The sequence below is a fragment of the Pseudomonas sp. HP_14 genome, from assembly GCF_055283875.1.
Window position 1 is genome coordinate 1 of sequence record NZ_JBTOQI010000005.1, and the last position, 56,452, is coordinate 56,452.

Here is a 56,452-nt window from a genome sequence, read left to right on the forward strand (position 1 = left end):
TATGGTCTCGTGGGCTCGGAGATGTGTATAAGAGACAGCGTCAGGTCAGGCGATAACTTATCGACAGATAGAACGTATCGCGAGCAAGCTCACTCCTACAGGGTTCAATGTTTGCCGCAAAGCACGGGGCCTGACCTACAAGTCCAGTGTGCTTACTTCTTCACCGGCACGATTTCAGTGATCTGCCCGTTGGTGAGTTGTACCTGCACATATTTGTCGTGGATCTGCACCCACTGGGATTCTTTGGCCGGTTCTTTCAGGCCGCGTTTGCTCCAGTCTTTGAGACCTTCTTCAGTGCGGCGGAATTTCTCAGGTGCACGGGAGCCGAGCTCCAGCTCATGCATGTTGTCTTTGGACTTTTCAATGGTCGGCTCTGGGGCATCGGCGGCCTGGACTGACAGGCTGGTCACAGAAACGCAGCCAAGAATTGCCAGACAGGCGACGAGTGATTTGCTCTTCATATACAGCTCCTATGGCTCAGTGCGTAATGCTCTGTTCGTAGCTCTAGGACAACTGACGAAAAAAATCATTCGGTTTGATTGTGCGGTGATGGCCGTTGGGGTCGTTGATTCGTGAACCAGTGCTCGCCCTGACGGCGCAGGGCGAGCATCTGTGTTCTTAACTCTTCAGTGTTTCGGCGACGGTGCTGGCCAGCGGCGTAGTCGGGCGGCCGATCAAAGCGCTCAATTGGCGGCTGTCATCGAACAGCGCGCCCTTGGCGGCCGCCGCGTCCGAGTCCGACAGCAGATCAGCAACGAAACCTGGCAGGCCTGCTTGAACCAGTGCCGCTTGAAAATCAGCCTGTGGCAGGTCGGTATAGGGCACGGTTTTGCCGGCCTGTTTCGATATTTCTGCGGCAAAGTCGCTCAGCGTATAGAGGTCGTCACCCGCCAGTTCATAGACGCGACCGGCCTGATTCTCAGCCGAGGTCAATACTGCAACGGCTGCGTCCGCGTAATCGGCGCGCGCTGCCGAGCTGATACGGCCATCGGCCGCACTGCCAAACACTGCGCCATGTTCCAGCGCGGCAGGAATGCCCGCCGTGTAATTCTCCGTGTACCAGCCGTTGCGCAGCAGCACGAAAGGTATACCTGACGCCCGCAGCGCAGTTTCGGTCTGGCGGTGCTCTTCTGCCAGGCCCAGCAATGAGGTGTCGGCATGCAGAACGCTGGTATAGGCGAGCAGTTTTACGCCGGCACGCTTTGCCGCATCGATGACGGCTTGATGCTGGGCGGTACGCTGACCCACTTCGCTGGATGAAATCAGCAGAATTTTCTCGGCACCTTTGAAGGCGCTTTCCAGTGTTGCGGCTTGAGAGTAGTCGGCGTGACGCACCTGTACGCCCAATGCGGCAAGGTCAGCAGCTTTTTCCGGGCTGCGCACGGCGGCGATGATTTGCCCTGCGGGAACGCTAGCCAGCAGTTTTTCAATAACGAGACGGCCCAACTGACCGGTCGCTCCAGTAATGACGTACATGCTCGGTTCCTTGAATGTATTTAAGGGAAGCCAGAGCATAAACATGATGCTAACCTTTCGTAAGTACGTACAAAAAGGTAAGTGTCATGAATGGGTCAGAGCAGCAAAGCCGTTCATTGCTCGCAGCAGTGATGGACGCGCGGGCGGGCGAGTTGATGGCGGCTGATTGTCCTTCGCGAATCGTGCTCAATCACGTGTGCAGCCGCTGGGGCGTATTGGTGCTGGTAGTACTGCGCAGCGGAATGCACCGCTTCAGTGAGCTGCGGCGCAAGATTGGCGGCGTGAGCGAGAAGATGCTTTCGCAGACGTTGCAGCATCTGGAGGGTGATGGCTTCGTCGAGCGCAAAGCGTTGCCGGTGGTACCACCCCATGTCGAATACCGCCTGACCCCGCTGGGTGAAGAAGTGGCGCAGCAGGTCGAAAGTCTGGCGAACTGGATCGAGGATAACTTGCCAAGGATCATGCAGGCGCGGGAAGAAGTGGATTCAGCCAGATTGACCTGATTACTGTTTGATGTGGCAGTAGCTTGTGGGAGCCGAGCTTGCTCGCGATAAACGATAACGCTGTATGTCGTCTAGCTGCGTCTTATGCATCGCGAGCAAGCTCCGCTCCCACAGGATCCGCGGGATTTCTTGAGCTTCACTCGGGCAAAAGGCGACATGACGAGGCCGGGCAGCATCATGGCGGCGCGGGAAGAAGTGGATTCAGCCAGACTGACCTGATTACTGTTGGATGTGGCAGTAGCTTGTGGGAGCCGAGCTTGCTCGCGATAAACGATAACGCGGTATGTCGTCTAGCTGCGTCTTATGCATCGCGAGCAAGCTCTGCTCCCACAGGATCCGCGGGATTTCTTGAGCTTCACTCGGGCAAAAGGCGACATGACGAGGCCGGGCAGCATCATGGCGGCGCGGGAAGAAGTGGATTCAGCCAGATTGACCTGATTACTGTTTGATGTGGCAGTAGCTTGTGGGAGCCGAGCTTGCTCGCGATAAACGATAACGCGGTATGTCGTCTAGCTGCGTCTTATGTATCGCGAGCAAGCTCCGCTCCCACAGGATCTGCGGGATTCTTTGAGCTTCACCCAGACAAAAAAATGCCCGGCGACACGAAGAGGCCGGGCAAAGGGGAGGTGAATCGGTTATTTCGGTTGCAGTGCCTCTCGGACCGCTTTCACGTCAGCGCTGGACACAGCAGGGGCGGCGTTACCCCAACTGTTGCGCACGTAAGTCAGTACGTTAGCGACGTTGTCATCGGACAATGCCCAACCCAGTGCAGGCATCGCCGGTGCGGTCGGCGCAGCATCGGTGGCTCCGGCGCGACTGCCCGCCAGTATCACGCGGATCATCGACGACGGGTCCGCGCTGTTGACCAGTGGGGCCATCGCCAGTTTCGGGAACAGGTTTTCTGTCCCTTCACCATTGCCCACGTGGCACGCTGAACAGCGGTCGGCATAGATGGTTTTGCCTGCGAGCATGGCCGGATCTTTCGCGTCCAGCGCCTTGGGTGGTGCAGCCGGTTTCGCGCCATCCTTGAGGTACACCGCCACGGCCATCAGGTCGGCATCCTTCCAGTGCTGCGATGAATGCTCGACTTCCTCGGCCATAGGACCGGAGGCAATGTCGAAACGATTGGCACCGGTCTTCAGGTACTTGACGATGTCTTCCTCGGTCCACTTGCCAATGCCACTGTGGGCGTCGGCGGTGATGTTCGGCGCAACCCAGTTCTGCAGGTTGGCCCCGGTCAGGAATTGATCGTTCTTGTCACCCCCGGTCAAGCCTTTGGGCGTGTGGCAGGTACCGCAATGCCCCAGACCTTCTACCAGATAAGCACCGCGGTTCCACTGTTCGGACTTCTGCGGGTTGGCTTTGAATTCGCCTTCCTTGAAGTTCATCAGGTTCCACGCCAGCAAGCTGGTGCGCACGTTGAACGGGAAGGGCAACTGGTTGGTTTCAACCTTGTTGTCCACCGCATCCAGCGTTTGCAGATAGGCCCAGATCGCCTGATTATCCTGACGCGTCACCTTGGTGTACGCGGTGTACGGCATTGCCCCGTACAAACGCTTGCCGTCCAGCCCGTGGCCTTTGGACATGGCGTTCTGGAAATCCTCGAACGTCCACCGGCCAATACCGGTGACCGGATCGGGCGTGATGTTCGCCCCCAACAGTTTGCCGAACGGCGTATCCAGTACCACGCCACCGGAGAAGGCCGGTTTGCCGGGCAGGGTATGACAGGCGGTGCAGTCGCCCAAAGTGGTCAGATAACGGCCTTGTTCCACCAGGTTGTACGAGTCGGCACCGGTGCCAGCGTGTGCGACGTTAAGGGTCAGACCCAGTACGCCGACACAGACAGAGAGAAGAGTCTTCATACTGGGATCATCTCCCCTGGGCGCTTCAAATATCGGGTGCGAATCGCATCAGCGGCTTTGAAGGCCAGTGCCGCGACGGTGCCGGTGGGGTTGTAGCCAGGGTTCTGCGGGAAGGCCGAAGAGCCCACCACAAACAGGTTTGGTACATCCCAGACCTGCAGGTATTTGTTCACCGAACTGTTTTTCGGGTCCGCGCCCATGATGAAACCGCCAACGATGTGCGAAGACTGATACGGCGAACTGTTCCAGTGCCCGGTCTGGGCGCTGTCGACCATTTGCACCGGGTTCATGCTCTTGGCGATCTCGTGGACCTTGCCGGTCACATAAGCGGCCATCTTGCGGTCGTTTTCCGGGAAGTCGAAGGTGATCCGCAGCAAGGGGCGCCCCAGCGGGTCCTTGTAGGTCGGGTCCAGCGACAGGTAGTTGCCGCGAATCGAGTAGCTGCTCGCTTCACAGCCGATGGACATGCTGTTGGCGTAGTTCTTGACGGTTGCCTGCTTCCATTGCGAACCCCAGGTCGGGGTGCCCGGTGGCACTGGGCGCGATTCGATGGGCGCTGCGCCGATGGGCGTAACTCGGGTGCTGCCGCCGCCGACGAAACCCAGGCCGGAGTGGTCGAAGTTGTCGTTGTTGAATTCATCGATGCCCATGCCAATCGCACCACCGCCGATGAACGGATTGAAGTTCTTGTCATCGAAGAACAGGCGCACGTTGTTGGCGGTCTGGTAGGCATAGTTACGGCCGGTCGTACCGGTGTTGGTCACCGGGTCGTAAGGTTTGCCCACTCCGGACAGCAGCATCAGACGGACGTTTTCAAAGATGAACGCGCTGATGACCACCAGATCGGCAGGTTGCTCGAACTCATCGCCATTGGCATCGACAAAGATGATCCCGGTGGCGCGTTTGCCGGTGCTGTCCATGGTCACGCGCAGCACTTCACAATTGGTCTTGGCGGTGAAGTTCGGCTTGCGTATCAGCACCGGCAGTACCGTGGTGATCGCACTGGCCTTGGAGTAGTTGGCACAGCCGTAGTTGGTGCAGAAACCACAGAAGGTGCAGGCACCCATGGTCACGCCCAGCGAGTTGGTGTAAGCCCGGGACACCAGTGCCGAGGGTACGGGGAAGGGCTTGTAGCCCAGATTCTTCGCCGCTTCGGCGAACAAAACCGGCGCATAGGTCTGTTCAGTAGGCGGGTTCGGGTATTCTTCCGAACGCGCACCTTCGAAGGTGTTGCCGCCTTCCTGAATCACGCCCTTGATGTTGCCAGCCTTGCCGGAAACCCCGGCCAGACGGTCGAACTTGGTATAGAACGGTTCCATTTCCTCCCAGTCAGTGCCCCAGTCCTGCAGGGTCAACTCGGCGGGCAGCTCTTTGCCGTAACGCTCGGTGAGGTGGCTGTGCAGGCGGAACTCTTCAGGCTGAAAGCGAAAGGCAATTCCAGCCCAGTGGTTGCCGGCGCCGCCGGTCCCGTTACCGGGGTGAAAAGAGCCCCAGCTGCGCATGGGCAAGGCCTTTTCGGTGACGTTATTGCGGATGGTGCACGTGTTCTGTTTGGTGCGCAGCATCAGATCCTGACGGCGCGCGTAGCGCAATTCGTCAGTGGCGGAAGCGATGTTGAAGTCCGCTGCCGTGTCGCGCCACGGGCCGCGTTCGAAGCCAATAACACTCAAGCCTTCATCGGCCAGTTCGTTGGCAATGATAGATCCGGCCCAGCCGAGTCCGACAACCACCACATCGGTGGAAGGTAGTTTTCTAGCCATGACGATTAACCCTTCTTTTGCCAGGCGGAGCTGCCGATGATCGATATCGGTGTGAGGTCGAGTTTCTGGTTATGCCGACCGATGTAATCGCGGTAGTCATAACGGGCACCGGGGAAGCCGATCATTTTCCACGACACCATGTCGCGATTGCCGCCGTACACGGGGTCGGCAAAGAAGCCTTCCATGGTGTTGCCCAGCACCTGCTGGAAGAACAGCTTGGCATCGATGCCTTCCAGCTCGATGGCGCCTTTTTCCAGATCGGTCAGGACCTTGTCGCGCTCTTCATTGCTCAGGGCGCTGAAGACTTTCTGGTGTTGCTGCTGGCAGTAGCGTGTCAGGGCGGCGATGCCCAGGCGATAACGCTCACGGGGCACCAGTGGCGATTGATCGCCCTGCATCGGCGTGCCTTTTTCGAACGGGCCCTGCATGTACAGGCGATCAAAAGTGCCGTACTCGCCTGCCAACTGGCGGTCGATGAATACGGCGCATCCGGCATCTTTGCCGCTGACGCTCAGGTCGTCAGCCGGGATCAGACGCTCAACAATGGCTTCGACTTCCCGGGCTTCTTCGGCAGTAAAGAATTGCCAGCCGGGTGTTTCGTAGTGCATCGGACCGTTATGGTCAAAAGGCACCCATTGCGGTACGCCGGTCAGGGTGGCGGCCTTGGCACTGGCGGCGGCACCGGCTGCCAGGGTGGTGGCGGAAGACACGAGCAGTTGGCGGCGGGTCAGGCCTTTGGGAGGTAGGTCAGTCATTCAGGGCTCCTGCGAACGCTTACGACGGGAAGGTGTCCCATCCATAGCTGACGTTTCGCGGTCAATACACGGTGTTTGTCCGACTGGGGGACAAATGAAAGCTCACGCGAGGGTGTGACATTAGGTCTCTGGCAAGGCCGCAGCTGGGCAGTGCATGCTAGGCAGGCAATAGCCAGATTCCGAGATCATCTTTTCCGCACGTTCCGCCATCATAGATATGTTGCTAAACGTTTCGCCGCACTCATTTCACAAATTACTGTTGCGCGAGAAGTAACAATCTACGGCTCATTGACGACCGCTCATGCCGGTTGGACAAGACAATCCTCACTAAACGGGCACTTCTTGGTATCGTGCGCACCCTGTCGCATTTAGAAATCTTTACTCACAACTTTTGTGCTGTGCGGCCAGCATCCGTTTTAGTCATCCATCGAGAAGCTGTAGAAATGCCCGATCCCATTCCTTTGAAAGACCACGAGAAAGATGCGCGGCTGGTTAACCGGCGGCTGATCGCTTGCGCGTTGCTCGTGAGTGTCTTGAGTGCGTGCCTGATTGCACGGATGTATTTCTTGCAAGTCACCGAGTTCGCCTATCACTCGACCATCTCTGAAAATAACCGCGTCCATGTACTGCCAATAGCTCCCGAGCGCGGCCTGATTTATGACCGTAACGGTGTGGTGCTGGCGGATAACCGGCCCAGCTACAACATGACGCTGACCCGCGAGCGGGCAGGGGACTGGCACAAGGTCATCGATGAAGTGATGGTCTTGCTCAAACTCCCCGAGGAAGAACGCATCCTCTTCGACAAAGACCTCAAGCAAGTGCGTCACCCGTTCGAACCTGTGACCTTGCTGTACGAGCTGACTGAAGAGCAGATCGCCGTGCTGGCCGTCAATCAGTACCTGTTGCCGGGTATCGACGTTGAGCCGCAGTTCGTCCGGCACTACCCGCTGGGGGCGCACTTTGCCCATTCCATTGGCTACGTCGGCCGGATCAACGAGAAAGAAGCAAAGCAGCTGGATTCCGTTGAATACCGCGGCACTCAGTCCATCGGCAAGACCGGTATCGAGCGTTTTTACGAGTCCGAGTTGCACGGCAAGGTCGGCTACGAGGAAGTGGAAACCAACGCGCAGGGACGGGTATTGCGCGTGCTTAAACATACCGATCCGACACCCGGAAAGAACATCACTTTGAGCCTCGATATTCATCTGCAGGAAGCCGCAGAGGAGGCGCTGGGTGATCGCCGTGGTTCAGTCGTGGCGCTGGACCCGGCGACGGGCGAGGTGCTGGCGATGGTCAGCAAGCCAAGCTTCGATCCGAATCTGTTCGTGACCGGGATCAGTTTCAAGGAGTACGCCGCGCTGCGCGACTCAATCGATCGGCCACTGTTCAATCGCGTGCTGCGCGGACTGTATGCGCCGGGTTCAACGATCAAGCCGGAAGTGGCCATCGCCGGGCTTGATACCGGTGTCGTGAACGCCTCGACCAAAGTCTTCGACCCCGGCTATTTCCAGCTGCCGGACTTCGATCACAAGTACCGTAACTGGAACCACAGCGGTGATGGCTGGGTGGACATGGACGCCGCAATCATGCGTTCCAACGACACCTACTTCTACACCGTCGCGCACAAGCTCGGCATTGATCGCATGTACGACTACATGACCATGTTTGGCCTGGGTCAGAAGGTCTCGCTGGACATGTTTGAAGAGTCGGCAGGGTTGATGCCGTCGCGCCAGTGGAAGCGGGCGACGCGGCGCCAGACCTGGTTCCCGGGTGAGACGGTGATTCTCGGCATCGGCCAAGGCTACATGCAGGTCACGCCGTTGCAACTCGCTCAGGCCACTTCCCTGATCGCCAACAAAGGTGTGTGGGTACGCCCGCACCTGGCCATGGAAGTGGGCGACCGTGCGCCAGTGGACGAGCACCCGATGCCGAACATCGTGCTGCACGATCCCAACGAGTGGAACCAGGTCAACATCGGTATGCAGATGGTGATGCATGACCCGCGCGGCATTGCCCGTGCCGCGGCTCAAGGCGCGCAATACCGCATCGCGGGTAAAAGTGGTACGGCGCAGGTCGTGGCGATCAAGCAGGGCGAGCGTTATGACCGCGCCAAGACCCTCGAACGCCACCGCGACAATGCCTTGTTTGTCGGCTTTGCACCGGCTGATCACCCGAAGATTGTGGTCGCGGTCATGATCGAGAATGGCGAAGCAGGTGGTCGGGTCGCAGGTCCTGTCGTCAGGGAAATCCTTGATGCCTGGCTGCTGGACAAGGACGGCAAGTTGAAACCGCAATATGCGGCACCGGCCAAACCGGGTGAGCCCCATGTATAGGTTGTCAGCATGGGCACGGCCACCCATGCTGACTGCGGGTTCAGGTAGGAGGCAACGTGTTGGCGAGAAGGCTTGATGCGGTGATTCAGGTCTGATGCTCGCGAACAAGTTCGCGCCTACCGTGTGGAGCGCGCTGTCGGGTAGGAGGCAACTTGTTGGCGAGAGGGCTTGATGCGGTGATTCAGGTCTGACGCCTCGCGAACAAGTTCGCGCCTACCATTGAGCCGTGATAAGTGCACCGCGGTACGTTCAGTAAGCTTCGGTGCTTGTCTCTCTGGCGAGCACCGCCCACAGGTAACCCGCGTTGCACAGATCGACCTGTGTCACAGGCTGAACTGTACGCCGCACAGCCTGTCGATCACTGATGCGTGCCAAGACTCCGGCTACGTTTTCCATTTGTCTCGACAAGGAAACCAGCATGTCCAAAACCATTGCCGATCACCTCGCTCAAACCCTCGCCAGTGCTGGCGTCAACCGGATCTGGGGGGTGAGCGGTGACAGTCTGAACGGGCTGACCGATAGCCTGGAAAAGCTCGGTTCCATCCGCTGGATGCACACCCGTCACGAAGAAGTCGCAGCCTTTGCCGCCGGAGCTGAAGCGGCGAGCACCGGCAAACTTGCGGTCTGTGCGGGTAGCTGTGGACCGGGCAACCTGCACCTGATCAACGGCCTTTACGACTGCCATCGCAATCAGGTGCCGGTGCTCGCTATCGCTGCACATATCCCGTCTTCAGAAGTAGGTCTGGGCTACTTTCAGGAAACCCATCCTCAGGAACTTTTCAAGGAGTGCAGCCATTTCGTCGAGCTGGTCAGCACGCCGGAACAATTCCCCCGAGTGCTGGAGCGAGCCATGCGCGCCGCTATCGGTCAGCGTGGTGTCGCCGTCATCGTCTTGCCAGGCGATGTGGCGCTGAGCGATGCCCCGGATGCGCTCGCCAAGTGGGTCGATACCGCGCCGCCGAGCGTCACGCCGAGTGAGCAGGACATTCAGCAACTGGCCGACATTCTTAACGAGTCCAAAGCCGTCACCCTGTTGTGCGGTGCAGGCTGCGCCGGAGCCCACGAAGAAATGGTTGCCCTGGCTGACCGGCTCGGCGCGCCAGTGGTGCATGCCTTGCGCGGTAAGCAATACGTGGAATACGACAACCCGTTCGATGTCGGCATGACCGGGTTGATCGGCTTCAGCTCCGGTTACCACGCCATGCTGTCATGCGACACGCTGGTGATTCTGGGCAGTAGTTTCCCGTACCGGAACTTCTATCCGACCGACGCTAAAATCGTCCAGATCGATATCGATCCCACCGCCCTTGGGCGACGTACGCCGATCGACCTGGGGTTGACCGGTGGCGTCAAGGAAACCCTCACTGCGCTCCTGCCAAGATTGAATCGCCAGGAGGACCGCCGTTTCCTCGACAAAGCCCTCAAGCACTACGCGAAAGCGCGGGAAGGGCTGGATGACCTGGCCACGCCATCTGCGCCGGGCAACCCGATCCATCCGCAGTACCTGACCCGTCTGATTGATGAGCAGGCGGATGCCGATGCGATTTTCAGCGTCGATGTTGGTACGCCGACGTTGTGGGCTGCACGTTACCTGCACATGAACGGTAAGCGCAGTCTGCTGGGGTCGTTCAATCATGGCTCGATGGCCAATGCCATGCCTCAGGCGTTGGGGGCGAAAGCAGCCCATCCTGATCGTCAGGTTATCTCGCTGTGCGGCGACGGGGGCCTGTCAATGCTCATGGGCGACCTGTTAAGCGTGCGGCAGCTGGATCTGCCCATCAAAATGGTGGTGTTCAACAACAGCTCGCTGGGGTTCGTCGACATGGAAATGAAAGCCAGTGGTTATGTTCCCCATGGCACCGACCTGTTCGAGACCAACTTCGCCGGGATTGCGCTGGGTGCAGGCATTCTGGGTCTTCGTGTCGAGAGTGCAGAAGAGCTGCCCGCTGCGTTGCGTAAAGCGTTCGATCATCCTGGCCCGGTATTGCTGGATGTAGTGACCGCCAAACAGGAGTTGGGTATTCCGCCGAAAATCAAACTGGCCCAGGCCAAAGGTTTCAGCCTGTACATGATGCGCGCCGTATTGGGCGGGCGAGGTGATGAGGTCTTTGAGTTGGTGAAGACCAATTTGCGGTAATCCTGCCTTGTATACCTGATACGCAAACAGTGGACCTGTAGAAGCTCACCGAGGTTATGAGGCCAGCGATAGCGGTTTGTCTGACACGCCGCCATCGCTGGCCTCGTAACCTCGGTGAGCTCCTACAGGATTGGGTTTAATCTGGAAGACTGAATGTTTTCTGAAACGCTGGTATTTTCCGCCTTCGGCAGAACCTGTAAAATCTTTAGCTCTTAAAACCAAGTATATGTCACCATTCATCGTTAACTAACTTGTCATACGTCCGACTATTTGGATCCAATAAATATATTTGTTCGGGGCACTTTCCTTTTACTCAAAGAGCCCGTAAAAACGCCGCATTGCGTTCACTGTTTCAGTGAACAAGCGTGCGCCGTAGTAACTCTTTTGTATGGAAGTACCTGTCATGATGAAAAGTCTGGGTTTCAGCAGAAAAATTCTGCTCGCCGCCGCACTGGTGGTCGTTGTTGCTTTTACCTGTTTTATCGTTGTTAACGATTATCGACAACGCCAGACTTTAAAGTCGAATGTATTCGCTGAACTGCAACAACTCGGCGGCTTGACGACCCAGAACATCCAGACCTGGCTGGACAGCCGCACGCAGCTGCTGCAGTCCATGGCGCAGCGCATTTCGGCTGACGGCAAGGCGATTCCTGATTTGCAGCGTTCAATCGGTATTGCCGCTTATACCGACAACTTTCAGCTGAGTTATTTCGGCGGCATCGACGGCGTAATGTTCTCCGTGCCAGCAGGCAATCGTGCGGCGGATTATGACCCTCGCGCTCGTGGCTGGTACAAGGCCGCACAAAATGCGCCCGGCACTATCGTGACCGAACCGTACATTGCCGCTTCGTCGGGCAAGCTGGTCGTGACACTGGCAACACCGGTTAACTATCAGAATCAGTTCATTGGCGTTGCCGGTGCTGATATTTCTCTGGACAGCATTACCAAAACCATTAACTCGCTGAACTTCGGTGGGCATGGTTATGCATTTATTGTCAGCGGCGATGGCAAGATTCTGATTCACCCGGACAGCAAACTGATTCTGAAGAACATCAGCGAAGCCTACCCAGCCGACACTCCAAAAATCGTCGCGGGCGTGAGCGAGATCCAGTCTGCCGGCAAGGCGGAAATCATGTCGCTGACCAAGGTTGAGGGTGTTTCCTCGGCCAACTGGTATGTCGCGCTGGTTCTGGATCAGGACGCGGCGTACTCAATGCTTGGCGAGTTCCGCACCTCGGCCATCACCGCCATGGTGATTTCGGTGGTGATCATTATTCTGCTGCTGGGAATGTTGATCAGTGTACTGATGCAACCTCTGCACCAGATGGGCCGTGCGATGCGTGACATCGCAGACGGTGAGGGCGACCTGACCAAGCGTCTGGCGATCACCACTCAAGACGAGTTTGGTGAGCTGGCACAGTCCTTCAACCGCTTTGTCGAGCGTATTCACGGCTCTATCCGTGAGGTGGCGTCGACTGCCGGTCAGTTGGGCGAGGTGGCGATGCGTGTGGTCAAAGCCTCCAATTCATCCATGACCAACTCTGATCAACAGGCCAATCGCACTGAAAGTGTTGCGGCGGCGATCAACGAACTGGGCGCTGCCGCCCAGGAAATTGCCCAGAACGCAGCACGTACCTCCCAGCAGTCTGCCGATGCCAGCCAGTTGGCCGGTGACGGTCAGAAAGTCGTGCAACAGACGATCAACGCCATGAACGAACTGTCGGCGAAGATCAGCGAGTCCTGCGCCAACATCGAAAACCTCAATGGCAAGACCGTCAACATCGGTCAGATTCTGGAAGTGATCACCAGTATCTCCCAACAGACCAATCTGCTTGCGCTTAACGCGGCCATTGAGGCAGCACGAGCGGGCGAGGCTGGACGTGGTTTTGCGGTCGTTGCCGACGAGGTTCGTAACCTGGCGCACCGGACTCAGGACTCGGCACAGCAAGTGCAGAAGATGATTGAGGAACTGCAGGTGGGCGCGCGCGAAGCCGTGGTCACCATGACCGAAAGTCAGCGTCAGAGTGAAAGCAGCGTGACCGTCGCCAATCAGGCGGGCGAGCGGCTGAGCAGCGTGACGCGTCGTATCGACGAAATCAACGATATGAACCAGTCGGTGGCGGCTGCTACCGAAGAGCAGACGGCGGTGGTGGAGTCGCTCAACGTCGACATTACCCAGATCAATACCCTCAACCAGGAAGGCGTCGATAACCTCAAGCTGACCCTGGATGCCTGCTCGTATCTGGAAGAACAAGCGGCGCGCTTGCAGCATCTGGTGGGGACGTTCCGGATCTGAACATGCTTGGGCGGTGCCGCAGCCGAAAAAGCCGGTTGCGGCCTGCCTGATACTTGCGCCAGACCCATCGCGGGCAAGCCCGGCTCCCACCGGTTAATGGCTAACTGTGGGAGCCGGGCTTGCCCGCGAAAGAGGCGACCCGGGCTGGCAGGTATGACGGATTACCGCTTCCATACCTCAACCTTTCACAAAACGGTTATCCAACCGTCACGTTCGATTCACCCCACTGAAACACCGCGGGCCTACTGTCAGTTGCAACTCACAACAACCGACAGAGAAGCCCATGAACCCAGCCATCCATGTCGAGCGTCTGAACAAGACCTTTGCCCGCAAGCCCGCGCTGGTTGACCTGGCATTGTCTATACAACCCGGCGAAATGGTCGCGCTGATTGGCGCTTCGGGTTCTGGCAAATCCACCTTACTGCGTCACCTTGCCGGTCTGGCGTGCTGTGATCGTGGCAATGGGGGGAGCGTGCAGGTGTTGGGCCGCGAAGTTCAGGCCGCAGGCCGTCTCAGCGGCAAAGTGCGCAAATTGCGCTCTGACATCGGCTACATCTTCCAGCAGTTCAATCTGGTCAATCGCCTCAGCGTGCTCGACAACGTGCTGCTCGGTTGCCTGGGCCGCATGCCTGGCTGGCGCGGCAATCTGGGCCTGTTCAATGCTGAAGAGAAGCAACGCGCCTTACAGTCTCTGGACCGCGTCGGGCTTGTGGATCTGGCTGCTCAGCGCGCCTCGACCCTGTCCGGCGGCCAGCAACAGCGGGTGGCAATCGCCCGGGCCTTGACCCAGCAGGCCGAGGTCATCCTGGCTGACGAACCTATTGCCTCGCTGGATCCTGAATCCGCACGCAAGGTCATGGAAATCCTCGCCGACATCAACCGCACCGACGGCAAGACCGTGGTCGTCACCCTGCATCAAGTGGATTACGCCGTGCGGTACTGCCCCCGCGCCGTGGCGCTCAAGGGCGGGCGCATTCATTTCGATGGCGATGCGCAGAACCTCAGCAGCCAGTTCCTCAACGATCTCTACGGTGCAGACGTCGACACCAGTCTGATGATTGCCGAGGAAGGCCGACGCACCGGTGCAGCGCCGCGACTGGTGCTGGCTCGCGGTTAACCGCGCCTGATTTCCATCTGTACACCAACACAACAACAGCCAAACCCACACTGAGGAGTGCTTCCATGTTGAACCGTATCGGTCGCGTCGTTGCGTCTGCCGCGCTGCTCGGCAGTTGCCTGCTGGGCACTGCCCACGCAGATGAGAAAGTCATCAACTTCGGCATCATGTCTACCGAGTCTTCGCAGAACCTGAAAAGCATCTGGCAGCCGTTTCTGGATGACATGGGCAAGAAGACCGGGTTGAAGATCAACGCCACCTTCGCATCGGATTATGCAGGTCTGATTCAGGGCATGCGCTTCAACAAGGTCGATGTGGCCTGGCTGGGCAACAAGGCGGCGATGGAAGCGGTCGACCGTTCCAACGGTGAAATCTTCGCCCAGACCTCAGCGGCCAACGGCGCGCCGGGCTATTGGAGCGTGATCATTGCCCGCAAGGACAGCCCGATCAATACCGTTGAAGACATGCTCAAGAATGCCAAGACCCTGACCTTCGGTAACGGCGATCCAAACTCGACTTCCGGCTACCTGGTGCCGGGTTACTACGTGTTTGCCAAGAACAACGTCGACGCGGCTACAGCGTTCAAACGCACGCTGAACTCCAGTCACGAAGTGAATGCCCTGAGTGTTGCCAAGGGCCAGCTGGATGTTGCGACCTTCAACACCGAAAGCTGGGATCGTCTGGAAGTCACCCAGCCGGACATGGCCGCCAAGCTCAAGGTGATCTGGAAATCCCCGCTGATCCCTGCCGACCCGATGGTTTGGAGCAAAGCCCTGTCGGACGAGAACAAAAACAAGATTCGTGAGTTCTTTGCTGACTACGGCAACACCGACGAAGAGAAAGCGGTGCTCAAAGGCATGCAACTGGGCAAGTTCCTCAAGTCCAGTGATGACCAACTGTTGCCGATCCGTCAGCTGGACCTGTTCAAGCAGCGCACCGAAACCCTCGCCAGTACCAGCCTGAATGCCGACGAGAAAGCCAAGCGCCTCAAGGACATTGATGCCGGTCTGAGCAAGTTGCAGGAACGCCTGACCGAGCTTGAGAAGAAAAACACGGCCAGCGCTGGTTGATTGATCCGCGGCGCACCTTTTCGGGTGCGCCCACCTTCTGCTGAACGAGATCCGATTATGACGAGCACGACCACCCACGCGGCGTATACCCATGCGGCGGGCAAGCGCAGTTGGCCACAATATCTGGGCTGGGGCCTGTTCCTCGCGGTGCTGGCCTGGGCCTGGCAGGGTGCGGAAATGAATCCCGTGGCGCTGTATCGCGACTCAGGAAACATGGCGACCTTCGCCTCCGATTTCTTCCCGCCTGACTTTCACGAGTGGCGCTCGTACCTGAAGGAAATGATCGTCACGGTGCAGATCGCACTGTGGGGCACGGTGCTGGCGATTGTCTGCTCGGTGCCGCTGGGCATTCTCTGTGCCGAGAACATTACCCCCTGGTGGATTCACCAGCCGTTGCGCCGGGTGATGGACGCGTTCCGCTCCATCAACGAAATGGTCTTCGCCATGTTGTTCGTGGTGGCGGTCGGGCTCGGTCCTTTTGCCGGTGTTCTGGCGCTGTGGATCAGCACCACGGGCGTACTGGCAAAACTGTTTGCCGAAGCTGTGGAAGCGATTGATCCGGGCCCCGTCGAAGGCGTGCGCGCCACCGGTGCCAGCGCCTTGCAGGAGGTGATTTACGGGGTGATCCCGCAGGTCATGCCGCTATGGATTTCCTACGCACTCTATCGCTTCGAATCCAACGTGCGCTCGGCAACAGTCGTGGGCATGGTCGGCGCGGGCGGGATTGGCGTGATCCTTTGGGAAAACATCCGCGCGTTCCAGTTCACCCAGACCTGCGCGGTATTACTGGTGATTATCGTCGTGGTCAGCTCCATCGACATCGTGTCCCAGCGTTTGCGCAAGCAGTTTATTTAACCATATGGCACGCCTTGGCCCTGTAGGAGCTGCCGCAGGCTGCGAATCGCGGGGTGTCAGAGAAACCGTTTCGCAGCCTTCGGCAGCTCCTGCAAAGGTAATCCATGTGTTGATTAAGGAAGGTTCTTTTAGCTATGGACATGTCTAGACAACAAACCGAGCCGCTGTACCTGGAGCTCGCCAACATCCTGCGCGCCGAGCTGGGCAGCTATACAGCCGGGGATTACTTGCCCCCTGAAGTCCAGCTTGCCGCGCGCTTTGAGGTCAACCGCCACACCATCCGCCGCGCCATCGACGAACTGGTGCGCGAGGGCAGTGTGCTGCGACGTCAGGGCAAAGGCACACAGGTACTGCAACGGCCGCTGATTTACCCGATGCGGGCTGACAGTGCTTACAGCCAGTCGCTGTCAGCCCAAGGCGTTGGCGTCGATGCCACGCTGTTGCAACGCCAGGAGTGCCCGGCCAGTGCCGAGGACGCCGAACATTTGCTCCTTGATCAATACGCGCCGCTGATCGAACTGCACACCTTGCGCAAACTCGACGGCCATCCGGTGAGTTTGATTCGCCATCGTTTTTGCGCCACCCGCAGCGAATTACTCGCCAGTTATAGACGCGGTTCGCTACGCCAGTTTCTGGCTGAGCGCGACCTGCCGTTGACGCGGACCCTGAGCCTGGTAGGCGCCCGGCTGCCCAGCCGGGAAGAGGCAGACCTTCTGATGATGCCTCGCCATTTACCGGTGCTCACGGTCCTCACCGTATCCCGTGACAGCAATGGTCATCCGGTGGAGTTGTCCCGCTCCACCAGTCGTTCCGACCGCTTTCAATACCAGTTCATCGTCTGATGGAGATGCCTCTTATGAACCCTGCTACAGACCCCGTTATCGCCGCACGTCAACGCTGGATCGGCGTGCTTGCCCGGGCGGCTGGCGACGAGCTGAGCCGTCACGAGTCGGCATTGCGTGACGCCGAATACCAACTGATTCGCCCGCCGGAAATCGGCATGACCCTGGTTCGCGGCCGCATGGGCGGCACGGGTGCGCCGTTCAACGTGGGCGAGATGAGCGTTACCCGCTGCGTGGTGCGCCTGGCTGACGGCCGCACCGGTTACAGCTATCTGGCCGGGCGCGACAAGCCACGCGCCGAGCTGGCGGCACTGGCCGATGCCCATTTGCAAGGCCCTCAGCAGCAACATTGGCTTAACCAATTGATCGAGCCGCTGGCCCAGGCGCAGTCCAGACGTCGTGCTGAAAAAGACGCCGGAACCGCCGCCAGCAAAGTTGAATTCTTTACCCTGGTCAGAGGAGAAGACTGATGAATGCAGCCCTGTTGCAACCGGCATTCGCCGATCCGGTGCTCGACGCCCAGCGCAGTTTTCGTGCAGCCCTCAAGGCGCTCGCAGGCCCGGGTGTCATCCATACGTTGCAGTCGGCACAGCGCCCACCAGCACTCGACGGTCTCGATTCTGCCACCCATGCCTTGTGCCTCGCCTTGCTGGATATCGACACTGCATTGTGGCTGGCTCCGGCTTTCGATACTCCGGCGATTCGCGCCAATCTGGCCTTCCACTGCGGCTGCCCGATTGTTGCTGAGCGCCGCCATGCACGCTTCGCCTTGCTCGACGAAAGCCAACTGCACGACCTGTCTGGTTTCGACCTGGGCAACGACCGCTACCCGGACCAGTCCTGCACCTTGTTGATCCAGTTGCCGAGTCTTGGCGGCGGTAACTCGATGAGCTGGCAGGGACCGGGCATCGAAAGCGAAAACAAAGTTGCCTTGCCGTTGAGTGAAACGTTCTGGAACCAGCGCGAACAGCACAACGATTTTCCCCGTGGCCTGGATGTGTTTTTTCTCGCCAGCAGCGATTTGCTGGGTCTGCCGCGCAGCACTCGGGTCTGCCAATCTGCACAGGAGCGTGCCTGATGTACGTCGCCGTCAAGGGTGGCGAACAGGCCATCGATAATGCCCACCGTTTGCTAGCGAAAAAACGCCGGGGCGATACCTCCATTGCCGAACTCAGCGTCGAGCAGATTCGTCAGCAACTGCCTTTGGCCGTGGCCCGAGTGATGACTGAAGGTTCGCTGTACGACGAGCAACTGGCCGCGCTGGCAATCAAGCAGGCGGCGGGCGACATGATCGAGGCGATTTTTCTGTTGCGCGCCTATCGCACGACACTGCCGCGCTTCAGTGCCAGCGTGCCGATCGACACCTCGGACATGCAACTCAACCGTCGTCTGTCCGCGACCTTCAAGGACTTGCCTGGCGGCCAGTTGCTGGGTCCGACGTTTGACTACACCCATCGCCTGCTGGACTTCACCTTGCTGGCGGAAGGTGAGTTTCCAGGGCCGCAGGTGCAGGAGGACGCGGCCCTCGAACCCTGCCCACGGGTATTGGGGTTGCTGGCCAAAGAAGGCTTGATGAAGAACGAAGCTGACAGCAGCGAAGCCATTCCCGATATCACCCGCGAGCCATTGGAGTATCCCGCCAATCGTGCCCAGCGTTTGCAGGCGCTGGCCCGTGGCGATGAGGGGTTTCTGCTGGCCTTGAGTTATTCGACCCAACGCGGTTACGGCCGCAATCACCCGTTCGCCGGGGAAATTCGTATCGGCGAAGTCGAGGTCTGGATCGAGCCGGAAGAACTGGGCTTTCCGATTGCCATCGGCGCTATCGAAGTGACCGAGTGCGAAATGATTAACCAGTTCGTTGGTTCGGCCACTGAACAAGCGCAATTCACGCGGGGTTACGGGCTGGCCTTCGGTCACGCAGAGCGCAAGGCAATGGCTATGGCGCTGGTTGATCGCTCGCTGCGCGCTGAAGAGTTCAACGAAGAAATCCAGTCACCGGCGCAACAGGAAGAGTTCGTTCTCGCCCACTGCGACAACGTCGAGGCGGCGGGTTTCGTCTCGCACCTGAAGCTACCTCACTACGTCGACTTCCAGTCCGAGCTGGAACTGATCCGCAAGTTGCGCGCGCCTGCACACAAGGAACTCAAGCCATGAATGCTTATCAGCAGGCACATTCCCAGCCTCAGCCAAAGCCCCAGCGGGATGAGGCCTACAACTTCGCGTACCTGGATGAACAGACCAAACGCATGATCCGTCGCGCCTTGCTCAAGGCAGTGGCGATTCCTGGCTATCAAGTGCCGTTCGGCGGTCGTGAAATGCCGCTGCCCTATGGCTGGGGCACGGGTGGCATGCAACTGACAGCGGCGATTCTGGGCGCTGAAGACGTGCTTAAAGTCATTGACCAGGGCGCGGATGACACGACTAACGCAGTGTCGATCCGGCGCTTCTTTGCTCGCACTGCCGGTGTCGAAACCACCGAAAGAACACCTGAGGCCACGGTCATCCAGACCCGCCACCGGATTCCGGAAACTCCGCTGAGCGCGGAGCAGATTCTGGTTTATCAGGTGCCGATTCCTGAGCCATTGCGCTTCATTGAGCCATTGGAAACCGAAACCCGGACCATGCACGCCCTTAATGATTACGGGGTCATGCACGTCAAGCTTTACGAAGACATCGCCACCTTCGGCCACATCGCGACCAGCTACGCCTACCCGGTGATGGTTGATGAACGCTACGTGATGGACCCTTCGCCGATCCCCAAATTCGATAACCCCAAGCTCGACATGAGTCCGGCGTTGATGCTGTTCGGGGCAGGGCGGGAGAAACGTCTGTACGCCGTACCGCCGTTCACCAAAGTCGTAAGCCTGGACTTCGAGGACCATCCGTTTCAGATCCAGAGCTGGGAGCACAACTGCGCCATCTGCGGCAGCCACGACTCTTATCTCGATGAGCTGATTCTTGACGATGCAGGGACCCAGAGCTTCGTCTGTTCTGACACCGACTACTGCGCTCAGCGCGTCATCCAGCAACAGGAGGCGGGCCAATGACCAGCGCGCAAGCCCGACCCAACGTCGTAGCACTGCCGGAGAGCACGCAGCCGCTGCTCACTGTGCGTGACCTGACCAGGCTCTATGGCCCGGACAAGGGCTGCCAGGGCGTCAACTTCGAGCTGTATCCGGGAGAAGTACTGGGCATCGTCGGCGAATCCGGCTCCGGGAAGTCGACGTTGCTGTCGCTGCTCAGTGGTCGCTGCCCGCCGGATCGTGGCGGCATCGATTACCGCGGCAAGGACGGTCAGGTACTGGACCTGTACAGCGCCAGTGAGGCCCAGCGCCGCACCTTGCTACGCACCGAGTGGGGTTTCGTCGAGCAAAGCCCGCGTGACGGGCTGCGCATGGGCGTGTCCGCCGGGGCCAACATCGGCGAGCGGCTGATGGCTCAGGGCGTGCGCAATTATCAGGCGCTGCGCGCTGCCGGTATCGACTGGCTGACCCAAGTGGAAATCGACCCGCTGCGCATCGACGACCTGCCACGGACCTTCTCCGGTGGTATGCAGCAACGCTTACAGATCGCCCGCAATCTGGTCTCCAGCCCACGACTGGTGTTCATGGACGAGCCTACCGGCGGCCTCGATGTTTCCGTGCAGGCGCGCTTGCTGGATCTTTTGCGTGCGCTGGTGCGGGAGCTGGACCTGGCGGTGGTGATTGTCACCCACGACCTGGCCGTCGCCAGACTGCTGGCCGACCGTTTGATCGTGATGCGTCGTTCGCGGGTGGTGGAAACCGGTTTGACCGACCAGATCCTCGATGATCCACAGCATCCGTATTCGCAACTGCTGGTGTCTTCGGTGCTGCAACCGTGAACCGCTTTTTGGAGGACGTCTCATGAGTACCCTGATCGAGGTCCGCGACCTCTCGAAAACTTTCACCCTGCACCAGCAGAATGGCGTGGTACTCAACGTGCTGCGCGGCTTGAATTTCGCGGTGCGCGGTGGCGAATGCCTGGTTTTGCATGGCGATTCAGGGGCAGGCAAGAGCACCTTGCTGCGCACCCTGTACGCCAACTATCTGCCTGCGGGGGGCAGCATTCGCGTCCAGCATGGCGGCGAGTGGCTGGAGCTGGTCAATGCGCAACCCCGACAAGTGCTGGCCGTACGTCGTCAGACGCTGGGCTACGTCAGCCAGTTCCTGCGAGTAATCCCCAGGGTTGCCAGCCTTGATGTGGTGATGGAACCCGCACTGGCGCGGGGCTGGTCGAAGGCGGATGCCAAAGCCCGTGCCGAACAACTGCTGACGCGTTTGAACATTCCGCAACGCCTGTGGCAACTGGCGCCCGGGACATTTTCCGGTGGTGAGCAGCAACGGATCAATATTGCCCGGGGCTTCATGGTGCCGTGGCCCGTGCTGTTACTCGATGAACCCACTGCGTCGCTCGACGAAAGCAATCGCCAGGTCGTGCTGGAACTGATGAATGAAGCCAAGAGCGCCGGAGCTGCGTTGATCGGCATCTTCCACGACCGCGCTGCGCGTGAGGCGGTTGCCGACCGTTATCTGGACATGACCCCGGTGGACCTGACCGCCAAGGAGTTGCTGCAATGCTGAACGAACAGATTCTGACCAATGCTCAGGTTGTCGCCGCTGATCAGGTGTTCAACGGCACCGTGGTCCTGCGCGACGGGCTTATCGTCGACCTGCAGACCGGCCGCAGCCAGTTGCCTCAGGCGCTGGACTTGCAGGGGGATTATCTGCTGCCGGGCCTCGTCGAACTGCACACCGATAACCTCGAAAAGCACCTGTCGCCGCGCCCCGGTGTGGACTGGCCGTCGGCCTCTGCGGTGCTCAGTCACGATGCGCAGATCATTGCATCCGGCATCACCACGGTGTTCGACGCATTGTCTATCGGCGATGTGAACCCAAAGGGCAAGCGCATGCAGCAACTGCCCGCCATGCTAGAGGCCATCGCCAGTGCCAATGCGGCGGGATTGACCCGTGCCGAACACCGTCTGCACTTGCGTTGTGAAGTCTGCCACCCGGACACCTTGAGCGTGTTCCGCGATCTGGTCGAACAGCCATTGGTGCAACTGGTTTCAGTGATGGACCACTCGCCGGGCCAGCGTCAGTTTGCGCTGGAGTCCAAGTATCGCGAGTACTACATGGGCAAGTACCACCTGACGACGGCGCAGATGGATGAGTTCATTGTTGAGCAGGTGGCCAATTCCCGGGAATACAGCGACCGCTTTCGTCGCGCCATTGTGGAGGATTGTCTGACGCGCGGGCTGTCGGTCGCCAGTCATGACGACGCGACCCTGGCCCACGTGGAAGAGTCGGCAGGCTATGGCATGAGCATTGCCGAGTTTCCGACGACCATGGAGGCCGCGCAGGGCTGCCGACGGTTGGGCATGAGCGTGTTGATGGGCGCACCCAATGTGGTACGTGGTGGTTCGCACTCGGGTAACGTGGCAGCCGTCGATCTGGCGAAAGAAGGGCTACTGGATATTCTCTCCAGCGACTATTATCCGGCCAGCCTGTTGCAGGCCGCATTTACGCTGGCCGGGCAGAGCGAGTACTGCACGCTGCCACAAGCGGTGGCAATGGTCAGTCGAGCCCCGGCGGTTTCTGCCGGGCTGGACGATCGTGGGGAGATTCGTGTCGGGTTGCGTGCCGATCTGGTTCACGTCCGGGCTGATCGTGGTCGGGTTGAAGGCGCGTTACCGGTTATTCAGCAGGTCTGGCGACAAGGCAAGAGGGTGTATTGATGGCTGGCAGGTTGATCTATCTCATCGGGCCGTCCGGTTCGGGCAAGGACAGCCTGCTGGACAGCGCACGTGACGAGCTGAACCGGCGCGGTTGCCGGGTTGTACAGCGGGTGATTACTCGTTCGGCGGAAGCCGTGGGCGAGGCGGCTCAGGCGGTGACGGCCGAGCAGTTCATCGCGATGCAGGCTCAGGGCGATTTTGCCTTGAGCTGGCAGGCCAACGGCTTGCATTACGGTATCCCCAGGCAGATCGATGAATGGCTGGAAGAAGGCCACGACGTGCTGGTCAACGGTTCCCGGGCGCATCTGCCTCAGGCCCGGCAGCGTTATCCCGATTTGCTGGCCATTTTGCTGACGGTCAGTGATGACATCTTGCGTCAGCGCTTGCTGGCCCGTGGCAGAGAAGCACTGGCTGACATCGAAGCCCGGTTGCAACGCAACTCCAGATTCACCGTGGAATTGCTCGCTGATGATCCTGCGGTGTTCGTGCTGGACAACTCGGGGGCGCTGGCGCAGACCACTGAGCGCCTGTTGCAGCGCATCGCGCATGAGCACGCATGCGCCTGACGTTGCTGGGCACCGCCGATGCCCGTCAGGTCCCGGTTTACGGCTGCCAGTGCCCGGCGTGTGCGGCGGCGCATGCCAATCATCAGTTACGGCGTCTGCCGTGCAGCGCGCTTGTCGAATGTGGTGATCAACGCTGGTTGATCGACAGCGGGCTGACCGATCTGGCCGAGCGCTTTGCACCGCACACCCTCAACGGCATTTTGCAGACTCATTACCACGCCGATCACGCTCAGGGTTTGCTGCATTTACGCTGGGGCCAGGGGCTGATAATCCCCGTGCATGGCCCGCAGGATCCGGAAGGCCTGGCCGATCTGTACAAACATCCCGGCATTCTCGACTTCAGTCTGCCATTCAGCGCATTCGAAACGCGGCAGCTTGGCACGCTGACGGTCACGGCTATGCCGCTGGTGCATTCCAGACCCACTTTGGGTTATCTGTTGGAGGGTGAGGGCAGGCGTATCGCCTACCTCACGGATACGGTCGGTCTGCCTGACGCGACAGCCGAGTATCTGCAACGTCAGCCACTGGATGTGCTGATTCTCGATTGTTCTATGCCGCCGCAACCTCAGGCGCCACGTAATCACAATGATTTGAACCTTGCGCTACAGGCCGTCGAGCAACTGCAGCCGGGTAAAGCGGTGCTGACCCACGTCGGTCATACACTGGACGCATGGTTGATGGACCACGGGCCTGAATTGCCGGAGCACGTGATCGTGGCCCGGGATGGCATGCAGGTGTAATCCTTGTGCACTGCTGGTAAGGCCTGCGATCCCCGAACTTCACTGAAGAAGATCGTTCAAACGTGACATATCGATCATCAGGTCACGGCCATGATGGTCATTTGAATGGCGTGGAGATTTACCAATGAGCAGTCAACCTTACGCTACAACAGCACCGAGTCGCGCTGAAGTCGATGCCTATGCCGGTGCGACGCTGATTCAGTTTGGTACGGACTGGTGCGGCTTCTGCAAAGCCGCCGAGCCGCTGGTCAACAAGGTTCTGGCGGATTATCCGGATGTGCGTCATCTCAAAATCGAAGACGGCAGCGGACGCCCTCTGGGGCGTTCATTCAGGATCAAACTGTGGCCAACCCTGATCTTCATGCGCGACGGCGTCGAACTGAGTCGCCTGGTGCGGCCGGGTAATGTCAGCGATATCGAAGAGGCTTTTGAAGGGATGGTGCAGGAAGTCTGAAACCGCACAGCTCCGTAGGAACGGCTTTAGCCGGGAGCGGGCCAGGAATCAAACCCTCGCGGCTAAAGCCGCTCCTACGGATTTCAGGTAATCGCAGAATTGCGATCGGGTTACTTCGAAGGTCTATCTACCCACCCGTCATATTCATGAACCGCACCACCTGCACTTCATCGTTAACGCTGAAGTTGTGGCTCCAGGGTTTGAGCTGCATGGCGTCGATAATCGCCTTTTCGAGCTTTTCCGGCTGGCCCGGATTAGCCCGCAGCACGGCCTTGAGGTCGGCGGAATGTTCGTTGCCCAGACACAGCAACAGGCGGCCCTCCACAGTTAGTCGCACCCGGTTGCAGGTCGCGCAGAAGTTGTGGCTGTGGGGTGAGATGAAGCCAATACGGATGTCCGGTGCCTCGGCCAGGCGCCAGTAGCGCGAAGGTCCTTGAGTGGACTCGGTGGAATTGATCAGCGTGTAGCGCTCGGCAATACGTTCGCGGACCTGATCACTCGAATAGAAGGACTCGGCCCGGCTGTGGTCGCTGATAATGCCCAGCGGCATCTCTTCAATGAAGGAGATATCCAGCTTGCGGTCAATGGCAAACGCCACCAGATCGTTGATTTCGTGATCGTTGCGACCTTGCATCACCACGCAGTTGAGCTTGGTGTGCACGAAACCGGCCGCGTTCGCGGCATCAATACCGGCGATAACCTTGCTCAGTTCGCCAGTACGGGTCATTTCCTTGAATCGCGCCGGATCAAGGCTGTCCAGGCTGATATTCAGTCGGGAAACCCCGGCTTCGAACAACGGCTGGGCAAGCTTCTCCAACTGCGATCCATTGGTGGTCATGCACAGTTCGCGCAAGCCGGGCAGGGCGGCGATCTGCTCGCAGAGGCCGACAATCCCAGACCTTACCAACGGCTCACCGCCGGTCAGGCGAATCTTGCGCGTGCCGAGTGCGACAAACTGCTCGGCAACCTGGAAAATCTCTTCCAGAGAAAGAATCTGCTGGCGTGGCAGAAACGTCATTTCCTCGGCCATGCAATACACACAACGGAAGTCGCAACGGTCTGTCACTGACATCCGCAGGTAATCGACCTTGCGTGCAAAGCTGTCCATCAGGATACGGTCTGACATTTCCACCTTCTCAACACATTCTCCAACAGGCCTGTAACCGCACTGTTCATGGCAAGTTTCATACTTTTTGCGAGCGGGCCGCCGATGCTACAGGGTTATCGGCCGATGTCAGCGTTTGGTTATAGGAAACATAGTAAGCCAGTCCTACAAATACCGCTCCACCCACCGCATTACCGAGGAATACCGCAACAAAGTTCTCTACAAACTGAGTCCAGCTCAGCGCGTCGGCAAAGATAGCGGCGGGAATCAGGAACATATTGGCAACAACGTGCTGAAAACCGATAGCGACGAAGGCCATGACCGGAAACCACATGCCGAGAATCTTACCTGCAACGTCTTTGCTTGCGTAGGACAGCCATACCGCAAGGCATACCAGCCAGTTGCAGCCGATGCCGGAAATAAATGCCTGACCGAAATCGGCGCTGACTTTGCCCGTAGCGATAGCCACTGTTTTAGCCAGATAGGGGCCTTCGGTCAATCCCAGCATGTGACCGAAGAAAAACGCGACAAACAGAGCGCCCAGCAGGTTGGCCAGGGTCACCAACAGCCAGTTGCGCGCTACGGCTGAAAGCCGAATGCGCCCGGCGAACATGGCCATTGGCAGGCTCATCATGTTGCCGGTCAGCAGTTCACCACCCGCGAGGATCACCAGAATCAGACCGATCGGGAACACCGCTGCGCCCAACAGGTTGCCAAACGAGGCCCACTGAGCGGGAATCATGGTACTGACGTGAATGTCGAGCAGAAACCCTATGGAAATGAACGCACCCGCCAGAAAGCCCAGAATCAGTACGGAAAGGGTAGGGAGGTGGGCCTTTTTCACGCCTGCTTCGACGGTCAGTTCGGCGATCTGTTGCGGGGTGTTCACGGACATGGTTCTGGCTCAAGCAGAGTGACGATACGAGGCGCGCGCATAAGCACACGCCGCTGGCAGTCACCAGTCAATAGTAGGGTTCTTTAGCGTCCGGTCTGGTTGCGCAACGCGGGGTCAGTCACGCTCGCAGGTTCCTGTGATTCAGAGGCGAGAGGTGCCCGGTCGATAGCAATCAAGCCGGGAATACCGGGATGGTCTGCGGGGCGCCTGAATTAGTAAGCAAGCTACTGAGTCGAAATGCCGCAGTCCAATCGCTTGTTCCGATGAACTCATCGACATCCTCAATCGCCACCCTGTAACCCTTACAGGCTACGGCCTGGAGCGTAGTGCTCAAAGGCTTTGCTCATGCGCGAAAGTAAGCTCCACCTGCGCACCCTGTCCGTTGCCAACACGTCGGTTGCTGCGTAAAACGCTCGCACCGCAACGTTTCGACAGGGCATCGACCAGATTAAGGATCGATGCGTTACCCGGGCTGATGAAGGCTTTCAAGATGGTTTCGTTGAAGCCTGGGCCGTCGTCACAGAGGCACACGCGAGCAGTGGTCGCGTCGATGGGTGCTATGTGCAGTTCGACGCCGCTGCCCGTACCGTGCTTGATCACGTTATCCAGCAGTTCGTTAAGGATCAGCCCCAGATTCGAGCCCATCTGGAGTGATACATAAACCGGCCGGGTCTGCAGACTCAAGGTGATTGAGCGCTGCTGTTGCGCATTGATGAAACCTTGCGCCAATTGCGGCAGTAACTGAGCCAGATCAACTTGATTGCGGGTATTGCGATGCAGTTGTTCCTGTACCGCGCCCACACCCACAACTCGAGTAATTGCCGATTGCATCAGGGTTCTGGCTTCTTCACTTTGCGCGCGCAGGCTTGAGATTTGCAGCAGGCTGATGATGAGTTGGAGGTTGTTTTTGACTCGATGATTGAGTTCAGCGAGCAGCCCTTGCTGGTTTTCGGCCATCTCTCGTTGTTCAGTGATATCAAGGCAACTGCCAAAGTAACCGGCGAATTGTCCGTCACGGTAAAACGGTGCACCGCTGTCCAGCATCCAGCGGTACTGGCCGTCGTGACGCCTCACCCTGTAGGGCATTCTGAAGGGCAAACGTTCATCGAAAGCTTTGTGGTAAGCATTGACGCATTCATCCAGGTCGTCCGGATGTATATCGTCTTTCCAGCCATAACCGCACAGTTGCTGTTGGCTTTTGCCGGTAAAGTCAGTCCAGGGTTTATTGAACCAGTCACATTGCTTGTCGCTTCTGGCTCGCCAGATCATCACCGGCGCGTGGTCGGCCAACTCGCGAAATTCTATTTCTCCCAGCAGCGCCGGTCCGCTTTGCAAGTCAGGTTCCGGTTTCATGGGGGGCTTACCGTGGACAATCGTGGCGGGGTTTTCTGGAAAATCTCCAGAGCACTATGGGCAGGCAGCGCGGCGAGTGACTGCCCCTCCAGCAACGCACCTGCAACCTTTGCACAAAAGGTCAGGTCTTGCGGAGCGTAGGGCTTGCGCAATAGACCAAGCGCTGCATCCGCATTGGCACGGGCGGCGAGAATCTGCCCGCTGATGAACATCGAGCTGATGCCATGCTCATTCAAAAGGCTGCGAGCCAGCGCAATACCTTCGTCGTGGCCGCCCAGATTGATATCGATGAAGGCCACATCAGCTTGCTGCTCACCCGCTAGCTGCAGCGCGTGGGATACATCATGGGCAGGGCCGATGACTTCATGTTCTGTACCCAGCGTGGCAACGGCGATCATTGCCAGGACAGGATCATCTTCTATCAGGAGGATGCGCATTTTTTATTCCTGCCTTTTAATCGATAGACGCAAACGAGGGCGCTGAAGTAGGCGGTTACGTCGCGAGGCAAAGAGCTTTTATTTCATGCAAATGCACGTCATGAAGGTTGGGCCGCCCCGTATCTGAATGGTTCAGAAAAGGTTCAAAAAACATCCAGACGGGTGAAGATTATGATTTTTCGTTCGCAATGCTGCGTTCGTATCGCTCCAGAAGTGGCTGGATGCTGACCCCGTGCAACAAGATGCTAAGGGCCACTACCGATAGCGTGAGGCCGACGCTGGCTTGCGCCACGTCTTTCGGCAGCCCGTGACCAAGGGCAAAGCACAGGTAGAAAAGGCTGCCGATGCCTCGAATGCCAAACCATCCGACCAGTGCTTTCTGCCGCTTGTTGAGCAAGCGACGGCTGATCAACAGCCACACGGCAACGGGTCTGATGACGCAAAAAAGTGCCAGGCCCAAACCTACCGCACGCCAATCCCAATACAGGGCAAGGGAGGCGCCGAGCAGGGTGATCAACAGCACTTCCATCGACCGCTCGACAAGGCTGCCAAACGCCAGCATGTCTCCCATCATGACGCCAGCAGCCAGTTGCGACTCACTCAAATCCTCTTTCTCGGCAACAGTCGCACGCTCGACACTGCCGCTCATGTGCCCGATGACGGGTTGGGCGAGGTGCTCGGCGGGCACTTCGGACTGAGTGATCCGGGCCTCTGCCTGGCGTAAGCCCAGGCCCGCAGCAAACACTGACAGGAATCCGAATGCACCCAAGCCGTTGGCCACTACATAAGAAATGGCAATCAGCGCCAGGGCCAGAAAGTCATTGGGAGACGTGTCGCTGTCGGCATTCTTGATGCGTAGGTAGATCATCAAATGCCCGACACCCCGGCCGAGCCCATAGCCAATCAGCAACCCCACTGGCACGCCCCACAGCAGGTTCTTTATGGCCCAGTGCTGAACCCAGTTCATATCACCGGCACCATGGGTCAAAAACAACAGGGCGAAGATCACGAATGGAAAGGCCGTTCCGTCGTTGAGGCCTGCCTCGCCGGACAGCCCAAAGCGCAGGCGGTCGGAGTCCTGTGCGCTATTAACCTGCACCAGCGAGGCGAGTACCGGGTCGGTAGGCGAAAGCATGGCGCCCAGCAGGATTGAAATCCCCCAGGACAAACCGAACAGGTAATGCGCCGCCATGGCGGTACCCGCGATGGTCACCAGCATGACGGGCCCGGCCAGCCAGTAGGCGGAACGCCAGGCTTTGCTGGCCAACGGCAAACGGAGCTTGATCCCGGTACTGAACAGCGAAAACAGCACGGCTGCTTCAGTCAGGCGTTCAAGCCAGCCTGAAGCTTGCTGGAAGTCCAGGTTGAGCATGTCCAGCCCGGCTGGACCGATCGCAAAGCCGAATGCGAGGCAGACTGCCGAGGTGGTGACGGGCAGCCAGCGCAAGTAGGAAGAAGTCAGCGCGAGCATCATCAGCAACGCGCCTAGTACAGTCATGCAAAGAATGAAGCTCATCCGGCCTGAAGTCTCACAACGGGGCCTCGCAAATACGAGGCGATAAGGTTGTGACTGCTCAGGGTCGGGATAGTTGAAACATTTGGTATCAAAGGCTATCGGGGTGGGTTACGGGAAGGTCTGGGGTGGTGATTTCATCCACCAATTGATAGATGTGCTGGCTGACCTGACGCAGTAACTGTAGGAGTGACCGGGGTGGCGCTCCACCTTGCTCGCGATAGCGTCAGGTCAGACGACACCTTCTTAACAGATCTACTGCCATCGCAAGCAAGCTCGCTCCTACAGATGGTGATGCGGCTTGTAGGAGTGAGCTTGCTCGCGATTTGGTTTACCGCTCTACCGTCCTGTTCCAGCGCGCATTCCATTCCGGGCGTGTCAGGTTGACCTGATCCCAGTCGATGGTCACTGCCGTTTCCAGATATTTGTTCATCGCCTCAACCTGGCCGCGGGTCTTGTCCGTGGTCGGGGTTTTCGGGTTGGACGGGATCTGGTCACCAAACTCCAGCGCGGGCGCTTGAGCTTCTGGGGTCAGCAGATAAGCGGCGAGTTTCTGCGCCAGTTCCGGCTGATCGTTTTTGGCGATTGCACACTCGGCCACGTTCAGCACCACGCCGCCTTCTTTAGGGGGCGCGTACTCCACCGGTACGCCCTTGATTTTCAGTGCGGTGACCTGAGTTGGCGTGAGCGGGAACAACGCGGCTTCGCCGGTCTGCACCATCTCGGAAATCTTCGCCGAGCTGGCGATGTATTCCAGCACGTTAGGGCCAACGGTTTTCGGCCATGCCTTGAAGCCTGGCTCCACGTCAGTTTCGCTGCCGCCCTGAATGCGGTTGAACATCAGGAAGCCATGCAGGCCGAAAGTAGAGGAGGCCATGGACTGGAACACGACTTTCTCCTTGAATTTCTTGTCCGCCAGATCCATCCACGAGGTCGGCGCTGCCCAGCCGTTTTCCTTGAACATTTTTGTGTTGTAGGCCAGCCCGGTGACACCGAGGCTCACCGCTGCCGCTTCGTCCTTGATCTTCGCCTTGGCAGGCAGATCAGCCAGCGACGGGCTTGGCTGAAGCTTGTCGCACAGGCCCATGGAGATCGCCCGGTACATGATCCCGTCATCGAGGAACATCACGTGCATCTGCGGGTTGTCTTTGCTCGCCTGAACCTTGGCGAGAATGTCCGAAGACGTTCCCGGCACGATCACGACTTTGACGTTATTGGCTTTCTCGAAAGCAGGCAGGACCTGATCGGCATACAGGCGCTCCATCGTCCCGCCGTTCATGCCCAGATAAAGCGTGGTGGCGGCCTGGACCGGGGAAGAGGCGAGCATCACCGCGAGGGGCAGGCACGACAAGCCGGTAAATGCGATACGTTTTGCGTTCTTCATTGCAGCGACCTTCCTCTGTGCAAAGGGATGAAATCAATGGTTAACGGTTTTACAGGTTTGGGCAGTCTGTTGAAAACGGCGGATGGAAAATGCTTCCAGGGAAATCGTCGACTGACCGGTGCATACCCATTCGGCAAGGGCCTCACCCGCAGCCGGGCCAATCTGAAAACCAGAGCCTGCAAAACCGAAGCCATGCAGCAGGCCAGGTTGCAGGAGGCTCGGGCCGAGCACCGGTTCGCGATCCGGTAAATACCCTTCGGTGCCACTCCAGGTACGAATCGCCTGTGCACCGGCCAGCGGCGGATACAGCTCCACCGCGTTGCGCAGGATATCGACCACGGCGGCTTGCCCCGGCCTGGCGCGGGTCGGGTCCAGCGCAAAGCCCTGACCGCCGCCCAGCACACAATTGCCTCGGGCGACTTGCCGGGCGTAGATACCACCGCCCTCGACACCCGTGCTGACGTCCATGAACATCGGCAGCGGCTCAGTGACCAGCATGGCCGGGTGGCCAGAGACCATCGGCACCGGCTCGCCGAATTGCGCCGCCAGATCGCTGGCCCATGCGCCTGCACAGTTGAGCAGCCAGGGTGCACGCAGGTTCAGGCCGTTAGCGGTGCGCACCACGAAGACTCCGCCGTCATGACTGACGTCTACGACCCTGGCTTGCTCATGGATCTGTGCACCCGCCTTGCGGGCGGCGCGGGCGAATGCCGGAGAGACCAGCCGCGGGTTGGCATGACCATCTTCGGCGCAAAACGAGGCACCCACTGCAACATCACCCGCCCAGGCAAAGCGTGCCCTTAACTGCTCGCGATCGAGCAATTGCAGGTCCAGCCCAAAACCACGGCTGGCATCGGCGTAAGCCCGCAGCGCATCCATATCCTTGTCACTGCGGGCCAGTTTCAGGTGCCCTGAGCGCAGGTACTCGCCATCGATGCCAATCAGCTCGCGCAAGCCGCTCCAGATGCCATGGGCGCGCTGCGATAACGGCAGCTGGCTCAGCGGGCGACCCTGACGCCGCACGCCACCGTAGTTAACGCCGCTGGAATGCGAACCGCAGAAATCGCGCTCCAGCAACGTCACGCGTTTGCCCTTCAAGGCCAGAAACAAAGCCGCTGATGCGCCGACAATGCCACCGCCAATGATCAGCGCATCGCTTTCGATGATTGCGCTCATGACGACGTCTCCACACCAAATGGCAACGGTTTGACAGGGGCCTGTCCGCGCAGCCGACCGATGCTTTGCAGGTCTCGGCCGCTGCACTGGGCGACGAGTTCCGCTGCCGCCAGCCCGCACATCCGACCCTGGCAACGGCCCATGCCGACCCGGCACATGGCTTTTACCCGGTTGATCTCCCAATGGCCTTCGTTGACCACGGTACGGATATCGCCTGCACTGATTTCCTCACAGCGACAGATGATCGTTTCGTCCGGGACCGTTTTGGCCCAGTCAGTGGGGAAGGGGAATGCAGTTTCCAGCCCGTGACGAAAGCGCGTGATCTGCTCCAGTGTGTGCTTCAAGTGTTCGCTGCGGGCTTTGTCGACCACCAGGCCACTGTCCTCCAGCAGGGTGAGGGCAGCCAGTTCGCCGGCCATTTCTGCAGCATCAGCGCCCATGATGCCCGCACCGTCACCGGCCAGATAAACGCCTGCGACAGTGCTGCGCCCAGCGTCATCACGGGTGGGCAGCCATGCACGATTGAGCTTGCTCCATTGAAACTCGCAGCCGATCAGGTCAGCCAGTTGTGTCTCGCTGCGCAACGCATGGGCGAAAGCCACCGCATCGCACTCCAGTTGTTGCACTGCACCACTGTCTTGCCACTGCACGCTGTTGACGCGCTTCTCGCCCTCGATACGTTGCAAGGTCGCGCCCTGATGCACGGCAATGCCATGAGCCGTCAGCCAGGCGCGGTAGTACAACCCTTTAGCGAGGGTCAGCGGCTGCCCCAGTAGTGCGGGCAGTGCCCGGCACTGGGCGGAAAAGGGCGCGCTGTCAAGGACGGCGACAACGTCGGCCCCGGCCTTGGCGTATTGATAAGCGACCAGATACAAGAGCGGACCGCTCCCGGCAAACACCACTTTTTCGCCGATGGCGCAGCCCTGATATTTCAAAGCGATCTGTGCCGCGCCCAGGCTGTACACACCTGGCAACGTCCAGCCAGGTACAGGCAGGATACGGTCGGTTGCGCCCGTCGCGATGATCAAGTGGCTGTAGTCGATGCTCCCGGCGCGGTTTTCCTGCAAGGTGTCGAGTCGCTGTTCTTCAGCGTTCCACACCAGTGTTTGTGGGCGATAGTCGATGTGCTTCGCCAGTTCGTCGAGGGTCTGATGCACGGCGACGGCTTTGCCCGCCTCAAAGCCATACAGCGCTTTGGGTTCACGTCGGAAGTTCTCGGGCTGACGGCGATAAATCTGTCCGCCGCCCCGCAGGCCCTCATCCAGCAAACACGCCTTTACGCCATGAGCATGCAGGGTTTGCGCAGCACGAATACCCGCAGGACCTGCGCCGACGATCACCACCGATTGTGCGGTATGGGTATTCATGGCTGCCGTCCCGGATCACGGCTGACGATTTGCCCACCTTCGAGCAATGTTGAGCAGGCGCGTACCCGACGACCATCGCCAAGGCGCACCCAGCAATCCTGACACGCGCCCATCATGCAGAAACCGGCGCGAGGCTCGGCACTGAAGTCGCTGCCGCGCAGGTGTTCGCTGCTGGTCAATACCGCCGTGAGCAGGGTGTCGCCCTGCAAGCCGCTGGCAGGCTGGCCGTCGAGGGTGAAGGCCAGCGCCGGACGGTCGTGTTCGACCAAACGTTTGAGCAATGCCATGAGGTTCGCGCTCCAGGCCTCAGGTTAATGTTTGCCGACCAGCACCCGATCCAGGCCATAAACCCGGTCGAGGATGATCATGGTGGCGGCGGTCAACGCGATGACCAGCGCGGAAACGGCGGCCATCATCGGATCGATGGACTCCGTGGCGTAGACGTACATGCGTACCGGCAGGGTCTGTGTAGACGGCGAGGTGACGAAGATCGACAGCGTGACTTCGTCGAAGCTATTGATGAACGCCAGCAACCAGCCACCGGCCACGCCGGGCAGAATCATCGGCAAGGTGATTTTGCGGAACAGCGTGAAGCGGCTGGCGCCCAGTGACTCAGCGGCCTGTTCGGCGCTGCGATCGATACCGATGGCTGCGGCAATCACCAGGCGCAATACATACGGCGTAATGATCACCACGTGGGCGAGGGTCAGCCAGAAGAAGCTGCCGTTGACGCCCATCAGGGCAAACAGGCGCAGCATCGCCACGCCCAGCACCAGATGCGGAATGATGATCGGCGACAGGAACAATCCATTGAGAAAGTTGCGCCCCGGAAACTGGTGACGGGTGATCGCCAGTGCTGCGGGTACGGCGATAATCGTCGCCAGTGTGGCGGCGACAAAGGCCAGAATCAGGCTGTTGTAGAACGAATCAATGAAGTCGGCGCGCTCGAAAATCGCCCGGAACCAGCGCAGGGAAAATCCTGAAGTCGGGAGGCTCAGGGTGTTCTCCGGTGTAAACGCGACCAGACAGACCACCACCAGCGGCGCGAGCATGAACACCACGACCAGGGCGTGAAACGACAGGGCCAAAGGACCGTTTTTAGACATGGCTCATTCCCCCAGGGTTTTCTTGTAGCGGCCTTCGACCATGCGGTTCCAGGACAACATGACCAGCAGGTTGACCAGCAGAAGCGCCACCGCAATCGTCGCGCCCATGGGCCAGTTCAGCTCCGAGAGGTATTGGTCGTAGACCACCGTGGCGACCATTTTCAGGCGGCGTCCGCCGAGCAGGCCGGGGATGGCGAAAGAACTGGCCGACAAGCCAAACACAATCAGCGTGCCGGACAACACGCCAGGCATGACCTGAGGCAAAACCACCAGACGCATCACTTTGGCCTGACTGGCCCCGAGGGACAGAGCGGCCTGTTCTGCCGCCGGGTCGAGCTTCTGCAGAGAGGTCCAGATCGGAATGATCATGAACGGCAGCATCACGTGCACCAGTGCGATGATCACTGCAAAAGGCGTGTAGAGCATCTTGATCGGTTGGCCGCCCAGCGCCTGGATAGCTTGGTTGATAAGGCCGTCAGCACCCAGCAAGAGGCTCCAGCCAAAGGCACGCACCACGACGGAAATCAGCAACGGCGTGAGGATCAGGATCAGGAAAATCGAACGCCATGGCGTGCCCATGCGGCTCAGAATGTATGCCTCGGGGACGCCGATGACCACGCAGAGCAGCGTCACCAGTGCACTGATCCAGAAGGTGCGCAGGAAGATTTCGTAGAAGTACGAATCGGTCAGTACTTCGCCATAGTTGGCCAGGGTGTAAGTATCGCTTTTGACCCCGACTTCATAGTCGAACACGTTGAACGACAGGATCAGGGTCAATGCCAGCGGGACCAGCAACAAGCAGGTGAACATCACCAGCGCCGGTGCCGAGAGCAGATAGCCGCGGCCACCTCGGCGCATATCACTGAGCAGACTCATGGGTGCACCTCGTCGGCATCCAATACGCGCAGCAAACCTGCTTGCCAGTCCATGCCCACTGCAGTGCCTTCTTCCATCGGCGCGTCGCCGTCGTTGCGACGGACCACGGTCAACTCACCGATGGCGGTTTCGATGCGATACAGCCATTGGCTGCCGAGGAAGTAGCGGGTCACGACCTTGCCTTGCAAGCGCCCGGTACCTGCGGCAACCAGATCGATTTTTTCCGGGCGCAAGCTCAAGGTTAACGCGCCGTCGCCAGGCACGTGGCGTACTTGCGCAGCGCCTTCGCTGTCCAGATCCCCCGGCAGCATGTTGGCCTTGCCAACAAAGCCGGAAATGAACCGGGTGCGTGGATGTTCGTAGAGCTTGTAGGGTTCGTCGATCTGGGTGATGCGCCCGGCCTGCATGACCACCACGCGGTCGCTGATCGACAGCGCTTCCGCCTGATCGTGAGTCACCATCAAGGTGGTAATACCGACTTCGCGCTGAATACGACGAATCTCGAACTGCATCTCTTCGCGCAAGTTGGCGTCAAGGTTGGACAGCGGTTCATCAAGCAGTAATACCGGCGGCTCGATCACCAGCGCCCGCGCCAGGGCAACCCGTTGCCGTTGACCGCCCGACAGCTCACGCGGGTAACGCTGCGCATGCTGGCTCAGACGCACCAACTCCAGCACGGTTGTCACACGGCGCTGAATATCTGCGGCCGGCACCTTACGCATGCGCAGGCCAAAGGCGACGTTGTCGGCAACGCTCATGTGCGGGAACAGGGCGTAACTCTGGAACACCACTCCCAAACCACGGCTGCTGGGTTTGGCATGGGTGATATCGCGGCCATCAAGAATGATGCGACCGTCGCTGACCTCAACGAAGCCGGCGATCATTTGCAGGGTAGTGGTCTTGCCGCAGCCGGATGGGCCCAGCAGAGAAACGAATTCGCCTTTCTCCACCGCCAGATTCGTGGCGACCACGGCGTCGATACTGCCGTAGCGTTTGGAGAGACCTTCAAGCTGCAAAAAAGCCATAGCTGCGTTCCACCTTTTCATCACGCACAGCGTTGCGGTGCGTTTTTGTTATGGGCAGATGCGAAATGAAATCTTGCAGTTGCTGTGGACGTTGGTGCTCGCTCTGAGTCGGCTACCAGGTTTTGTTCAAATCGCCCTGTGGACTGAGATTAAGACGAAGACTAGGATGGGTGAAAGGATGAATTTCACTGGATGGTATATTTCTTTCATTTCTTTCGTTCAATGAATTAGTTATTGGTAAGTGATCATATGAATTCCACTGAGCGGAATGAAAATCCAAAGGATACCGGCGTTGGCGCAGTATCAAGGCTGTTCGCGGTGCTCCGTTGCCTGGGCGATTGCTCCGAAGAGGGCGAGCGCGTTACTCAACTCGCCCAGCAAGTCGGCCTCTCGCAACCCACTACCCACCGTCTGCTGCGCAGCCTTATGGATGAAGGCATGGTCGAGCAGGATCAGCGCAGCAAGCGCTATCGCCTGAGCATCGAGTTCTTCGCCCTGGCCGCCAAGGCAGGCAAGACCAGCAACCTGCGCGATGTAGTGCGCCCGAGCATGCTGCGTCTTTCGGCCTCTTTGGGGGATTCACTGTTCCTGCTGGCCCGCAGTGGCTTCGATGCCGTTTGTCTGGATCGTAGCGAGGGCCCTTATCCGATTCGCACTTTTACTGGCGACATCGGTGGTCGTGTTGCATTGGGCGTGGGGCAGGGCAGCCTGGCGATTCTTGCTTATCTGCCGGAAGAAGAGCGCGACACCGTCATCCGCTATAACCTGCCACGCCTCAAGGATTTTCACCTTTACGACGAAGTATTCCTGCGTTCGGAAGTCGAGAACGTCCGCCGCCTCGGCTACGCCGCCCGCAACACCGGCGCACTGCCCGGCATGGCGGGGCTGGCGGTGCCGATTTTTGACCGCGAAGGCCGCTCGGTCGCAGCCCTTAGCGTCGCCACCATCAGCGACCGGCTTGGCCCCGACCGGTTACTGACCGTGGTGGAATTGCTCAAGCGTGAAGCGGCGGTTATCAGCGCCAGGATCAACCCGTTTGACCCGACATTGCGACGGCCCAGTCAGGTGTTTGGGCAGGTGGATTGATTCGCTCGCTTCGTAGCCTTAAGCAAGTTATCTGTTTGCTACGCGACGTACGCCTGACCCGCCTTCCCGGATAAATCCGGTGCCCCGTCCTCCGCATTCCTGTAGGAGCTGCTGCTGCGCGACGTGCGCCGGACCCGGTAGGACCGAATTCATTCGGGAAGAGGCCGCTAGGGTCGACATACCTTTACAGTCAGCAGTACCGCATTCCTGTAGGACTCCAGACAAACCCCGACACACTCATCACGATCAACGGCCCTCAAGAACCCTCCGCCCAAGCCGATGCGCAATCAACTGCGTTGCGAGCCTTTTGTCCGCAACGTCACGTACAGGGAAGTCAATATTTTCGGTTTGCGCAGCGCCGCAAACCCTCCCCCCCGAGGTACTCGTTTTATGGGTAAATCCCTTCGACTCCAGATTCTGGGAATGCTGGGCGGCAGTCTGGTGCTGGTGCTGTTGATCGCGCTGGCCTGTTTCCAGTTCCTTTCCAGCAATGTGCAGGCCTATCGCGGATTGCTCGAAGGCCCTGTGCGTGCGTCGCAGTTGGTGGACGAAGCCAATCTGGAATTCAAGACTCAGGTGCAGGAGTGGAAAAACGTCCTGTTGCGCGGCAAGTTGCCAGCGGATCGCGACAAGTTCTGGGGGCAGTTCGAGGCGCAGGAGCGTCTGGTTCAGAGCGCGCTCGGGAAGCTGGAGCGTGTGCAGGGTGTGCCGGCGTCGACGTTGACCCAAGTGCAAAAACTGATGGAAGAACACAAGACTCTCGGTGCGGCTTATCGCAAGGGGCGTGATGCCTTCATTGCGGCGGGCGGTGATCCCGTCGCCGGTGACCTTGCGGTAAAAGGCGTTGACCGCGCTGCCAGCGAGCAGATGAGTCAAATGGTGGACACCTTGCGCAAGAACAGTGGCGAGCAATCGGTGCTGATCAGCAACGCAGCTGACCGGACGATATTGTTCGGTGCCCTGATCATGCTCGCGTCTGCGGTTTTGGTGGGCGTGCTGACCTGGTGGTTGGTCAATCGCAACCTTATCGCGCCAATCCGGATGCTTATCGACTACGTGTCGCAGTTAAGCCATGGCAAGTTTGCCGAGCGGGTCAATATCACTCGTCAGGATGAGTTGGGACATCTGGCTGTGGCGGCGAATATTCTGCGCGACTTCCTGGCGGATACATTCAATCGCCTCAAGCGCAGTACTACCGATCTGGACACGGCTGGCAACGAGTTGAAATCCATCGCCACGCTCATGGCGCAAGGCACTCACGAGCAGTTCGAGCGTACAGACCAGGTGGCTACGGCCATGACGGAAATGTCGGCGACGGCGCAGGAAGTTGCAAGGCATGCCGCTCAGGCTGCCAGGGCGGCGGATGATGCGGATCATCATGCCCGGGAAGGCGACAAGGTCATGCAATCGACCATGACCACCATCAATCTGATGCGCAGCGAAATCGGCAATACAGCCAATGTGATTCAGCGACTGGAGACCGACAGCGTGCGCATCGGCAAGGTGCTCGAAGTGATTCGTGGCATCGCTGATCAGACCAATCTGCTGGCGTTGAACGCGGCCATTGAGGCTGCGCGAGCCGGTGAGGCCGGGCGTGGTTTCGCGGTGGTTGCAGACGAGGTCCGTACACTTGCACAGCGCACCGCCGTGTCTACCGCCGAGATCAACCAGATCATCGACTCGGTGCAGACCGGTGCCAGCGATGCGGTTATAGCGATTCAGGGCGGTCAGACCCGCAGCGAGGAGAGTGTCGAGCAAGTGAGCAATGCCAGTGCCACCCTGCACCGCATTACCACGGCGGTGGAGGCGATTCGCGACATGAACCGGCAAATTGCCACGGCTGCTGAGGAGCAGACTTCAGTGGCTGAGGACATCTCGCGCAATCTCACTGAAATTACCGCCATTGCCAGCACCAATCAGGACAACGTCAAACGTACCCAGGCTGCCAGTCATGAGCTGCACGGGCTGTCTGTGGGCTTGAACGACGTTATTTCGCGATTGAGTGCCTGACATCGCTCCCGGCTTGTATTACATCGTCCGCACCGGCACCATTCAGGGCATTCGGCCGGTCGGGCCTTGGCATTACGATGGGCAGTAGCGGGCAATGAGCAGCGATTTTAAGGAGTGGCCGGAGGACAGCGAACCGCTGGAATTCCCGGCAAAAGATACCGCTGAGCGTTTGCAACTTGCGCTGGATGCCGACGCCATCGTCGGCACCTGGGTGTGGCATGTGCAGGACAACCATGTCATCGGTGACGAGCGCTATGCTGCTGCATTTGGCCTGACGCCACGGGAGGCTGTGGAGGGCCTGCCGCTGGAGAAGGTCACGGCCTCGATTCATCCTGATGACCGGGCGCGTGTCGAAAGCGAAATCGGCATAACCTTGCTGCGCGGTGGCGCATTCAGGTGCGAATATCGCGTGCTGCATCGTGATGGCAGCTATCGCTGGCTCGAAGCCAAAGGCCGTGTCGAGTTTGATCAGGACGGCGAGCCCACCCGTTTTCTCGGCGTGCTCATGGATATCGAGTCGCGCCGTGCAGCTGAAGTAGAGCGTGACCGCATTACGTCGCTGCTGCGCACCTTCACCGCAGCAGTTCCCGGCGTTGTGTACGCCAAGGATCGCCAGGGACGCATGCTGGTTGCCAATCACGGCACCACGCAATTGATCGGCAAGCCACCCGAGTTTTACATCGGCAAGACCGACCTCGAATATCTCGAGGACAAGGACCAGGCCCGAGTGATCATGGCCACCGACCAGCGCATCATGAACGGGGGCGTATCAGAGCAGGTTGAAGAGCAGGTCAGACTGGCGGACGGCTCGGCTGCGACCTGGTTGTCGGTCAAGGCACCGCTGTTCAGCGACGACGGGGAAGTCATTGGCCTGATCGGCTCGTCCATTGATGTTACGGCAAGGAAGCAGGCTGAAGCGGCGGTTCAGGACCTCAATCTGACCCTCGAACAACGCATCCGTGAAGCCATCAGCGAGCGCGAAGTGGTTGAAGAAGCGCTGCGTCAGTCGCAGAAAATGGAAGCCGTCGGGCAGCTCACCGGTGGCATCGCCCACGACTTCAACAACTTGCTGGCAGGTATTTCCGGCAGTCTGGAGTTGATGCAGATGCGCCTTGGGCAAGGCCGGGTCGCGGATGTTGATCGTTATCTGGTGGTTGCTCAGGGAGCAGTGCAGCGGGCGGCGGCGCTGACCCATCGCCTGCTGGCGTTTTCGCGCCGTCAGACCCTTGCGCCGATCCCCACCAACGTCAATGCCTTGATCATGGGGATGGAGGAGTTGATCCGCCGTACCGTAGGCCCTTCTGTTGATATTCAGGTCCGTGCTGCCGCAGACCTCTGGACGGCTTTGATTGATCCGGCCCAGCTGGAAAACTCTCTGCTCAATCTGTGTATCAATGCCCGGGATGCCATGCCCCATGGCGGCAGCATTCTGATCGAGACGCGCAATGAAGTTCTGGATGAGAACAGCGATCTCGATCCAGAGGTGCGTGTGGGTGAGTACCTGAGTATTCGCGTGACTGACAGCGGCTGTGGCATGACGGCAGACGTGGCGGCCAAAGCATTCGAGCCGTTCTTTACCACCAAGCCGGTGGGTGAGGGTACCGGGCTGGGTCTGTCGATGATCTATGGTTTCGCCCGGCAATCCGGAGGTCAGATCCGGATTCGCTCCGAGGTCGATCAGGGCACGATGGTGTGCCTTCAGTTGCCACGTCATGAGCGGGAAATAGAGGCTCCGGAGTTTCCGGTGGGGGTCAGTAGCGGCGCATTGGCGGGGCAGGGTGAGACTGTTCTGGTGGTCGATGACGAGTCTTCGGTACGCATGCTGGTCACCGAAGTCCTGAACAGTCTGGGCTATGTGGCCATTGAGGCCGCTGACAGTCTGGCCGGGCTGCGCATTCTGCAATCGGACGTAAGAATCGATCTGTTGGTGACCGATGTCGGGCTGCCAGGCGGTATTAATGGGCGGCAGATGGCTGACGCGGGTCGGGAGTGTCGGCCAGGCCTGCCGGTCTTGTTTATTACCGGTTATGCAGAAACCACAGTGCTCGACAAATGCCACCTTGAGCCGTTGACCGATGTGCTCACTAAACCCTTCGCGTTGGAGGCGCTGGCTTCCAGAATCAGGGAATTGATCAAGGCTGTTTGATTGATGGGGCTGTGCGCGAGTGTTTGAAGTTTCCAGCTACGTGGGTTTGTTCATTGCCGCATTCGGTGCGGCGACACTATTGCCGATGCAGTCAGAAGCGGTGCTGGTGGGCATGCTGCTGTCCGGGCATTACGTCGTTGCGACGTTATTGTTGGTCGTGACGGTGGGCAATGTGCTGGGTTCGCTGATCAACTGGCTGCTGGGCCGTTCGGTCGAGCGGTTTCGCCACAAACGCTGGTTTCCGGTCAGCGAGGCTCAGTTGGAGAAAGCGCAAAGATTCTATCTGCGTTACGGACGCTGGTCGCTGCTGTTGAGCTGGGTGCCAATCATCGGTGACCCGCTGACCATGGTGGCTGGCGTGATGCGTGAGCCACTGTGGAGTTTTCTGTTGATCGTGACCTTGGCCAAAGGTGCGCGGTATTTGCTTCTGACCGCGGTGACTCTGGGATGGGCGTGATGAACAACGCACTATGCGCGGTGATATCAATGCGCCATACTTTGCGTATGCTAATCCCTTTCCCCGCTATTCAGCGCAGAGAACCGTCCATGAAGCTGCTTGCCGTTGTGATCGTCGCATTCCTTTCCATGGCCTCCGTGACCGCGCTTGCGCACAGCGGCGGTACCGACTCCAAAGGCTGCCATCGCAATCACAAGACTGGCGATTATCACTGCCACTGAAACTGTTCAGGGTAAGGGCGTCTTCAGATCTGTCGTGAGCGCAAGGCTTGCTCTCGCAGGCTGGCCACGCGCTCAGGCTCCTGATTGGTCAACGGGGCCAAGTGTGATGGCGCTCTGCCTCATTCGGGAAAGCGGTATTTCAGTCGGTACACAGACTTTGGATGCATCGGCCCCCTCGCGAATAAATTCGCTCCTACCAGGAGATGCGCCAAGGGTAAACATAGCGTCTTGCGCAGGGGCCGGTATGAGCATCACGTCTTTATTGCGCGCCGAACACCCCCGTCCAGTAAATCCCGGCATCACTCTTGGGGTCTACCGCGTAGGCGGCGCCCAGTTCGTGGAATGCCGGGTTCATGAGGTTGGCGCAGTGACCAGGGCTTGCCAGCCAGCCATCCACGACCTTGCGCACGTTGCCCTGTCCGGCGGCGATGTTTTCGCCGATTTGGCGGCCTGAGTAACCGGCCAGCTCCGCCCGGTCACCCGGCATGCGGCCATCACGGTCCATGTGGTCGAAGAAGTTATTGTTGGCCATGCCCCGGCTGTGGTTTTCTGCGGCCGATGCCAGAGCAGGGTTCCAGGTCAGCGGTGTAGTCGCGGCCAGAGCCTGAGTGCCACATTGTTGCGGCTGAGCCCTTGCCGAATTGATCAGCGCCAGTAACTTCTGGCCTTCCGCCTGCCAGTCGCCAAGACGGGCAGTGAGCAGTGGGCGGGCCAGTACTATTCTCCAGTCACGACCTTCGCGGCTGACGCCGATATCGACAAACTGCGGGTCGAGCACCACCCTGCAAAAGCTTTCCTGAATCGTACTCATGGCAGATTGCGCATCACGAGGACCGGAAAGGCTGATCGCTTGTACGTTGACCATCGGGTACGTCGCGCGGGCCATGGCCTGTTGCAGGTCCACCGGGCTGGTAGCGGAAAGCACCAGTCGGGTATCGACGTTCAGAGGTGGTAACTCTTGTGAAACCTGATCGCCGCAAGGTTGTGACTGATTGCGGAAGCTGTTGATTGAATCGACCAGTTGTGACTCTTCGGACGCCACGGCGGTGGCGGTGAATACCAATCCCAGTGACAAGGTGGCAAAACGCAAAAAAGATAAAGTAACGCGCATTAATGTCTCCTTGAACTGACCGCGCCCATAATGCGCGATTTTGCGCTGTGCTGCGAAATGCCATTTATCGAAGCAATATTGAGGGTGAAGAGCGCTGTCAGTTCAGTCCCGCTGGCTCCAAGGGTCAGAAATTGGCTTTAAGGGCGTCCAGTCCGCCTTGATAGACCTCCAGGAACAGTGCTTCGGCCTCTGCATCAGAGATCCCGTCGGGGGTGAAACTGCCGGACCAGGTGACGACTGTCTCTTGATCCCCGTGGCCAGCAACCTGCACCGTGGCGAGGTAGTTAGTCACCGGGAATGGGCCTTTCACGATCGAATAGCTGTAAGTGCGGTTGGCTTCATCGAAGGTTTGCAGCTTTTCGACAATTACGGCGCCGTCAGCTGTGGTCAGCGTTCGCACCCGCCCACCCTCGGAGGCTTCACTGCTGGCAATGAATGGCAGCCAGTCCGGCAGAGACAGAAAACCGCCGATCAATTGCCAGACTTTATCGGCAGAGACGGGTACGCGAATGCTTGCAGAGGCTGTTGCCATGGTCATTGCTCCAAGAATGAATGAGAGGATAGTAAACGCAATTGCAGCGTGACCGACACTCTGGCGGTGAATCGCCCCGTGGAGTCCGAAAGACTGCAGCGCCTGAAATCGCTGACAGGTGGGGTGGATCGGTCCGGCGAAGGCTATCTACCGCTGTCAGTTGGCGCGCAGACACGCCGCAGTTTAACCTTGTGCGAAATTTCAGAGCTGTCGCCTATGTCGTTTTCGCTGATCATCAACGGTTTGCCGACTACCTCCGGGCAGTCTCATGCAGCTGCGCCTGAAGTGGTAGCCCCCTGGTGGAGCTTCACCAAAACCGTACTGGCCTCTGCCGCGCTGACGCTGGTTCGCGACGGTCAGGTCGGTCTGGACGATCAGGTTCCCGAAGGCCCTTTCACCCTGCGCCAATTGCTGCGTCATCAAGCCGGGCTGGCCGACTACAGCGAGCTGGCCGACTACCACGCTGCGGTGGCGAGCGGTGAACCGTCCTGGCCTGCCGACGAGATGCTCCAGCGACTGGATGCCACTCGCTTGCGGTACACGCCCGGGGAGGGCTGGCGCTATTCGAACGTCGGTTATCTGCTCGTCTCCCGTTTGATCGAGCGGCTTTCCGGTCTCCTGCTTGAAGAAGCGCTCGCTCAGCGCGTGCTGTCTCCTTTGGGCGTTACGCGAACGCGTCTTGCGAGGGCGGGTGAAGATCTGCAAGGCGTATGCGCAGGCATCGCGCCTGGCTACGATCCGGGCTGGGTCTACCACCGTCTACTGATCGGACCGATGGCGGAGGCGGCTCTCCTTCTGGATCGCTTGCTGGCTGGCGAGCTTCTGCCGCGAGGGCTGCTGGAGGAGATGCAAACAGCCCTTGTTCTGGGTGGACCGATAGCGGGGCGCCCGTGGCTTTCCCCGGGATATGCGTTGGGATTGATGCAGGGGGGTGTCGCAGGCGGCCTGACGCTGGCCGGGCATACTGGCGTTGGGCCGGGCAGTGTCGTGGCCGTGTACCGTGGCATTCACGGTGGTGCCGTTGCAACGTGCGCGGTTTTTCACGAAGGTGCGGCCGAGGCCGTGGTCGAAACGGAAATGGTCAGGCGGGTCACCTCAGCGCTGGGCGTGACAACGTCGTAACATCAAGCTTTCGGCTCTATCGCCATAAACATTTCCTGCTTTTTGAAGCGACCGCTGTTCTGGAAGTCCGCGATCACCAGACCCTGGCGGCCGGCGATCTGGCTGACGATTTCACGGTTGATCTGGCCGTTCTTCTCATCTGCCAGGTAGCTCTCAACCGACATCCAGCGGGCCTCGGCGATTTCGTCGGTGTCGATGACGTTGATCGTCTGCGTCAGTGGTTTCAGTCGGCAGATGAAATGGATGTTGGATTTGCCGAATTCATAAGGATGACGGGTGGTGAAGCCCAGAATGGATTCGAAACGGGCCTCGACACCGGTTTCTTCGAGAACCTCCCTGACGATGGAGTCCTGGATTCTTTCACCGTCATCGACATGACCGCCAGGCAAATTAAAGCCGGTACGGCCCTGGTCTCTGACCACCAGAATCTCGTTTTGCTGATTGATCAGGATGGCCCCGGCACCGACGATATGCGTCGGGGTAAACGGCACGTAAGTCGATTCCTGTGGTTTTCTGACCAGCGTCAGGGTTTCAGGCAGGCAGCTGTGGAATACAAAGCCGTGCGCGACGAACTGCTCGATGCTGCCGGAGCGGCTGACAGGCAGAGTAATCCAGGCGAGCCCTTTGTTCTCGCGCTCCATGAACACCAGCAAGCCTTTAATGGCGATTTCAAGATCGGCTTTTTCGTAAGAAAAAGAATCCGGATCGATGATCACACCGTTGTAATCGTTCAACTCATACTTCATTGAAAATCCTGGAAAGCTGGGGTCCGTGGCGAAGTTTAATCCTGACCGTTGATCTGCTTCCACTCAATGCCGAAACGCGCCAGATATTTTCGCAGGCGATCCGCGTCATTGGGGTTCGCCTTGTTCCTGCGCGAAACGCCAAACAGACTGCGTCCGGCGTCTGACAGGCTCTGAGCGCTACGGCACACATCGATGACCGCTTTGAGCTGTACGCGATCAAAAAGGTCCAGCTCCAGCTCGTCATCCAGCAGCGGCAGTGGCTCGTCCGGCTCCACCGTCAGAGCCCATGCGTAACGCAGGCGCTGGATTTCCTCTTCAACCTGAGCCTCGTCAATGCGCCCGTTGTCGGCGAGCGTGGCCATGCGCGTGATCGACGCCGAGAGCTCGCGGAAATTGCCTGACCACGCCGATTCTTGATGATTGGCGAAAGCCATGTAGCGTTGACGGGCTTCGCGATTGAAACGAATCAGGCGGCCGTGTTCCCGCGCGTGGCGCTCCAGCTCGAAATCGATGTTCGGCTCAATGTCTTCGCGCCTGCGGGCAAGGCCAGGCAGATTGAACGTCCACAGGTTGATCCGCGCATACAAGTCTTCGCGGAACAAGCCCTGAGCCACCCGGTCACGCAAGTCCCGATGGGTACCGGCGATAATCATGAAGTCGCTGGCCACTTCCTTGTCCGAGCCCATCGGCAGAAAACGTTTTTCTTCAACTGCCTTGAGCAGCATGGCTTGTTCGTCCGCCCCCAGCTCACCGATTTCATCGAGAAACAGCATTCCGCCGTCGGCGGCGCGCAGCAAGCCATCACGGGCGGTCAGGGCGCCGGTGAATGCGCCTTTTATGTGGCCAAATAACGTCGACATGGCGCCGTCGCCCCGCAGGGTTGCGCAGTTGACCTCGACAAAACGCCCCTCGATCTGATGTCGACTGCGCTTGAGTTCGTAGATGCGTCTCGCCAGAAAAGATTTCCCCGCCCCCGTAGGGCCGATCAGCAACATGGGGGCTCTGGAGCGCACGGCGACCTGTTCGATCTGTTCAATCGAGCGGTTGAATGCGGCGTTGCGAGTGGCAATTCCTGATTTGAGAAACTCTAGACCTTCCAGCCGTTTGTGAGTGAAGCGCGAGGCAATGCGGTCGTAGCGCGAAAGGTCAAGATCGATCAGGGAGCAGGTGCCGCTCGCTCGTTCTTCATCGCTGTGTCGACGTGCCGGTGAGGTCTGAATCAGTCGGGCGGGCAGGTAGCGCGCTTCAGTCAGCAAGAACCAGCAGATCTGCGCAACGTGCGTTCCGGTGGTGATGTGCACCAGATACTGCTCGTTGTCAGTGTCGAAATCGTAGGCGGTCGTGAAGTCATGTAATGCGCCGTACACCTCTTCGAAGTCCCAGGCATTGCGCAGTGACATGGGGTGAAGACGAACCTCGGTCTGCGGGGAAATCTGTTGGACATCGGCGGCCACACGCTGTGCAAGGCTGACATCGCGCGCTGAAATCCCATGGATCAATTCCAGTCGATCTATCTGCAGCTCTTCCTGTTGGCACAGGCCGACGGTGGGGCGCCAATGATTCCAGCGGTTTGCGCCTTTGCCTACACGGTCGAGGGTTGAGCCAATGAAGCCGATGGCTACGGTGCGCGTGGTAGACATGTCTATCCTGAAAGATAAGAAGCGATAGCAAAGGATAAATAATAGGTGTCAGGTTTGTCTTTTTATTTGTCGGTAAAAGCAGGCATTTAAAATAATAACCAATAAGATCATATAGTTAACTATTTTTGCGTGTGTTTTGTTGAGGCTGGCACGCAGCCTGCAATAACCTGCATAACGCTAGGCAGTCAGGCGTGTAGGCTAGCGACTTGAGCAGAACCAAGGCCAAAAGCACGTTCACGATTGAAGACCAGACTCGCGCCACCGCGCATGTTGAATGCCGTAAGGATGCCGCCGTGATTGACGAGATTCCCATGGCTTACAAGGACATTGACAAGGTCATGCACGCCCAGCGTGAGTTGGTGGAGGTGCTGCATACCTTGCGGCAGATGGTTTGTGTCAAAGGATAGATTTTATGAGCAGTGTGATGACATTTGAGACGTTGCGAGGCTGGAATTATCAGCTGACAGACCACGAAGCCAGGCGCGTCAGGGAGATCCAGGAGACTCATGATGCGGCCAGGGCTTTGCTGGAGCTGAGCCGGTTTGGCAATGGGTTTGTACGCGAAGCGGCGGTGGAAAGGCTCGCCGGTCAGGCTTCAGCAGAGGCGTTGGTTGCGCTACTGGAGCGGCTCAACGACTGGGTGCCTCAGGTCCGGCTGCAGGCGCAAAGGGCAGTTGAGCAGTTTCTGGTCGTGGAGCGGGCAGAGCTGTTGCTGCAAGCGTTGGCGCCGCTGTTGTCGCTGGGCCACAAGCAGCGTGTCGATCATCGTCACACGTTGCTCAAGGCGCGCAATCTGTTGTCGATGCCGCAGATGCGTGAGCGCGTTGAGTTGGCGTTTGGTGGCTGTCGTGGCGAAGCGGGCAGGTTTCTGTTTGATCTGCTGCTTGAAAATGGCTCGGATCGACCTTCGTTCCTGGCTGCCGCACTGGCCCATGAGGATGTGACCGTGCGGCGGAAGGCGGTCAGTGCCTGCGCCGACTTGTCGACGGCCGACGCGGTGCCCTTGCTTGAACGGGCATTGCAGTCTTCGGCGGCAAGTCTGCGGGTTCAGGCGCTGCGAGGGTTGTTGACGTTACTGTCGGACCCGGCAGGGCACGTGAAGGCGGCGCTGCTTGATGGTTCTGCTGCGGTGCGCTGTCTCGCCCGCTGGGCTGCGCCGCGTTACGGAGTCGATAGTCTGCAAGTCCTGCTGTCGAGACTGACCGGAGCGCTCCCGGTCAGCAGGCACGAATGGCTGGGGCTGTTAGGGCTGGCGAAGGAGTTGAATCATTCGCTACCGGATTCAGTCCTGCGTGCCGCGCTCGACTCGCCGGTGGCCGTTGTGCGGGTGCAGGCCCTTCAATCGCAGGGTGATGCTGGTCTGGAGCAGCAACTTGCGGCGCTGGACGATCATTCCGAAAAGGTTTTCAGGTGCGCAGTGCAGCTCTTGAGTCATCAGCAATGGTCGCTGTTCGATGTTCAGCTGGAGCAGCGCCTCGACAATGACTGGCAGGGGCTGGGTGATGAGCGTCGTGCCGCGTTGCTGGGTCTCAAGCCTGTGTGGCGCCAGCTGGATTATTTGCTGCGACGTTACGCGCAGGCCGCTGAAGAGGCTGGTTATTGGCTGAAGCAAATCGCCTTCTGGTGTGATGCGCAGTACACGCTGGTCGATCCTGTGACGCCAAAAGCTCATCGAGAGGTGTTACTGCAGCGTTTGCAGGCCATGGAAGATTCAGGTGAATTGAAGTCCGGCACGGTACGTCGCCTGCGTTGAAGGTGAGGGATAGGGTCATGGAAATGGGACATGCGCTTGCGCATCCACTCAGCAGTGCTATGCGTGAGCGGGTTCTCGAGGCCCTGGGCGGATTGCACTGCACACGTTTATCACCGCGGAGCTTGGGCGTCCGGTGCCGGGTTTACCGCGAAACCATGAAGACAATGGGTTGTGGGATGGATCCATCGACGGAGTGCCGAGTGATTTGCGCTATCAGGCAGCGCAGCTTGTCAAAGTCGCGCTGCCTGAGGCGCTGCTTACAACCGGAAACGACTGACCAGATTGTTGAACGAGAGCGCCAGATTCGACAGCTCCTGAGTCGAGGCATTGGTCTGATGGGCACCTGCGGCGGTCTGGGTCGACAGGTCCTGAATGTTGACCAGATTGCGGTCAACTTCACGGGCCACATTGGCCTGTTCTTCCGATGCGCTGGCAATGACCATGTTGCGCTCGTTGATTTGCGAAATGCCTTCAGCAATCTGTTCCAGTGCTTCGCCGCTGGCCTGGGCCAGACCCTGGGTATCATTCACCAGCGACTGGCTTTTACCCATCGCACGCACGGCCTGGTCGGCACTCGTTTGCACCGAGTTGATCATGCCTTCGATTTCCCCAGTGGACGCTTGCGTACGTGCTGCCAGTGCACGCACTTCATCAGCTACCACTGCAAAGCCCCGTCCTTGCTCGCCAGCACGGGCGGCTTCGATAGCGGCATTGAGCGCCAGCAAATTGGTCTGTTCGGCGATCCCGCGAATCACATCCAGCACCTTGCCGATGTCCCGGACTTGCACCGCCAGATCTTCCACCATGGTGGTCGACGCCGCGATTTCGGTGGTGGCATTGTTGATCGCCGTTACCGCTTCGCGGGCTTTGTTACGACCTTCAGTGGCTTGCAGGCTGGTCGATCGTGAGGCTTCGGAAGTGGACACCGCATTTCGGGCCACTTCCTCGACGGCTGAAGTCATCTCGGTGACTGCAGTGGCCGCCTGTTGAATCTCGTCGTTCTGACGTACGAGGCCGCGGCTGCCGTTGTCGGTTACTGCAGTGAGCTCTTCGGCTGCCGACGCCAGTTGGTCGGAGGCGCTGGCGATTTGCTGGATCGTGGTTTTGAGGCTGGTCTGCATGTCGCTCAGCGCGTCGAGCAACTGGCCTGCTTCATCGCGACCGGTGCTGACGATATGTTGCGTCAGGTCGCCGTTGGCAATGCGCTGGGCGCTGGTCACAGCGGTAGCGATAGGGCGGCTGATCAGGCGGCTGATAAACAGGCCCAGGCCCAGTGCGGCGAGGAATGCCAGGGTGATACCGGTGTACAGCGCGGTTTTGGCAGACGTCTCCATCACCTCGGCTTCCACTCCGCCTTCACCGATCTGACGGTTGTTGGAGTCGACCATGATGCTCAACTGGTCCATGATGCCCCGATATTTTTTCTGCAGGTCGCCAAAAAGCAGGGTGCGGGCGCTCTCCACATCACCAGCCTTTATAAGGGTCAGGTATTTCTGCACGATTTCCTGATAGGCAGGCCAGTCCTTTTCCATCATGTCGCCTGCTGCACGTTCATCGTCAGCCAGAGGCGTTTTTCGGTAAGTTGCGAAAGCTTTTTCGCTGGCCAGTTGGTTGGCTTTCATAGAAGCCAGGTATTCGTCTTTTTCGCTTTGAGGTGCATTGGAAACGGTTGCGATGTAGAGACGAAACATGTCGCGCGTTTGCCCGACAGCTTTTGTTTTGGCTTCTGCGGTGTTGGCGACCGATACCAGATTATTGACGAATACCAGTTTCAGGCTGTCCGACATTTGCGAAACACCGCGGGCGCCCAATACGCCCACCCCCAGTGTGATAACGGCGCAGAGCCCAAAAGCGGTGAGTAGTTTGGTCGAAAGTTTTGCATCGTGAAGCCAGCTCATCGGCGCGTCCTGCAGAGGTTGTTTTTAGATAACGACGTTGTGAGGTCAGCCCGCTCAATCCTGAAAAGTTGAGTGGGTTGTCATATCTCTATCGGCAGCGCTGTCCAGTTCTGAAGGGTTACTTAATGTTGCGTCGGTTGTTTTTTATTTCTGCGAGTTAGTTGCGTGATTATCTTGAGGCCTTTGGTTGCGGGGCTTTCAGGCGATAAAAAAATTATCAAACAGCACATATGTTCAATAACATTAGTTAATTAAGTGCTATGGGATTAACGTCTGTAAGTCTGTTGTTGTATGACAACTGGCCTTGTTGTTGTCTGTGTATTGGCAGGCAGGCAGGCAGGCAGGCAGGCCCGGCTCGTCAAGAGTTTGTGTTCACTGCTCCTGCGACAATCGAGCGGCGGGTATTAGCATCGCAGGAGTACACATTTGGAAATCATTCGTAGATAATAATATTTCCCATTCGTCTCCGGAATTTCCTCAGGTGTTCATCCCAACCCGTCGCGCTTATTGCGTCTCTCTTGCTTTTGGCTGTGTGTTGCTCCCGGCTTTGTCTCAGGCCCAGGAAGCCGTTACCGAGCTTCCGGCCACCGACATTCAGGCCGCAGGTGATAACGAAAGCAGCCCTTATGTTCGCTCCACCAGCAGTACCGCCAGCAAGTCGGAAGTGCCGATCAGGGATGAAGCACAGTCAGTCAACGTCGTCACTCAGCAGACGCTGGATGATTTTCAGGTCAAGTCGCTGGACGATGCGATGAAGTTTGTCAGCGGTGTGTCGCAGGCGAATACCTTGGGCAACACCAAGGACGCGTTGATCAGACGCGGTTTTGGTACCAACGATGATGGCGGCATTCTGCGTGATGGCATTCGTTCGGTCGTAGGCCACAACCTGGGCGCTACCACGGATCACGTGGAGGTCTTGAAGGGACCCGCGTCGCTGCTGTACGGCGCAATCGAACCGGGTGGCTTGATCAATGTTGTCAGCAAGCAGCCGGAATACACCCGCAGCACGACCATCACCGGCTCAGGTTACAGCGAAGGTGGCGGCACGTTCAGCGTTGACACCACCGGCCCTATTGAAGACACCGGGCTTGCCTACCGCCTGGTGGCCGAACGTGGCCATGAGGATTACTGGCGCAATTACGGGGTCAACGAGCACACGCTTGTGGCGCCTTCTTTGAGCTGGACCGGCGAGCGCGCCAAGCTGACCCTGGCTTACGAGTACAACGATTATTCCGGTCCGTTTGATCGCGGTACCGTATTCGCCAATGGCAAGCCTGCAGCAGCAAGCTACAAGGATCGTCTTGATGATCGCTGGGCGAAGACCGTCGGCATCAGCGAAACGGCCACTGCGAAGTTCGAATATCAGCTCAATGATGACTGGAAGACACGCGCTACTTATGGCTGGAACAATGATCGTTACAGTCTGGCGATTGCTCAGCCTGTGACATTGACTGGAAGCAACCTGAGACGCGCCGCCAACGGCGGGCATTACGATTATGAAACCCGCTACACCAGTCTGGATTTTATCGGCGAGCAGCAGCTGTTCGGGCAGCGTCACGATATTTTGGTGGGCGTGGACAATGAAGTGCTCGATAAGTACCGGGGCAAAACCTATCGAAATGCCAACATCGCCAGTGGCGCAATTAACATTAATAATCCGCAATATGGCGGGTTGGCCGAGCCTATTACTATCAGTGAAGCCCAAAGTGATGCGAGAAATGAGCTGACTTCAACGTCGGTTTACTTCAAGGACAATTGGCACCTCAATGACCAATGGATTTTGGTGTTCGGTGGGCGTCAACAGCATTACGATCAGTACGGGGATCAGGGCCTTGGCAGCAGTTATCAGGTCAATCGTGACGATAATGGCGAAGCCTTCATTCCGTTCGCTGGTCTGGTTTATCAGCCCACTGAAGCGCTTTCTCTTTATGGTAACTACAGTCGATCATTTGTCCCTAACGACACGGTTGACGATCGGGGGAACACCTTTGATCCGGAAGAGGGGCGCAGCTATGAACTCGGCGCTAAATACAATCCTTCGGATCGTCTGAACGTCAATGTAGCCGTGTTCGATATCGTCAAGAAAAATGTGGTGACTACGACAACGGTCAATGGCGTATCTGTATCGGAGTTGTCAGGCAAAGTTGGATCGCGAGGCCTGGAGCTAGATGTTACGGGCAAGCTCGCTGAGCGCTGGGACATGATTGGTACCTATGCCTATACCCACACCGAAATACTTGATGATCCCGCCAACGAAGGCAAACGTCTCAACAATGCTCCGATGCATACCGCCAGTTTGTACCTGACTCACCATCTCGCATTCCCCGAGCAAACCGGCCAGTGGCATGCCGGTGGCGGTGCGCGCTACGTCGGTGAGCGCCCTGGCGATAACGCGAACAGCTTCTGGATGGAAAGCTATACCGTAGCGGACGCATTTCTGCGCTGGGATCTCCCCACCAAGGACTATAAAACCCGTTTGCAGTTGAACGTCGATAACCTGTTCGACAAAGAGTACTACCCGTCCAACACAGGTACGGGGCAGTTGCAGATCAACGTCGGTGAACCACGCACTGCGCGCCTGACTGCCAGCGTTACGTTCTAATCTGTACTCAACTCAAGTGCACTGCCGTATGCAAACCCGGCAGTGCACTTGCGCATGACGTTACATTTACTTCTTGCAGGACCCCTTCGCACACAGCTCTTTGACCGTCGCCTCGGTGATCGCCTGCAGACCTTCCTCAGTGATGACCTTCCAGTCGCTTTCCACGACCAGTTGCATGGATTCGCGTTTGTCAGTGATGAGGCTGAGAGGGGATGGCTGGCCGGTGGAGGTAATATTCAGGCGCGCCTTATTGTTAACGGCAATGGAAAACGCACCGGGCGAAAACCACGACCAGAACTCTGTGATATGCACGGTCACTGCTTGGGTTTCACCGTTCTTTTCGGCATTTTCGACCACCTGATAACCGGCCTTTCTATAACCTTCTGCGACGCTTTTGGCGACGAGTTGAGAAACGGTTTTGCCTTCAGGAAGCAATACGTCACCCATGGCCATGCCGTAGCTGTTGCGCTTTCTACCAATGGCGCGTTCGGTGATTTTTTTGTCGGAGACTTCTTCAGCATTCTTCAGTGAAGGAATGTCTGCCTGCTTGGGTGCGGTTTCAAAACGACGCTCATCGATCGCGATAATCGTAACTTTCTGACCTGTACCGTTTGCACTTTGTGGCGTTTGTACTTCCACAACGGAGCGGCTGCTTACGCAGCCAAAAAGTACGGTGGAAAGCATCAGAAGTGCAGCGATTTTCAGGTGTTTCATGACGGCTCCAGTCAGTTATGTCTATCCGTTAGTCGTGCTTTAGCTGCCAGTTTGGGGTGGCGCGCGCAGTAATATCATTGTGCTACTTTTTTTGCGTCAGCATCATGGCGATTCCATACGCACAGTACAAGTGCAACATTTCTGGCCCCTATATCTGCTACCCTTATCGGGCGATGTTTACCGCTGCCGAGCGCTATCAATGTTCACTACTCGCATCATGACGATGGACGATTACGACGCAGTCATTGCGCTCATGAGCACCACTCCCGGCGTATCGGTCAGAGACGCAGATTCTCGCGATTCGACTTCAAGGTATCTGCAGCGCAACCCCGAAATGAGCTTCGTTGCTGAAGTAGATTCCGTACTTGTCGGTTGCGTGATGTGTGGCCACGATGGGCGAAGAGGTTATTTGCAGCATCTGCTGGTACTGGATAACTATCGGCGGCAGGGCATCGCCAATCAGTTGGTGGAGCGCTGCCTTTCCAGTCTCGAACGTGAAGGTATATTCAAGTGCCACATTGATGTCTTTAAAACCAATCACACTGCTGCCCATTATTGGCGCAAGCAAGGCTGGCAATTAAGGACAGACATTGACCGCTACTCTTTCGTCCGCACCGGTAACGAAAACGCTTGATGAATGGAAGGCGCGTTCTGCTGGCACGGAACCAACGCTCTAGCCCGCGGTTCGAAGCCATACATTCTCAATCAGGGACATCAACCCCATGCTTAAAACTCTAGCCTACAGCCTGATGCTGGCTTCCACCATTGGCCTCGCTGCCTGCGATCCTAAATCCGAAGACAAGGCGCAGGAAGCTCAGCAACACGCTGAGAAAGCACAGGACAAGGCCGCCGATGCGGCGCAGGAAAATGCCAAGGCGGAGCAGGCACAGGCCGAGTCTAAAGAAGCCAAGGCCGAAGAAGACAAGACCTTCGTGCCAACCACCCAGGTTCCGGAATCACTCAAGACGCCTGAGAAAAACTGATAAGGCTTCCCGGCCCCACCGCTGCACGAGGCAGGAGGCAACTTGTTGCCGAGAGGTTTGACGCGGTGAATCAGGCCTGACGCCTCGCGAACAAGTTCGCTCCTACCGTTGAGGCATTGCTGGCGATGCGGTGATTCAGGCGAACCGCTGCACGAGGCAGGAGGCAACTTGTTGGCGAGAGGTTTGACGCGGTGGATCAGGCCTGACGCGTCGCGAACAAGTTCGCTCCTGCCGGTTGAGGCATTGCAATACCCCCGCAGAATCAGGCAATCACTCCGAAGGATTGGACTAATTCACCGCTGCCTGATCGTCCTACTCTGAACGTGCATCGAGCCACCGGCTCATCACTCGGACAAGGACAAAAATCATGTCGAACATCAAAGACAAAGTGGTTGTTATCACTGGGGCAAGCAGCGGTATTGGCGAAGCTACGGCCAGGCTGTTGGCCGAGAAGGGCGCACGTGTCGTGCTTGGCGCGCGGCGTACCGAGCGGCTCGAAGAACTGTACAAAGAGATCGTGGCCGCAGGCGGCAGTGCGCAGTATCAGGCAGTCGATGTCACCGACCGGAGCAGCGTGCAGGCCTTCGTCGACCAGGCAGTTAACACGTTCGGGCGCGTCGACGTGATCGTTAACAATGCCGGAGTCATGCCGTTGTCCAGGCTGGAGGCGTTG

General features: G+C 58.4%; 51 protein-coding genes and 4 pseudogenes (1 of these 55 cut by a window edge). 31 read left to right on the forward strand and 24 right to left on the reverse strand.

Annotated features, from left to right (window positions below):
• Window positions 1-152 precede the first annotated feature (152 nt).
• Complete coding sequence (locus tag ACYASS_RS05170) at window positions 153-461, reverse strand: RcnB family protein (RefSeq protein WP_463585321.1); 309 nt, start codon at window positions 459-461, stop codon at window positions 153-155.
• Window positions 462-618: 157 nt separating this feature from the next.
• Window positions 619-1,476: an SDR family oxidoreductase gene (locus ACYASS_RS05175; RefSeq protein ID WP_463585322.1), complete on the reverse strand. Its 858-nt coding sequence runs from the start codon at window positions 1,474-1,476 to the stop codon at window positions 619-621.
• 131 nt (window positions 1,477-1,607) lie between these two features.
• Here ACYASS_RS05175 and ACYASS_RS05180 point away from each other — a divergent pair, with 131 nt between their 5' ends.
• Window positions 1,608-1,979 carry a winged helix-turn-helix transcriptional regulator gene (locus tag ACYASS_RS05180; protein WP_463585449.1) on the forward strand — a complete coding sequence of 124 codons (372 nt, stop codon included), beginning with the start codon at window positions 1,608-1,610 and terminating at the stop codon, window positions 1,977-1,979.
• Window positions 1,980-2,614: 635 nt separating this feature from the next.
• On the opposite strand, the gene ACYASS_RS05185 is transcribed toward ACYASS_RS05180, so the two are convergent.
• From ACYASS_RS05185 to ACYASS_RS05195, 3 genes are read right to left on the reverse strand one after another with little or no spacing between them, the layout of a single operon-like run.
• On the reverse strand, window positions 2,615-3,841 hold the full coding sequence (locus ACYASS_RS05185; protein ID WP_463585323.1) for a c-type cytochrome: 1,227 nt from the start codon (window positions 3,839-3,841) through the stop codon (window positions 2,615-2,617).
• Window positions 3,838-5,601: a GMC family oxidoreductase gene (locus tag ACYASS_RS05190; protein WP_463585324.1), complete on the reverse strand. Its 1,764-nt coding sequence runs from the start codon at window positions 5,599-5,601 to the stop codon at window positions 3,838-3,840. The genes ACYASS_RS05185 and ACYASS_RS05190 overlap by 4 nt, the downstream gene beginning before the upstream one ends.
• Before the next feature lie 5 nt (window positions 5,602-5,606).
• Window positions 5,607-6,356 (reverse strand): gluconate 2-dehydrogenase subunit 3 family protein, encoded by a 750-nt coding sequence (locus ACYASS_RS05195; RefSeq protein ID WP_463585325.1) that lies wholly within the window; start codon window positions 6,354-6,356, stop codon window positions 5,607-5,609.
• A gap of 443 nt (window positions 6,357-6,799) precedes the next feature.
• Between ACYASS_RS05195 and mrdA the strand changes: the two genes are divergently transcribed.
• From mrdA to ACYASS_RS05285, 18 genes and pseudogenes are all read left to right on the forward strand, one after another.
• Window positions 6,800-8,689 carry a penicillin-binding protein 2 gene (gene mrdA / locus ACYASS_RS05200; RefSeq protein WP_463585326.1) on the forward strand — a complete coding sequence of 630 codons (1,890 nt, stop codon included), beginning with the start codon at window positions 6,800-6,802 and terminating at the stop codon, window positions 8,687-8,689.
• 418 nt (window positions 8,690-9,107) lie between these two features.
• On the forward strand, window positions 9,108-10,826 hold the full coding sequence (gene poxB / locus ACYASS_RS05205; protein WP_463585327.1) for a ubiquinone-dependent pyruvate dehydrogenase: 1,719 nt from the start codon (window positions 9,108-9,110) through the stop codon (window positions 10,824-10,826).
• Window positions 10,827-11,232: 406 nt separating this feature from the next.
• Window positions 11,233-12,264: pseudogene (locus ACYASS_RS05210) on the forward strand (HAMP domain-containing protein); the annotation flags it as partial.
• 93 nt (window positions 12,265-12,357) lie between these two features.
• Window positions 12,358-13,122: a methyl-accepting chemotaxis protein gene (locus ACYASS_RS05215; RefSeq protein ID WP_463585450.1), complete on the forward strand. Its 765-nt coding sequence runs from the start codon at window positions 12,358-12,360 to the stop codon at window positions 13,120-13,122.
• Window positions 13,123-13,405: 283 nt separating this feature from the next.
• Window positions 13,406-14,239, forward strand: coding sequence for a phosphonate ABC transporter ATP-binding protein (gene phnC / locus ACYASS_RS05220; RefSeq protein WP_463585328.1), 834 nt, complete (start codon window positions 13,406-13,408; stop codon window positions 14,237-14,239).
• A 65-nt stretch (window positions 14,240-14,304) separates the two neighbouring features.
• Entirely contained in the window at window positions 14,305-15,309 is a 1,005-nt protein-coding gene (phnD, locus tag ACYASS_RS05225; protein WP_027901496.1) for a phosphonate ABC transporter substrate-binding protein, read from the forward strand.
• A 57-nt stretch (window positions 15,310-15,366) separates the two neighbouring features.
• Window positions 15,367-16,164, forward strand: coding sequence for a phosphonate ABC transporter, permease protein PhnE (gene phnE / locus ACYASS_RS05230; protein WP_463585329.1), 798 nt, complete (start codon window positions 15,367-15,369; stop codon window positions 16,162-16,164).
• Window positions 16,165-16,298: 134 nt separating this feature from the next.
• Window positions 16,299-17,006, forward strand: coding sequence for a phosphonate metabolism transcriptional regulator PhnF (phnF, locus tag ACYASS_RS05235; RefSeq protein WP_243248613.1), 708 nt, complete (start codon window positions 16,299-16,301; stop codon window positions 17,004-17,006).
• Window positions 17,007-17,020: 14 nt separating this feature from the next.
• Entirely contained in the window at window positions 17,021-17,476 is a 456-nt protein-coding gene (phnG, locus tag ACYASS_RS05240; RefSeq protein ID WP_463585330.1) for a phosphonate C-P lyase system protein PhnG, read from the forward strand.
• Window positions 17,476-18,084 carry a phosphonate C-P lyase system protein PhnH gene (phnH, locus tag ACYASS_RS05245; protein ID WP_463585331.1) on the forward strand — a complete coding sequence of 203 codons (609 nt, stop codon included), beginning with the start codon at window positions 17,476-17,478 and terminating at the stop codon, window positions 18,082-18,084. The genes phnG and phnH overlap by 1 nt, the downstream gene beginning before the upstream one ends.
• On the forward strand, window positions 18,084-19,160 hold the full coding sequence (locus ACYASS_RS05250) for a carbon-phosphorus lyase complex subunit (protein ID WP_463585332.1): 1,077 nt from the start codon (window positions 18,084-18,086) through the stop codon (window positions 19,158-19,160). Before phnH ends, ACYASS_RS05250 begins: the two co-directional genes overlap by 1 nt.
• On the forward strand, window positions 19,157-20,053 hold the full coding sequence (locus ACYASS_RS05255; RefSeq protein ID WP_122662075.1) for an alpha-D-ribose 1-methylphosphonate 5-phosphate C-P-lyase PhnJ: 897 nt from the start codon (window positions 19,157-19,159) through the stop codon (window positions 20,051-20,053). Before ACYASS_RS05250 ends, ACYASS_RS05255 begins: the two co-directional genes overlap by 4 nt.
• Complete coding sequence (gene phnK, locus ACYASS_RS05260) at window positions 20,050-20,868, forward strand: phosphonate C-P lyase system protein PhnK (RefSeq protein ID WP_463585333.1); 819 nt, start codon at window positions 20,050-20,052, stop codon at window positions 20,866-20,868. Before ACYASS_RS05255 ends, phnK begins: the two co-directional genes overlap by 4 nt.
• Window positions 20,869-20,890: 22 nt before the next feature.
• Window positions 20,891-21,607 (forward strand): phosphonate C-P lyase system protein PhnL, encoded by a 717-nt coding sequence (gene phnL, locus ACYASS_RS05265; protein WP_463585334.1) that lies wholly within the window; start codon window positions 20,891-20,893, stop codon window positions 21,605-21,607.
• A complete protein-coding gene (locus ACYASS_RS05270) occupies window positions 21,601-22,761 on the forward strand; it encodes an alpha-D-ribose 1-methylphosphonate 5-triphosphate diphosphatase (protein ID WP_463585335.1) in 1,161 nt (386 codons plus the stop codon). The genes phnL and ACYASS_RS05270 overlap by 7 nt, the downstream gene beginning before the upstream one ends.
• Window positions 22,761-23,327, forward strand: coding sequence for a phosphonate metabolism protein/1,5-bisphosphokinase (PRPP-forming) PhnN (gene phnN, locus ACYASS_RS05275; RefSeq protein ID WP_463585336.1), 567 nt, complete (start codon window positions 22,761-22,763; stop codon window positions 23,325-23,327). Before ACYASS_RS05270 ends, phnN begins: the two co-directional genes overlap by 1 nt.
• Window positions 23,318-24,067, forward strand: a complete 750-nt coding sequence (gene phnP, locus ACYASS_RS05280; protein WP_463585337.1) for a phosphonate metabolism protein PhnP — start codon at window positions 23,318-23,320, stop codon at window positions 24,065-24,067. Before phnN ends, phnP begins: the two co-directional genes overlap by 10 nt.
• Before the next feature lie 124 nt (window positions 24,068-24,191).
• On the forward strand, window positions 24,192-24,521 hold the full coding sequence (locus ACYASS_RS05285) for a thioredoxin family protein (protein WP_463585338.1): 330 nt from the start codon (window positions 24,192-24,194) through the stop codon (window positions 24,519-24,521).
• A 127-nt stretch (window positions 24,522-24,648) separates the two neighbouring features.
• Here ACYASS_RS05285 and moaA read toward each other — a convergent pair whose 3' ends face one another.
• The 12 genes and pseudogenes from moaA to ACYASS_RS05345 form a co-directional block, all read right to left on the reverse strand.
• Window positions 24,649-25,647, reverse strand: coding sequence for a GTP 3',8-cyclase MoaA (moaA, locus tag ACYASS_RS05290; protein ID WP_463585339.1), 999 nt, complete (start codon window positions 25,645-25,647; stop codon window positions 24,649-24,651).
• Window positions 25,648-25,705: 58 nt separating this feature from the next.
• The gene (locus ACYASS_RS05295) at window positions 25,706-26,521 is read right to left on the reverse strand and encodes a formate/nitrite transporter family protein (RefSeq protein ID WP_463585340.1); all 816 of its coding nucleotides are present in this window, start codon (window positions 26,519-26,521) and stop codon (window positions 25,706-25,708) included.
• 330 nt (window positions 26,522-26,851) lie between these two features.
• Entirely contained in the window at window positions 26,852-27,874 is a 1,023-nt protein-coding gene (locus ACYASS_RS05300) for a sensor histidine kinase (protein ID WP_463585341.1), read from the reverse strand.
• Window positions 27,871-28,311 carry a response regulator gene (locus tag ACYASS_RS05305; RefSeq protein WP_243248599.1) on the reverse strand — a complete coding sequence of 147 codons (441 nt, stop codon included), beginning with the start codon at window positions 28,309-28,311 and terminating at the stop codon, window positions 27,871-27,873. The genes ACYASS_RS05300 and ACYASS_RS05305 overlap by 4 nt, the downstream gene beginning before the upstream one ends.
• A 169-nt stretch (window positions 28,312-28,480) precedes the next feature.
• On the reverse strand, window positions 28,481-29,827 hold the full coding sequence (locus ACYASS_RS05310; protein WP_463585342.1) for a cation:proton antiporter: 1,347 nt from the start codon (window positions 29,825-29,827) through the stop codon (window positions 28,481-28,483).
• A 328-nt stretch (window positions 29,828-30,155) separates the two neighbouring features.
• Window positions 30,156-31,208 (reverse strand): ABC transporter substrate-binding protein, encoded by a 1,053-nt coding sequence (locus ACYASS_RS05315; protein WP_243248597.1) that lies wholly within the window; start codon window positions 31,206-31,208, stop codon window positions 30,156-30,158.
• A pseudogene (locus tag ACYASS_RS05320) lies at window positions 31,205-32,384 on the reverse strand (NAD(P)/FAD-dependent oxidoreductase). The gene ACYASS_RS05315 and the pseudogene ACYASS_RS05320 overlap by 4 nt, the downstream one beginning before the upstream one ends.
• The gene (locus ACYASS_RS05325; protein WP_463585343.1) at window positions 32,381-33,751 is read right to left on the reverse strand and encodes an FAD/NAD(P)-dependent oxidoreductase; all 1,371 of its coding nucleotides are present in this window, start codon (window positions 33,749-33,751) and stop codon (window positions 32,381-32,383) included. Before ACYASS_RS05325 ends, ACYASS_RS05320 begins: the two are co-directional and overlap by 4 nt.
• Complete coding sequence (locus ACYASS_RS05330; protein WP_243248595.1) at window positions 33,748-34,038, reverse strand: (2Fe-2S)-binding protein; 291 nt, start codon at window positions 34,036-34,038, stop codon at window positions 33,748-33,750. The genes ACYASS_RS05325 and ACYASS_RS05330 overlap by 4 nt, the downstream gene beginning before the upstream one ends.
• Window positions 34,039-34,062: 24 nt before the next feature.
• A complete protein-coding gene (locus tag ACYASS_RS05335; RefSeq protein WP_027901476.1) occupies window positions 34,063-34,857 on the reverse strand; it encodes an ABC transporter permease in 795 nt (264 codons plus the stop codon).
• 3 nt (window positions 34,858-34,860) lie between these two features.
• Entirely contained in the window at window positions 34,861-35,733 is an 873-nt protein-coding gene (locus ACYASS_RS05340; RefSeq protein WP_463585344.1) for an ABC transporter permease, read from the reverse strand.
• The gene (locus tag ACYASS_RS05345) at window positions 35,730-36,758 is read right to left on the reverse strand and encodes an ABC transporter ATP-binding protein (protein WP_463585345.1); all 1,029 of its coding nucleotides are present in this window, start codon (window positions 36,756-36,758) and stop codon (window positions 35,730-35,732) included. Before ACYASS_RS05345 ends, ACYASS_RS05340 begins: the two co-directional genes overlap by 4 nt.
• 249 nt (window positions 36,759-37,007) lie before the next feature.
• Between ACYASS_RS05345 and ACYASS_RS05350 the strand changes: the two genes are divergently transcribed.
• The 5 genes from ACYASS_RS05350 (at window position 37,008) to ACYASS_RS05370 (ending at window position 42,678) form a co-directional block, all read left to right on the forward strand.
• On the forward strand, window positions 37,008-37,844 hold the full coding sequence (locus ACYASS_RS05350) for an IclR family transcriptional regulator (RefSeq protein ID WP_463585346.1): 837 nt from the start codon (window positions 37,008-37,010) through the stop codon (window positions 37,842-37,844).
• A gap of 390 nt (window positions 37,845-38,234) precedes the next feature.
• The gene (locus ACYASS_RS05355; protein WP_463585347.1) at window positions 38,235-39,854 is read left to right on the forward strand and encodes a methyl-accepting chemotaxis protein; all 1,620 of its coding nucleotides are present in this window, start codon (window positions 38,235-38,237) and stop codon (window positions 39,852-39,854) included.
• A 94-nt stretch (window positions 39,855-39,948) separates the two neighbouring features.
• Window positions 39,949-42,000, forward strand: a complete 2,052-nt coding sequence (locus tag ACYASS_RS05360) for a hybrid sensor histidine kinase/response regulator (protein ID WP_463585348.1) — start codon at window positions 39,949-39,951, stop codon at window positions 41,998-42,000.
• 19 nt (window positions 42,001-42,019) lie between these two features.
• Window positions 42,020-42,457, forward strand: coding sequence for a YqaA family protein (locus ACYASS_RS05365; RefSeq protein WP_463585349.1), 438 nt, complete (start codon window positions 42,020-42,022; stop codon window positions 42,455-42,457).
• 89 nt (window positions 42,458-42,546) lie between these two features.
• Window positions 42,547-42,678, forward strand: a complete 132-nt coding sequence (locus ACYASS_RS05370; protein ID WP_122395202.1) for a YHYH domain-containing protein — start codon at window positions 42,547-42,549, stop codon at window positions 42,676-42,678.
• Between the two features lie 259 nt (window positions 42,679-42,937).
• On the opposite strand, the gene ACYASS_RS05375 is transcribed toward ACYASS_RS05370, so the two are convergent.
• Together ACYASS_RS05375 and ACYASS_RS05380 are read right to left on the reverse strand one after the other, a co-directional pair.
• Complete coding sequence (locus ACYASS_RS05375; protein ID WP_463585350.1) at window positions 42,938-43,789, reverse strand: CAP domain-containing protein; 852 nt, start codon at window positions 43,787-43,789, stop codon at window positions 42,938-42,940.
• Between the two features lie 124 nt (window positions 43,790-43,913).
• Window positions 43,914-44,321, reverse strand: a complete 408-nt coding sequence (locus tag ACYASS_RS05380) for an SRPBCC family protein (RefSeq protein WP_463585351.1) — start codon at window positions 44,319-44,321, stop codon at window positions 43,914-43,916.
• 216 nt (window positions 44,322-44,537) lie between these two features.
• Here ACYASS_RS05380 and ACYASS_RS05385 point away from each other — a divergent pair, with 216 nt between their 5' ends.
• A complete protein-coding gene (locus ACYASS_RS05385) occupies window positions 44,538-45,443 on the forward strand; it encodes a serine hydrolase domain-containing protein (RefSeq protein WP_463585451.1) in 906 nt (301 codons plus the stop codon).
• Window positions 45,444-45,445: 2 nt separating this feature from the next.
• Here the strand turns inward: ACYASS_RS05385 and ACYASS_RS05390 are convergent, their stop codons facing one another.
• Window positions 45,446-46,189, reverse strand: a complete 744-nt coding sequence (locus ACYASS_RS05390) for an NUDIX hydrolase (protein WP_463585352.1) — start codon at window positions 46,187-46,189, stop codon at window positions 45,446-45,448.
• A gap of 35 nt (window positions 46,190-46,224) precedes the next feature.
• The gene (gene rtcR, locus ACYASS_RS05395) at window positions 46,225-47,829 is read right to left on the reverse strand and encodes an RNA repair transcriptional activator RtcR (RefSeq protein ID WP_463585353.1); all 1,605 of its coding nucleotides are present in this window, start codon (window positions 47,827-47,829) and stop codon (window positions 46,225-46,227) included.
• 206 nt (window positions 47,830-48,035) lie between these two features.
• Between rtcR and ACYASS_RS05400 the strand changes: the two are divergent.
• Together ACYASS_RS05400 and ACYASS_RS05405 are read left to right on the forward strand one after the other, a co-directional pair.
• A pseudogene (locus ACYASS_RS05400) lies at window positions 48,036-48,236 on the forward strand (RtcB family protein); the annotation flags it as partial.
• 5 nt (window positions 48,237-48,241) lie between these two features.
• Complete coding sequence (locus ACYASS_RS05405; protein ID WP_463585354.1) at window positions 48,242-49,582, forward strand: HEAT repeat domain-containing protein; 1,341 nt, start codon at window positions 48,242-48,244, stop codon at window positions 49,580-49,582.
• Window positions 49,583-49,839: 257 nt separating this feature from the next.
• Here the strand turns inward: ACYASS_RS05405 and ACYASS_RS05410 are convergent, their stop codons facing one another.
• Both ACYASS_RS05410 and ACYASS_RS05415 read right to left on the reverse strand, forming a co-directional pair.
• Window positions 49,840-50,703 carry a methyl-accepting chemotaxis protein gene (locus ACYASS_RS05410; protein WP_422765587.1) on the reverse strand — a complete coding sequence of 288 codons (864 nt, stop codon included), beginning with the start codon at window positions 50,701-50,703 and terminating at the stop codon, window positions 49,840-49,842.
• Window positions 50,698-51,480: pseudogene (locus ACYASS_RS05415) on the reverse strand (MCP four helix bundle domain-containing protein); the annotation flags it as partial. The gene ACYASS_RS05410 and the pseudogene ACYASS_RS05415, both read right to left, overlap by 6 nt.
• Before the next feature lie 532 nt (window positions 51,481-52,012).
• On the opposite strand from ACYASS_RS05415, the gene ACYASS_RS05420 reads away from it, so the two are divergent.
• The gene (locus tag ACYASS_RS05420; protein ID WP_463585452.1) at window positions 52,013-54,082 is read left to right on the forward strand and encodes a TonB-dependent siderophore receptor; all 2,070 of its coding nucleotides are present in this window, start codon (window positions 52,013-52,015) and stop codon (window positions 54,080-54,082) included.
• A 66-nt stretch (window positions 54,083-54,148) separates the two neighbouring features.
• Here ACYASS_RS05420 and ACYASS_RS05425 read toward each other — a convergent pair whose 3' ends face one another.
• Window positions 54,149-54,796: a YajG family lipoprotein gene (locus tag ACYASS_RS05425; RefSeq protein ID WP_463585355.1), complete on the reverse strand. Its 648-nt coding sequence runs from the start codon at window positions 54,794-54,796 to the stop codon at window positions 54,149-54,151.
• A gap of 199 nt (window positions 54,797-54,995) precedes the next feature.
• On the opposite strand from ACYASS_RS05425, the gene ACYASS_RS05430 reads away from it, so the two are divergent.
• From ACYASS_RS05430 to ACYASS_RS05440, 3 genes are all read left to right on the forward strand, one after another.
• A complete protein-coding gene (locus ACYASS_RS05430) occupies window positions 54,996-55,430 on the forward strand; it encodes a GNAT family N-acetyltransferase (RefSeq protein ID WP_463585356.1) in 435 nt (144 codons plus the stop codon).
• An 88-nt stretch (window positions 55,431-55,518) separates the two neighbouring features.
• Window positions 55,519-55,779, forward strand: a complete 261-nt coding sequence (locus tag ACYASS_RS05435; RefSeq protein WP_463585357.1) for a hypothetical protein — start codon at window positions 55,519-55,521, stop codon at window positions 55,777-55,779.
• A 367-nt stretch (window positions 55,780-56,146) separates the two neighbouring features.
• A protein-coding gene (locus tag ACYASS_RS05440) for an SDR family oxidoreductase (protein WP_463585358.1) crosses the window boundary here: on the forward strand, window positions 56,147-56,452 show its start. The gene runs 432 nt beyond the window's last position; 306 of the gene's 738 nt are visible here — the first part of the coding sequence; it begins with the start codon at window positions 56,147-56,149; the stop codon falls past the right edge of the window.

What these genes read in the sequence shown, in the direction of transcription:
- ACYASS_RS05170 (WP_463585321.1), bottom strand. Translation starts at nt 461, where the DNA reads ATGAAGAGCAAATCACTCGTCGCCTGTCTGGCAATTCTTGGCTGCGTT.
- ACYASS_RS05175 (WP_463585322.1), bottom strand. Translation starts at nt 1,476, where the DNA reads ATGTACGTCATTACTGGAGCGACCGGTCAGTTGGGCCGTCTCGTTATT.
- ACYASS_RS05180 (WP_463585449.1), top strand. Translation starts at nt 1,608, where the DNA reads ATGGACGCGCGGGCGGGCGAGTTGATGGCGGCTGATTGTCCTTCGCGA.
- ACYASS_RS05185 (WP_463585323.1), bottom strand. Translation starts at nt 3,841, where the DNA reads ATGAAGACTCTTCTCTCTGTCTGTGTCGGCGTACTGGGTCTGACCCTT.
- ACYASS_RS05190 (WP_463585324.1), bottom strand. Translation starts at nt 5,601, where the DNA reads ATGGCTAGAAAACTACCTTCCACCGATGTGGTGGTTGTCGGACTCGGC.
- ACYASS_RS05195 (WP_463585325.1), bottom strand. Translation starts at nt 6,356, where the DNA reads ATGACTGACCTACCTCCCAAAGGCCTGACCCGCCGCCAACTGCTCGTG.
- mrdA (WP_463585326.1), top strand. Translation starts at nt 6,800, where the DNA reads ATGCCCGATCCCATTCCTTTGAAAGACCACGAGAAAGATGCGCGGCTG.
- poxB (WP_463585327.1), top strand. Translation starts at nt 9,108, where the DNA reads ATGTCCAAAACCATTGCCGATCACCTCGCTCAAACCCTCGCCAGTGCT.
- ACYASS_RS05215 (WP_463585450.1), top strand. Translation starts at nt 12,358, where the DNA reads ATGACCAACTCTGATCAACAGGCCAATCGCACTGAAAGTGTTGCGGCG.
- phnC (WP_463585328.1), top strand. Translation starts at nt 13,406, where the DNA reads ATGAACCCAGCCATCCATGTCGAGCGTCTGAACAAGACCTTTGCCCGC.
- phnD (WP_027901496.1), top strand. Translation starts at nt 14,305, where the DNA reads ATGTTGAACCGTATCGGTCGCGTCGTTGCGTCTGCCGCGCTGCTCGGC.
- phnE (WP_463585329.1), top strand. Translation starts at nt 15,367, where the DNA reads ATGACGAGCACGACCACCCACGCGGCGTATACCCATGCGGCGGGCAAG.
- phnF (WP_243248613.1), top strand. Translation starts at nt 16,299, where the DNA reads ATGGACATGTCTAGACAACAAACCGAGCCGCTGTACCTGGAGCTCGCC.
- phnG (WP_463585330.1), top strand. Translation starts at nt 17,021, where the DNA reads ATGAACCCTGCTACAGACCCCGTTATCGCCGCACGTCAACGCTGGATC.
- phnH (WP_463585331.1), top strand. Translation starts at nt 17,476, where the DNA reads ATGAATGCAGCCCTGTTGCAACCGGCATTCGCCGATCCGGTGCTCGAC.
- ACYASS_RS05250 (WP_463585332.1), top strand. Translation starts at nt 18,084, where the DNA reads ATGTACGTCGCCGTCAAGGGTGGCGAACAGGCCATCGATAATGCCCAC.
- ACYASS_RS05255 (WP_122662075.1), top strand. Translation starts at nt 19,157, where the DNA reads ATGAATGCTTATCAGCAGGCACATTCCCAGCCTCAGCCAAAGCCCCAG.
- phnK (WP_463585333.1), top strand. Translation starts at nt 20,050, where the DNA reads ATGACCAGCGCGCAAGCCCGACCCAACGTCGTAGCACTGCCGGAGAGC.
- phnL (WP_463585334.1), top strand. Translation starts at nt 20,891, where the DNA reads ATGAGTACCCTGATCGAGGTCCGCGACCTCTCGAAAACTTTCACCCTG.
- ACYASS_RS05270 (WP_463585335.1), top strand. Translation starts at nt 21,601, where the DNA reads ATGCTGAACGAACAGATTCTGACCAATGCTCAGGTTGTCGCCGCTGAT.
- phnN (WP_463585336.1), top strand. Translation starts at nt 22,761, where the DNA reads ATGGCTGGCAGGTTGATCTATCTCATCGGGCCGTCCGGTTCGGGCAAG.
- phnP (WP_463585337.1), top strand. Translation starts at nt 23,318, where the DNA reads ATGCGCCTGACGTTGCTGGGCACCGCCGATGCCCGTCAGGTCCCGGTT.
- ACYASS_RS05285 (WP_463585338.1), top strand. Translation starts at nt 24,192, where the DNA reads ATGAGCAGTCAACCTTACGCTACAACAGCACCGAGTCGCGCTGAAGTC.
- moaA (WP_463585339.1), bottom strand. Translation starts at nt 25,647, where the DNA reads ATGTCAGACCGTATCCTGATGGACAGCTTTGCACGCAAGGTCGATTAC.
- ACYASS_RS05295 (WP_463585340.1), bottom strand. Translation starts at nt 26,521, where the DNA reads ATGTCCGTGAACACCCCGCAACAGATCGCCGAACTGACCGTCGAAGCA.
- ACYASS_RS05300 (WP_463585341.1), bottom strand. Translation starts at nt 27,874, where the DNA reads ATGAAACCGGAACCTGACTTGCAAAGCGGACCGGCGCTGCTGGGAGAA.
- ACYASS_RS05305 (WP_243248599.1), bottom strand. Translation starts at nt 28,311, where the DNA reads ATGCGCATCCTCCTGATAGAAGATGATCCTGTCCTGGCAATGATCGCC.
- ACYASS_RS05310 (WP_463585342.1), bottom strand. Translation starts at nt 29,827, where the DNA reads ATGAGCTTCATTCTTTGCATGACTGTACTAGGCGCGTTGCTGATGATG.
- ACYASS_RS05315 (WP_243248597.1), bottom strand. Translation starts at nt 31,208, where the DNA reads ATGAAGAACGCAAAACGTATCGCATTTACCGGCTTGTCGTGCCTGCCC.
- ACYASS_RS05325 (WP_463585343.1), bottom strand. Translation starts at nt 33,751, where the DNA reads ATGAATACCCATACCGCACAATCGGTGGTGATCGTCGGCGCAGGTCCT.
- ACYASS_RS05330 (WP_243248595.1), bottom strand. Translation starts at nt 34,038, where the DNA reads ATGGCATTGCTCAAACGTTTGGTCGAACACGACCGTCCGGCGCTGGCC.
- ACYASS_RS05335 (WP_027901476.1), bottom strand. Translation starts at nt 34,857, where the DNA reads ATGTCTAAAAACGGTCCTTTGGCCCTGTCGTTTCACGCCCTGGTCGTG.
- ACYASS_RS05340 (WP_463585344.1), bottom strand. Translation starts at nt 35,733, where the DNA reads ATGAGTCTGCTCAGTGATATGCGCCGAGGTGGCCGCGGCTATCTGCTC.
- ACYASS_RS05345 (WP_463585345.1), bottom strand. Translation starts at nt 36,758, where the DNA reads ATGGCTTTTTTGCAGCTTGAAGGTCTCTCCAAACGCTACGGCAGTATC.
- ACYASS_RS05350 (WP_463585346.1), top strand. Translation starts at nt 37,008, where the DNA reads ATGAATTCCACTGAGCGGAATGAAAATCCAAAGGATACCGGCGTTGGC.
- ACYASS_RS05355 (WP_463585347.1), top strand. Translation starts at nt 38,235, where the DNA reads ATGGGTAAATCCCTTCGACTCCAGATTCTGGGAATGCTGGGCGGCAGT.
- ACYASS_RS05360 (WP_463585348.1), top strand. Translation starts at nt 39,949, where the DNA reads ATGAGCAGCGATTTTAAGGAGTGGCCGGAGGACAGCGAACCGCTGGAA.
- ACYASS_RS05370 (WP_122395202.1), top strand. Translation starts at nt 42,547, where the DNA reads ATGAAGCTGCTTGCCGTTGTGATCGTCGCATTCCTTTCCATGGCCTCC.
- ACYASS_RS05375 (WP_463585350.1), bottom strand. Translation starts at nt 43,789, where the DNA reads ATGCGCGTTACTTTATCTTTTTTGCGTTTTGCCACCTTGTCACTGGGA.
- ACYASS_RS05380 (WP_463585351.1), bottom strand. Translation starts at nt 44,321, where the DNA reads ATGGCAACAGCCTCTGCAAGCATTCGCGTACCCGTCTCTGCCGATAAA.
- ACYASS_RS05385 (WP_463585451.1), top strand. Translation starts at nt 44,538, where the DNA reads ATGTCGTTTTCGCTGATCATCAACGGTTTGCCGACTACCTCCGGGCAG.
- ACYASS_RS05390 (WP_463585352.1), bottom strand. Translation starts at nt 46,189, where the DNA reads ATGAAGTATGAGTTGAACGATTACAACGGTGTGATCATCGATCCGGAT.
- rtcR (WP_463585353.1), bottom strand. Translation starts at nt 47,829, where the DNA reads ATGTCTACCACGCGCACCGTAGCCATCGGCTTCATTGGCTCAACCCTC.
- ACYASS_RS05405 (WP_463585354.1), top strand. Translation starts at nt 48,242, where the DNA reads ATGAGCAGTGTGATGACATTTGAGACGTTGCGAGGCTGGAATTATCAG.
- ACYASS_RS05410 (WP_422765587.1), bottom strand. Translation starts at nt 50,703, where the DNA reads ATGCAGACCAGCCTCAAAACCACGATCCAGCAAATCGCCAGCGCCTCC.
- ACYASS_RS05425 (WP_463585355.1), bottom strand. Translation starts at nt 54,796, where the DNA reads ATGAAACACCTGAAAATCGCTGCACTTCTGATGCTTTCCACCGTACTT.
- ACYASS_RS05430 (WP_463585356.1), top strand. Translation starts at nt 54,996, where the DNA reads ATGTTCACTACTCGCATCATGACGATGGACGATTACGACGCAGTCATT.
- ACYASS_RS05435 (WP_463585357.1), top strand. Translation starts at nt 55,519, where the DNA reads ATGCTTAAAACTCTAGCCTACAGCCTGATGCTGGCTTCCACCATTGGC.